54 protein-coding genes and 1 riboswitch (2 of these 55 running past the window's edge) are annotated in these 57,671 nt (G+C 37.0%); of the genes, 48 read left to right on the forward strand and 6 right to left on the reverse strand.

Annotated features, from left to right (window positions below; all coding sequences use genetic code 11):
• Positions 1-447 carry the 3' portion of a TIGR00266 family protein gene (locus J0J35_RS03170; RefSeq protein ID WP_206917689.1) on the forward strand. Its footprint begins 192 nt before the window's first position, so 447 of the gene's 639 nt are visible here — the last part of the coding sequence; the start codon falls outside the window, past its left edge; the stop codon is at positions 445-447.
• Positions 448-542: 95 nt separating this feature from the next.
• Here J0J35_RS03170 and J0J35_RS03175 read toward each other — a convergent pair whose 3' ends face one another.
• The 3 genes from J0J35_RS03175 to J0J35_RS03185 form a co-directional block, all read right to left on the reverse strand.
• Positions 543-2,099: an Nramp family divalent metal transporter gene (locus J0J35_RS03175; RefSeq protein WP_165719609.1), complete on the reverse strand. Its 1,557-nt coding sequence runs from the start codon at positions 2,097-2,099 to the stop codon at positions 543-545.
• A gap of 71 nt (positions 2,100-2,170) precedes the next feature.
• Positions 2,171-2,866 (reverse strand): metal-dependent transcriptional regulator, encoded by a 696-nt coding sequence (locus tag J0J35_RS03180; RefSeq protein ID WP_019292310.1) that lies wholly within the window; start codon positions 2,864-2,866, stop codon positions 2,171-2,173.
• 148 nt (positions 2,867-3,014) lie between these two features.
• Positions 3,015-3,728, reverse strand: a complete 714-nt coding sequence (locus J0J35_RS03185) for a GntR family transcriptional regulator (protein ID WP_019292309.1) — start codon at positions 3,726-3,728, stop codon at positions 3,015-3,017.
• A gap of 177 nt (positions 3,729-3,905) precedes the next feature.
• Here J0J35_RS03185 and J0J35_RS03190 point away from each other — a divergent pair, with 177 nt between their 5' ends.
• The 9 genes from J0J35_RS03190 to J0J35_RS03230 all read left to right on the forward strand — a co-directional run bounded on the left by J0J35_RS03190 (position 3,906) and on the right by J0J35_RS03230 (position 14,252).
• Positions 3,906-5,246 (forward strand): PTS sugar transporter subunit IIC, encoded by a 1,341-nt coding sequence (locus tag J0J35_RS03190; RefSeq protein WP_206917702.1) that lies wholly within the window; start codon positions 3,906-3,908, stop codon positions 5,244-5,246.
• A gap of 30 nt (positions 5,247-5,276) precedes the next feature.
• On the forward strand, positions 5,277-7,901 hold the full coding sequence (locus J0J35_RS03195; protein WP_206917704.1) for a glycoside hydrolase family 38 C-terminal domain-containing protein: 2,625 nt from the start codon (positions 5,277-5,279) through the stop codon (positions 7,899-7,901).
• A complete protein-coding gene (locus J0J35_RS03200) occupies positions 7,879-9,198 on the forward strand; it encodes a glycoside hydrolase family 125 protein (protein WP_206918149.1) in 1,320 nt (439 codons plus the stop codon). Before J0J35_RS03195 ends, J0J35_RS03200 begins: the two co-directional genes overlap by 23 nt.
• Positions 9,199-9,233: 35 nt before the next feature.
• Positions 9,234-10,406, forward strand: a complete 1,173-nt coding sequence (locus J0J35_RS03205; protein ID WP_206917706.1) for an endoglycosidase — start codon at positions 9,234-9,236, stop codon at positions 10,404-10,406.
• Positions 10,407-10,526: 120 nt separating this feature from the next.
• Positions 10,527-11,960, forward strand: coding sequence for a glycoside hydrolase family 1 protein (locus J0J35_RS03210; protein WP_206917708.1), 1,434 nt, complete (start codon positions 10,527-10,529; stop codon positions 11,958-11,960).
• Positions 11,960-12,832 carry an ROK family protein gene (locus J0J35_RS03215; RefSeq protein ID WP_206917712.1) on the forward strand — a complete coding sequence of 291 codons (873 nt, stop codon included), beginning with the start codon at positions 11,960-11,962 and terminating at the stop codon, positions 12,830-12,832. The genes J0J35_RS03210 and J0J35_RS03215 overlap by 1 nt, the downstream gene beginning before the upstream one ends.
• Before the next feature lie 107 nt (positions 12,833-12,939).
• Complete coding sequence (locus tag J0J35_RS03220; RefSeq protein WP_206917714.1) at positions 12,940-13,236, forward strand: rhodanese-like domain-containing protein; 297 nt, start codon at positions 12,940-12,942, stop codon at positions 13,234-13,236.
• Positions 13,236-13,559, forward strand: a complete 324-nt coding sequence (locus J0J35_RS03225) for a rhodanese-like domain-containing protein (protein ID WP_206917719.1) — start codon at positions 13,236-13,238, stop codon at positions 13,557-13,559. Before J0J35_RS03220 ends, J0J35_RS03225 begins: the two co-directional genes overlap by 1 nt.
• A gap of 66 nt (positions 13,560-13,625) precedes the next feature.
• Positions 13,626-14,252, forward strand: a complete 627-nt coding sequence (locus tag J0J35_RS03230; RefSeq protein ID WP_019292300.1) for a hypothetical protein — start codon at positions 13,626-13,628, stop codon at positions 14,250-14,252.
• Positions 14,253-14,383: 131 nt separating this feature from the next.
• On the opposite strand, the gene J0J35_RS03235 is transcribed toward J0J35_RS03230, so the two are convergent.
• Positions 14,384-15,742: an MFS transporter gene (locus tag J0J35_RS03235; RefSeq protein ID WP_206917721.1), complete on the reverse strand. Its 1,359-nt coding sequence runs from the start codon at positions 15,740-15,742 to the stop codon at positions 14,384-14,386.
• 352 nt (positions 15,743-16,094) lie between these two features.
• Between J0J35_RS03235 and spx the strand changes: the two genes are divergently transcribed.
• The 37 genes from spx to J0J35_RS03405 all read left to right on the forward strand — a co-directional run bounded on the left by spx (position 16,095) and on the right by J0J35_RS03405 (position 54,052).
• Complete coding sequence (gene spx / locus J0J35_RS03240) at positions 16,095-16,490, forward strand: transcriptional regulator Spx (protein WP_086582569.1); 396 nt, start codon at positions 16,095-16,097, stop codon at positions 16,488-16,490.
• 44 nt (positions 16,491-16,534) lie between these two features.
• Positions 16,535-17,632 carry a lactate oxidase gene (locus J0J35_RS03245; RefSeq protein WP_206917734.1) on the forward strand — a complete coding sequence of 366 codons (1,098 nt, stop codon included), beginning with the start codon at positions 16,535-16,537 and terminating at the stop codon, positions 17,630-17,632.
• Positions 17,633-17,832: 200 nt separating this feature from the next.
• The gene (gene spxB / locus J0J35_RS03250) at positions 17,833-19,626 is read left to right on the forward strand and encodes a pyruvate oxidase (protein ID WP_206917738.1); all 1,794 of its coding nucleotides are present in this window, start codon (positions 17,833-17,835) and stop codon (positions 19,624-19,626) included.
• Positions 19,627-19,644: 18 nt separating this feature from the next.
• On the forward strand, positions 19,645-19,905 hold the full coding sequence (locus J0J35_RS03255; protein WP_019292296.1) for a (4Fe-4S)-binding protein: 261 nt from the start codon (positions 19,645-19,647) through the stop codon (positions 19,903-19,905).
• A gap of 18 nt (positions 19,906-19,923) precedes the next feature.
• On the forward strand, positions 19,924-20,196 hold the full coding sequence (locus J0J35_RS03260; RefSeq protein WP_206917740.1) for a GNAT family N-acetyltransferase: 273 nt from the start codon (positions 19,924-19,926) through the stop codon (positions 20,194-20,196).
• A gap of 77 nt (positions 20,197-20,273) precedes the next feature.
• A complete protein-coding gene (locus tag J0J35_RS03265) occupies positions 20,274-21,596 on the forward strand; it encodes an NAD(P)/FAD-dependent oxidoreductase (RefSeq protein ID WP_206917742.1) in 1,323 nt (440 codons plus the stop codon).
• Between the two features lie 151 nt (positions 21,597-21,747).
• Entirely contained in the window at positions 21,748-22,737 is a 990-nt protein-coding gene (locus J0J35_RS03270; protein WP_206917744.1) for a LacI family DNA-binding transcriptional regulator, read from the forward strand.
• Position 22,738: 1 nt separating this feature from the next.
• Positions 22,739-23,647, forward strand: coding sequence for a ribokinase (rbsK, locus tag J0J35_RS03275; protein WP_206917752.1), 909 nt, complete (start codon positions 22,739-22,741; stop codon positions 23,645-23,647).
• An 11-nt stretch (positions 23,648-23,658) separates the two neighbouring features.
• Positions 23,659-24,054, forward strand: coding sequence for a D-ribose pyranase (gene rbsD / locus J0J35_RS03280; protein ID WP_019292291.1), 396 nt, complete (start codon positions 23,659-23,661; stop codon positions 24,052-24,054).
• A gap of 25 nt (positions 24,055-24,079) precedes the next feature.
• Positions 24,080-24,967 (forward strand): ribose/proton symporter RbsU, encoded by an 888-nt coding sequence (gene rbsU, locus J0J35_RS03285; RefSeq protein ID WP_019292290.1) that lies wholly within the window; start codon positions 24,080-24,082, stop codon positions 24,965-24,967.
• 179 nt (positions 24,968-25,146) lie between these two features.
• On the forward strand, positions 25,147-26,232 hold the full coding sequence (gene rsgA, locus J0J35_RS03290; protein WP_117517588.1) for a ribosome small subunit-dependent GTPase A: 1,086 nt from the start codon (positions 25,147-25,149) through the stop codon (positions 26,230-26,232).
• 144 nt (positions 26,233-26,376) lie between these two features.
• Positions 26,377-26,480: riboswitch (TPP riboswitch) on the forward strand.
• A gap of 68 nt (positions 26,481-26,548) precedes the next feature.
• Positions 26,549-27,310 (forward strand): hydroxyethylthiazole kinase, encoded by a 762-nt coding sequence (gene thiM / locus J0J35_RS03295; RefSeq protein ID WP_117517586.1) that lies wholly within the window; start codon positions 26,549-26,551, stop codon positions 27,308-27,310.
• On the forward strand, positions 27,307-28,107 hold the full coding sequence (gene thiD, locus J0J35_RS03300; RefSeq protein WP_117517584.1) for a bifunctional hydroxymethylpyrimidine kinase/phosphomethylpyrimidine kinase: 801 nt from the start codon (positions 27,307-27,309) through the stop codon (positions 28,105-28,107). The genes thiM and thiD overlap by 4 nt, the downstream gene beginning before the upstream one ends.
• Positions 28,100-28,738, forward strand: coding sequence for a thiamine phosphate synthase (gene thiE / locus J0J35_RS03305; RefSeq protein ID WP_019293918.1), 639 nt, complete (start codon positions 28,100-28,102; stop codon positions 28,736-28,738). Before thiD ends, thiE begins: the two co-directional genes overlap by 8 nt.
• Before the next feature lie 137 nt (positions 28,739-28,875).
• The gene (locus J0J35_RS03310) at positions 28,876-29,217 is read left to right on the forward strand and encodes a YxeA family protein (protein ID WP_019292288.1); all 342 of its coding nucleotides are present in this window, start codon (positions 28,876-28,878) and stop codon (positions 29,215-29,217) included.
• Between the two features lie 128 nt (positions 29,218-29,345).
• Positions 29,346-30,146 (forward strand): hypothetical protein, encoded by an 801-nt coding sequence (locus tag J0J35_RS11565; protein ID WP_242534063.1) that lies wholly within the window; start codon positions 29,346-29,348, stop codon positions 30,144-30,146.
• Entirely contained in the window at positions 30,115-31,080 is a 966-nt protein-coding gene (locus tag J0J35_RS11570) for a SpaH/EbpB family LPXTG-anchored major pilin (protein ID WP_242534065.1), read from the forward strand. The genes J0J35_RS11565 and J0J35_RS11570 overlap by 32 nt, the downstream gene beginning before the upstream one ends.
• A gap of 30 nt (positions 31,081-31,110) precedes the next feature.
• On the forward strand, positions 31,111-32,355 hold the full coding sequence (locus tag J0J35_RS03320; RefSeq protein ID WP_206917753.1) for a class C sortase: 1,245 nt from the start codon (positions 31,111-31,113) through the stop codon (positions 32,353-32,355).
• Between the two features lie 18 nt (positions 32,356-32,373).
• The gene (locus tag J0J35_RS03325; RefSeq protein WP_206917755.1) at positions 32,374-33,051 is read left to right on the forward strand and encodes an LPXTG cell wall anchor domain-containing protein; all 678 of its coding nucleotides are present in this window, start codon (positions 32,374-32,376) and stop codon (positions 33,049-33,051) included.
• A 25-nt stretch (positions 33,052-33,076) separates the two neighbouring features.
• Entirely contained in the window at positions 33,077-33,805 is a 729-nt protein-coding gene (locus J0J35_RS11575; RefSeq protein WP_242534066.1) for a hypothetical protein, read from the forward strand.
• A gap of 6 nt (positions 33,806-33,811) precedes the next feature.
• Complete coding sequence (locus J0J35_RS03330; protein ID WP_242534068.1) at positions 33,812-36,016, forward strand: LPXTG cell wall anchor domain-containing protein; 2,205 nt, start codon at positions 33,812-33,814, stop codon at positions 36,014-36,016.
• A gap of 109 nt (positions 36,017-36,125) precedes the next feature.
• Positions 36,126-36,950, forward strand: coding sequence for a glutamate 5-kinase (gene proB / locus J0J35_RS03335; protein WP_206917757.1), 825 nt, complete (start codon positions 36,126-36,128; stop codon positions 36,948-36,950).
• Positions 36,947-38,203 carry a glutamate-5-semialdehyde dehydrogenase gene (locus J0J35_RS03340; RefSeq protein WP_206917759.1) on the forward strand — a complete coding sequence of 419 codons (1,257 nt, stop codon included), beginning with the start codon at positions 36,947-36,949 and terminating at the stop codon, positions 38,201-38,203. Before proB ends, J0J35_RS03340 begins: the two co-directional genes overlap by 4 nt.
• Before the next feature lie 161 nt (positions 38,204-38,364).
• Positions 38,365-39,306 carry an alpha/beta hydrolase gene (locus J0J35_RS03345; protein WP_206917761.1) on the forward strand — a complete coding sequence of 314 codons (942 nt, stop codon included), beginning with the start codon at positions 38,365-38,367 and terminating at the stop codon, positions 39,304-39,306.
• A gap of 52 nt (positions 39,307-39,358) precedes the next feature.
• The gene (locus J0J35_RS03350) at positions 39,359-39,493 is read left to right on the forward strand and encodes a teichoic acid D-Ala incorporation-associated protein DltX (RefSeq protein WP_080567254.1); all 135 of its coding nucleotides are present in this window, start codon (positions 39,359-39,361) and stop codon (positions 39,491-39,493) included.
• A 12-nt stretch (positions 39,494-39,505) separates the two neighbouring features.
• Positions 39,506-41,008: a D-alanine--poly(phosphoribitol) ligase subunit DltA gene (gene dltA / locus J0J35_RS03355; RefSeq protein ID WP_206917764.1), complete on the forward strand. Its 1,503-nt coding sequence runs from the start codon at positions 39,506-39,508 to the stop codon at positions 41,006-41,008.
• The gene (gene dltB / locus J0J35_RS03360; protein ID WP_206917766.1) at positions 41,008-42,222 is read left to right on the forward strand and encodes a D-alanyl-lipoteichoic acid biosynthesis protein DltB; all 1,215 of its coding nucleotides are present in this window, start codon (positions 41,008-41,010) and stop codon (positions 42,220-42,222) included. Before dltA ends, dltB begins: the two co-directional genes overlap by 1 nt.
• Positions 42,223-42,249: 27 nt before the next feature.
• Positions 42,250-42,492: a D-alanine--poly(phosphoribitol) ligase subunit DltC gene (gene dltC / locus J0J35_RS03365; RefSeq protein WP_004257293.1), complete on the forward strand. Its 243-nt coding sequence runs from the start codon at positions 42,250-42,252 to the stop codon at positions 42,490-42,492.
• Positions 42,479-43,768, forward strand: a complete 1,290-nt coding sequence (gene dltD / locus J0J35_RS03370) for a D-alanyl-lipoteichoic acid biosynthesis protein DltD (protein ID WP_206917767.1) — start codon at positions 42,479-42,481, stop codon at positions 43,766-43,768. The genes dltC and dltD overlap by 14 nt, the downstream gene beginning before the upstream one ends.
• Before the next feature lie 353 nt (positions 43,769-44,121).
• Positions 44,122-45,711: a hypothetical protein gene (locus tag J0J35_RS11580; RefSeq protein WP_242534070.1), complete on the forward strand. Its 1,590-nt coding sequence runs from the start codon at positions 44,122-44,124 to the stop codon at positions 45,709-45,711.
• 147 nt (positions 45,712-45,858) lie between these two features.
• A complete protein-coding gene (locus tag J0J35_RS11585; protein WP_242534072.1) occupies positions 45,859-46,845 on the forward strand; it encodes a Spy0128 family protein in 987 nt (328 codons plus the stop codon).
• Between the two features lie 220 nt (positions 46,846-47,065).
• Positions 47,066-47,761, forward strand: a complete 696-nt coding sequence (locus tag J0J35_RS03380) for a hypothetical protein (RefSeq protein WP_206917768.1) — start codon at positions 47,066-47,068, stop codon at positions 47,759-47,761.
• 111 nt (positions 47,762-47,872) lie between these two features.
• A complete protein-coding gene (locus J0J35_RS03385; protein WP_206917769.1) occupies positions 47,873-48,493 on the forward strand; it encodes an Rgg/GadR/MutR family transcriptional regulator in 621 nt (206 codons plus the stop codon).
• 234 nt (positions 48,494-48,727) lie between these two features.
• Positions 48,728-49,822, forward strand: coding sequence for a DUF916 and DUF3324 domain-containing protein (locus J0J35_RS03390; protein ID WP_046401195.1), 1,095 nt, complete (start codon positions 48,728-48,730; stop codon positions 49,820-49,822).
• 14 nt (positions 49,823-49,836) lie between these two features.
• Complete coding sequence (locus J0J35_RS03395; protein ID WP_019293933.1) at positions 49,837-50,151, forward strand: hypothetical protein; 315 nt, start codon at positions 49,837-49,839, stop codon at positions 50,149-50,151.
• Complete coding sequence (locus tag J0J35_RS03400; protein WP_019293934.1) at positions 50,148-50,837, forward strand: WxL domain-containing protein; 690 nt, start codon at positions 50,148-50,150, stop codon at positions 50,835-50,837. Before J0J35_RS03395 ends, J0J35_RS03400 begins: the two co-directional genes overlap by 4 nt.
• Before the next feature lie 26 nt (positions 50,838-50,863).
• Positions 50,864-54,052, forward strand: a complete 3,189-nt coding sequence (locus J0J35_RS03405; RefSeq protein WP_242534073.1) for a hypothetical protein — start codon at positions 50,864-50,866, stop codon at positions 54,050-54,052.
• Between the two features lie 174 nt (positions 54,053-54,226).
• Here the strand turns inward: J0J35_RS03405 and J0J35_RS03410 are convergent, their stop codons facing one another.
• Positions 54,227-54,892, reverse strand: a complete 666-nt coding sequence (locus J0J35_RS03410) for an NAD(P)H-dependent oxidoreductase (protein ID WP_019293936.1) — start codon at positions 54,890-54,892, stop codon at positions 54,227-54,229.
• An 81-nt stretch (positions 54,893-54,973) separates the two neighbouring features.
• Positions 54,974-55,546, reverse strand: coding sequence for a TetR/AcrR family transcriptional regulator (locus J0J35_RS03415; RefSeq protein ID WP_206917770.1), 573 nt, complete (start codon positions 55,544-55,546; stop codon positions 54,974-54,976).
• A gap of 265 nt (positions 55,547-55,811) precedes the next feature.
• Here J0J35_RS03415 and J0J35_RS03420 point away from each other — a divergent pair, with 265 nt between their 5' ends.
• Positions 55,812-57,671, forward strand: partial view of an HAD-IC family P-type ATPase gene (locus J0J35_RS03420; protein ID WP_206917771.1) — the 5' portion only. Its footprint extends 783 nt past the window's final position; 1,860 of the gene's 2,643 nt are visible here — the first part of the coding sequence; its start codon is at positions 55,812-55,814; the stop codon falls past the right edge of the window.

Consider the following 57,671-nt stretch of genomic DNA (forward strand, 5'->3'; position numbering starts at 1 on the left):
AGTGGTGAAAGTTTCTTTATCACTAAGGTCAAATCAAGCAGTGCTAATGGTCAAATCACTTTGGCGCCAGCTACTCCGGGTGCTGTGAAAGAACTTAATATTGGTCAAGAACAATGGCGTTTGAATACAGGGGCCTTCCTTGCAAGTGATGGCGATGTTCACTATACGATGGAACGACAAAAACTAAGTGGAGCTCTTCTTGGGGGAACTGGTGGTCTCTATGTTATGGAAACACAAGGAAGTGGCCGTATGTTAGTTAATGGCTATGGTGATATTGTCGAAATTGAATTAGATGGTACAGAAGAATATATCGTGGACAATCATCACGTCCTTGCATGGAGCAAAACGCTCGATTATTCAATCGAAGTCGCTTCTGGAACTTTTGGTTTTAAAACTGGTGAAGGGCTTGTCAACAAATTTAAAGGTCGTGGTAAAATCATGATTTAAAGCCGTAATATGGAGGCTTTTGCTGAGTCAATCATCCCTTTCTTACCAAGTAATGGTTAAATAAAAAAAGCTATCGGTGATAGCTTTTTTTATGTTTATGAATCTGATAGTTTTTGATTAAGCAGTGAGAGTTTTCTATTGCCTCGGTAGAGTTCAAATATAGTCCAAATGAGTAAAGCAATTACTAAAACAATAAGTAGAATTGCGGTTCCATCTGCAAGATAGGCAAGATTCTTAGGAAATAGACTTTCAATTTGATCTGGTAGACCAATAAGATTAAGGTAAGTCAACGCAATGACAGAGAACCAACCAAAGAGTTGAACAATCCAATTGTTTTTAAATTTACCCATTTCATTTTTACTATTTGTAAGCATTAGAAGAGGAATAATGGAGAAGGGCAGTGCAAATGCAAGAAAGACTTGAGAATTATTCATGAGATTGTTAATAGCTTCATGCTGTGCTTTTAGACTGTAGCCGCGTGTCATCGTAACACAAATCAAGACAGGAACGACAGATAGTAAGCGCGTGATTAGACGACGCGCCCACATTGGCATCCGCATATGGATAAATCCTTCCATTATGATTTGTCCTGTTAAAGTCCCCGTAATTGTCGAATTTTGGCCAGAAGCCAGTAAAGCTACGGCAAATAAGGTAGATAAAGCACCTGTCTTAGCAACATCCGCAAGTACACCATTGCTTAATAAATCTGGTGTCGAAAGGGCATCGTAAAGGCCAAAAAATGAAGGGTCGTCAATGACACCTGTTTTAAATACAGCAACACCCATAATGAGCAATAGCGAATTAACAACAAAAGCTAAACTCAATTGGATATTAGAATCCCAAGTTGAAAAACGAACAGCTCGAGCGATGTCTTTATCGTCATTATGGTCAATTTTACGACTTTGTGAAATTGAAGAATGGAGATAGAGATTATGTGGCATTACAGTTGCCCCAATGATACCAAGAGCTCCTGTTAAAGGTGTCATTCCTGCAATAGAAGGGGAAGTAGCAAAGGTCCGTGTATTTGGAATAAAACCTTCCACAATTCCTTTCCAATCGGGATTAGACAAAGCAACTTGATAGGTGAAAATAAATAAAATCACTAATATTAGACACACAACAAGAGCTTCAATCTTTCTAAAACCTACTTTTGTGAGGAGCAAGAGTAAAAAGACATCAAAAACCGTAATGAAGACCGCTAGAATAAGCGGAATATCGAAAAGTAAATACAGTGCGATTGCTGCACCAATAACTTCTGCAATGTCTGTTGCCATAATCGCAAGCTCTGTAAGTATCCATAGGATGATTCCTAAAGTTTTGCTGGTACGTGCACGGATAGCTTGGGCGAGGTCCATCTGGCTAACAATCCCAAGTTTTGCTGACATGTACTGAAGGAGCATAGCAATTAGGCTTGACATCAAAATGACAGAAATCAGTAAATATTGAAAATTTTGTCCACCTGTGATTGAGGTTGACCAGTTTCCCGGATCCATGTAACCCACAGCCACTAAAGCTCCAGGTCCTGAATATGCAAGAAGTGTCCTAAAAAACTTACCATCTTTTGGAACTTTTACTGTGCCGTTAATCTCTTGAAGAGACTTTCCGTTTGTATGATAAATCAACTTATGTGGTTGATTTTTAAAATCATTCATTTTTACCTTCTCTAAGTTGAACTATATTCAACATTGTTTTTTAATATTACTGTTAATATAAGAGAAAATGACTAGGTGTTTTCGTTTTCTAAAGCAGAAGCAACGGTTCCAGTTCTTTGCATTAGTAAGATTTTTTCTTGTAAAAATTGAGGAATAACCGAAACTTGGCCATTGTCCTCTTTCAGAATAATTGATCCATCCTGAAGCCGCTCAATAATCTGAATAAAGTGCGGGATGTTAATGTTTAACTTTTCAAAGAAGGCTTGTGCTTCCTCGTTTAAAGTCGTGATATAGTAACTTTTGTTTTCCTCAGCTTGCTTGAGCGGAATTTCTACTTTATTTTTTTTCCAAAACACTTCTGAAGGAATGGTTGAACCATGTGGATCAACAGCAGGATAATCTAATAAAGCGTAGAGATATTCCACAAGCTTTGGCGAAGAGGCGTGTTCTAAATTTTCAGCTTCATCATGAACTTCCTCTGTAGAATAGCCAAGTTTGTCCACTAAGAAACTTTCCCAAACACGATGACTTTTAATAATAAAGCGAGCCTGAACATTGCCTTGCTCTGATAAATTTACACCACGATATGGTGCATAGTCTACAAGTTGTTTTTTTGCTAATCTTTTAATCATTTCAGTTGCACTAGGCGCAGCAACAGATAATTTTTTTGCAATAAGTTGTATACTGACAGCTGAATCATCTCCCGCACGTTCCAAGGTATAAATAGCCTTAAGATAATCCTGCTCATTTTTTGTTAGTTTTAACACCTGAGTTTCTCCTTATATTATAACAAGAACATTATAGCACGTGCTTATTTATTTTTCAATAATATAAGGGTAGCCTAATGAGGAGGATATTTGCAAATGCAAATTAAAAAGCCACAAACATTTTTAAATTTGTGGCTTTTTAATCGCTTTAGTTCTTTTTGAGATGAATATCAAGTGCAAATTTGGTTTGGTTACTGATAAAGTAGGATTTAGAAAATTCAAAAGCATGTCCTTTTTGGTCGTAAGCAGTTTGCTCAATAACGAGGACGGGCGAATGACGTTCAATCTCCAAATTTTTGCTCACTTCCTCATCGGCTTGATCGGCGTAAATGACACGTTTAGCATCTACTAACTGTAGTTTTGCTTCCTGTCCCAGATAGTCATAGACAGAGCCTTCTAAGATTTCTTCGGTGATGGGAGCGATATAACTTGGCATGACAACATGTTCAAAACTATAAGCTTTGCCATTCAGAATACGAAGACGTTTAAATTCGTAAACCGGATCTGTTTTATTCAATAGAAGATGCTTTTGCTCTTCTATTGAAGGTAAACGCGCATCAAAAAAGAGTATTTTACTTTTAATCTCTTGATCACGATGCGAATAAGTTACACCAATCGGTAAATCTAAAGGTAGAAGCTCTGTGGTTTCTTCCACTCTCGGACGAATATAAGTTCCGGAGCCTTGTTTACTAAAGATTAAGCCTTCGTTTTCTAATAAAGTGAGAGATTTTTTTAAAGTAATACGTGACACATTATACTTTTCAGCAAAGAATTCTTGTGTAGGGAGAAGCGTTCCCGCTCGATAATGGTTGGTCAGGATGTCTCGTTTGATGTCAGCGTAAATTTCACGGTATTTGTACAATTTGTATACCTCGCTTTTTATGATTTGTATATATATTATATAACATTTTATACAATTTGTCTACATTAATTTCATATTCATCTTTACAAATTTTAAAAAATTGTATATAATAAAAAACGGAAGCGGTTTCTTTTTGGTGGAAGTGGCTTCTAAAAAAAGAAAAAGGAAGTGCGTATTATGAAAATTGATGTGCAGAAGTTTCAAGAACCATTACTAAAAGTATCTGCTTGGGTGGAGCGGAATACGATTTTACAGGCCATTAAAAATGCCTTTGTAAGGACAATACCGTTCACGGTTGTAGGTTCCTTCTCTAATCTGATCAAAATGCAGCTTGATGCCCTTATTAAAAACCAAGATATTCATAATGCTTTATTGACGAATATCAGTAATCTGTTTGGTTATATCGGAAATGCGACCTTAGGTATTGTTGCACTTATTGTGGTCTTTTCTTCAGCATATTCTTATGCTTTCGAGCTAAAAAGAAATGAAAAAAACAGCCAACTTAATCCAATCATTTCAACTTTGCTAGCCTTTGCAGCCTATTTCGTAATGGTACCCAATAACGTTAATTATTTGGATCCGAAAGCGGATATTGTTGAAGGTTTTTCAACCTCATTTTTCAGCTATGAAGGGATGTTTACTGCCCTCATCGTTGGTTTAATTGCCGTGGCTTTATTTGCACGATTTACACGAAGTAAATTTACAATCAAAATGCCCGGCAATGTGCCACAAAATGTATTTGATTCTTTCTTCTCATTAATTCCGATTAGTGGTGTACTGTTAATCTTTGGCGCAATTCGGATTGCCCTACAATCATTGGGCTATGTGTCATTACTGCAAATGATTTCTGAAGTACTTATTAAGCCTTTGCTAACAGTAGGTACAGGATTACCTGCCATTCTCATCGTTATTCTACTCCAACAAATCTTATGGTTCCTCGGCCTTCATGGTTTCAATATCGTTTGGGGTGTCGTATCAGCTTTCTGGCTCCCTATTTTCTTAGAAAATGTAGCAAAATTTGCTGAAACACAAAGTTTTGCTGGCATTTCTATTGCGCCAAATACAATGACCAACGTATATGCCATGATTGGTGGTTCAGGTGCGACCTTTGGTTTAATTATCGCGATGCTTATCTTTACGAAGAAAGGCGAAAAAGAACGTGAAGTGGCAAAACTTGCTTTAATACCTGGATGTTTTGGGATAAATGAACCGGTTATCTTCGGCCTTCCTATCGTTCTTAATCCGTTAATGTTTATCCCCTGGGTGCTTGTCCCAATGATTAACGCTGTGATCGCTTATATTGTAACATCTATTGGCTGGGTTGTTCCTCTGGTCGTCCTGAATTCAGGAAATGAACCTATCTTTATCAGTACCTGGGTTTTAGGAGCCTTCCATATTAGTCCGGTTATATTGACCCTTGTTTTGGTTGTCTTAGACATTGTTTTATATGCACCGTTTGTAATTCTTAACCAAAAACAAGAACGTGCTGAACAAGCAGCAATGCTCAGTGCAGAATAGAATTTAAATAAGAAATAGAGGAAAGTACCCATGAAAAAAGTATATACTGTTGCACATACTCACTGGGATTTTGAATGGTATTTTACAAGACAAGAAGCACGTGTGCAATTTATTTTTCACATGGATGAAGTTTTAGAAGCTTTGGAAAGTAATCAGTTGGATTTTTATACTTTAGATGGTCAAATGTCAATTGTCGAAGATTATCTCAGTCTCTTTCCTGAAAGAGAAAAACAGCTGAAAAAATTTGTCCAGGCGGGCAGACTCTTCGTCGGACCTTGGTTCACACAAATTGATGAAATGACAACTTCTGGGGAATCAATAGTGAGAAATCTACGTATTGGTATTCGTGAAGCAGAAGAACTAGGCAGTGCTATGAGAATTGGCTACTTGCCAGATTCTTTTGGTCAAAGTCAAGACATGCCGAAAATCTATCATGGCTTTGATATCCAACATGCCCTTTTTTGGCGCGGGATGCCGAATGAAGCGAACACGCGCTACTTTTATTGGTCAAGTAATGATGGTTCAAAAGTACTGACAGCCAATATTAAAAATGGTTACTATGCGGGAGTTGATTTAGTAGAAAAGAATGATTTTTCAGACCTGGTTGAAAGAATATCAACACATACAAATAGCAACGCGCATCTTTTACCGGTGGGAGGGGATCAGCGTGCAGTTGATTTTAATTTAAAAACAAGGATCGATAAGGCAAATCAAGAAATTGAAGAATCAACAGTGTTTATTGAAAGTAACTATCCGCAATTTTTCAAGGCACTCGAAAAAGATGCCCAAGAATTTCTAGATATCAAGGGCGAGTTTATTGAGCCAATAGATTCCAAAATTCACCGTGGTATTTATTCATCACGTTATGACTTAAAACAAGTCTATGATCAACTTGAGCGTCTTTTAACTTATCAGTTAGAACCAATGTCTGTTTTAGCTGCACGTTATGGCATTCCTGTTAAACAAGGTCTAATAGATAGCTTGTGGAAGATAGTAAGCCGCGGTCAAGCACACGACAGTGCTGGTGGTTGTAATAGTGATAAAACTAACCGCGATATCTATATGCGTGGGATAAATGGCCTACAGGAAGCTCAGTCTTGTATGGACTACTTGCTCAGAAAATTAAGTATTTCACTAAATAGGAATCAAGAAGACAGTCTTTTCATGTGGAATCCTCTTCCTTTTGAGCTTAAAGTGATAAAGAAAGTCAAACTTTCTACACAAAATAAACATTTTTCACTCACTGACGACAGGGGAGAGAAGGTAGCTTTTGAGATTATTGAGCAAGTAACAGAAAATGCAGCATTACTTCGCAGAAATCCTGAGGAAATGCTTGATGAATCTTACTATGTTAGTACAATAGCAGTAGAATGCACTTTACCAGCCATGGGCTATGTACATTATCATATTAGTGCCGAGGAAGAAAAGCCTCAAACACTGCTAAAGGCAACAAGGATTGAAAATGATTTTTATCAGATTGAGTTTACTGAGGGAAAGTTCAATCTTTGCCTTAAGAAGAATGGTAAAAAATATTTAGATTTTCTATCTTTTGAAGATGGAGGAGATGAAGGAGATACCTACGATTATTCACCAGCCTTTGCGGATTGGATCTTAAATCTGAACTTTAATAACAGTCAAACTTTTCATGTGGAACAAGGAAAATTACTAAGCCGAATAATTGTAGAAGGCGAATGGAAACTTCCTTATAACCTGGCATCACGGAAAGAACGACAACTTGATGGACAGGTCACATATACATTAACTTTAGAGCTTAATAAGCAGGATAATCGGATTCAGCTTAGACTAAATGTGAATAATCAAGTGCTTGATCATCGTTTACGCCTAGTACTTAAAACAGATGTTCAGTCTGAGTTTTCGACCAGTGATACACCTTTTGGTATTATCAATCGACCGATTGAAGAAAAGCACTTGCAAGATTGGCGAGCAAGAGGATATAAAGAAGAACCCACAAGCATGCGTCCGATGATTCACTTCACCAATCTTCATGATACGAAGACAAGTTGGAGTTTCTTAAGTAAAGGAACAAAAGATTTCCAAGTTCTTGATAAGGAGCAGCAAGAGCTTGCCATTACCATATTTAGAGGCGTGGGTTACCTAGGAAGACCAGATACACAAAGACGACCAGGAGATGCTTCTGGTTTGCAAACCAGAGAGGTTGAAACACCTGATAGCCAACTTTTAGGGGAAGTTTTCTTTGAAGGAAATATCGTGATAGACACTGATTTTAATGCTGCAGCTCTCCAAAATCAATACCTACTCACTACACAGGAAAATATATATTACCAAACACAGACAATCAATCGCTTTAGCACACCAATAGAATATTTCCCTATAAACAAGAAGAAGCTAGAATTAAAAGAGCAACAGGTAATAGCTTTAGCAAACAGTGAAGTAGCCTTCAGCAGTATGGAAACTAGTATCGATCAAAGAGGTATACAATTACGGCTCTATAATCCCTGTGATACTGCCCAAGATATGCCGGGAATCATCAAACTTCGAAAGCCAGCAACAATTAAGCTGTTAAACTTGGAAGGTAAAATTATTGGCAATCTTGAAGATTCTGCCGAAGAGCTCATAATGGAAGAATTTAGACCAGGTGAAATTAGAACTTATGGTATCTTTTTCAAAAAATAGTAGGAGGACAAAGGAGTTGATAAAACAAGAAGAGTTAATCTCCAAGATTAAAAAACATGCAGAGACAATTCGTCTATGGGATGACCGAGCTACATCACTTTTTCAAGATGCCATAGTGGATACTATTTCAAACACCGTTTCAGTACGTGAAAATGGGGAAATATTTGTGGCCACAGGTGATATTCCGGCAATGTGGTTAAGAGATTCTACCTTTCAAATACTCCCATATTTGGAAATGGCGGATTCTATTCCGGAGATAACATCTTTGGTTCACGGTGTGTTGAAGCAACAATTACGTTATATTAATCATGATCCTTATGCCAATGCTTTTAATAAAGAACCAACAAACAATCACTATAGTCAAGATGTCTCTAATGTTCAAATATCGCCTTTAGTTTGGGAAAGAAAATTTGAGATTGACTCCTTGTGTGCACCCTTATTCCTGGCTTATCAACTCTACAAGCATACAGGCTATAGCGAACACCTTAAGGAAGATTATTGGGCAACAGTTGAACTTGTTCTCGACACTTTTATTACGGAGCAACATCATGAAAGCTCAGACTATATTTTTAAAAGAACAAATTGCCCGCCATCCGATACACTATCTCATGAGGGACGTGGAGAACCAATTGGTTATACAGGTATGGTTTGGAGCGCCTTTAGACCGAGTGATGATGCGTGTAAGTACGGTTATTTTATTCCAGGGAATTGCTTTATCTTAGTGGTTTTGGGTCAACTTCTAGAGCTGCTTCCGGAGCATCACTCTCCAAGATTAAAAAGAAAAATAAAGAAACTTCAAGAAGAAATAACAGAAGGAATTCAAACTTATGGTCTAGTTACGTCTGAAAAAAATCCTTATTATGCCTATGAGGTTGATGGTTTAGGTAAACAACTCTTTATGGATGATGCAAATGTACCAAGTCTACTTTCCCTGCCTTTCCTCGGCTATTGTGAAGCAGAAGATCCACTTTATACAAAAACGAGAGAAAAATGCTTAAGTGAAGAAAATCCTTATTATTATGTGGGACAATATTTGCATGGCATCGGTAGCCCACATACGCCGCCACGGTATGTATGGCCAATAGCTTTAGCTATGGAAGGATTGACAACAAACGATATAGACAAAATGAAAAAACAGATAGAGACAATCGTTGCCGCAGATGGAGAAACTGGCCAGTGCCATGAGGGAATTGATGTGGACAATCCGAATAATTACACTCGCGAATGGTTCTCTTGGTCAAACATGACCTATTGTCAATTGGTTTTTCGGTACTTAAAGTTTAGTCAAAACAAATAAAATTTTTAAAAATGTTTTCTTAAGGAGGAGGCAAGATGAAAAAAATGAAACGCTATATTTTGGGTTTGCTTACAGTTGGACTTGGTATGCTTATTTTTGGTCCAATCTCTGCGCAGGCACAAGAAGACAGCCAGCAAGCGAAAACTATGGTCTACTACCGTGCATGGCGTGATAAGGAAATGAAAGGTGTCAATACCAGCCTTACAGACGAAAATTGGTTAAGCATGGATGATATTCCTTATGGAATTGATATTGTCAATGTTTTTAGCTATGTCCCTCAAGGTCAAGAAGATGCCGCTGCCCCCTTTTTTGAAAAGCTTAAAAAATCTTATGTCCCTAACTTACATGCTCGAGGTGTAAAGTTGACTAAGGCAATAGATTATTCAGAGCTTTTAAAAATTCCATATGCAGGCAACTTTCCAACCCCAGAAGAATTTGATGCTTATGCGAATCAATTGTTAGACGAGCATGTACGCCAATACGGACTTGATGGCTTAGATATTGACATGGAAACGTATCCAAGTACTACAGATATTGCTCTGTCAAATGGTGTTATTCGAGCATTATCAAAATATATTGGGCCTCTCGCAAAGAACGGAACTGTATTTGTTTATGATACCAATGGTTCCAATCTCAATCCTTTGAAAGACGTTGCTGACAGCTTTACATATCTTGGTTACCAACAATATGGGTCAGATGACACACGCACAGCCAGAGCAATAAAAGATTATACCGGGGTAATTCCACAAGAACAATTTATGCCTGGTTTAGCCTTTCCGGAAGAGCAAGACCGTAATAGATGGTACGATGCTAAAGAACCTTACGAAGAAAGTAATATTTACAAAGTAGCAAAATATACAGCAGAAAATAAACTGTATGGCATGTTTCTTTATGCCTTAGACCGTGATGGAAGAACATATAACAATTTTGATCTAAATCATATTGTGCCTTCTAACTTCCTTTGGACGAAAACAGCCATTTTACAGGCCAAAGGCTTTACTCTCCAAGAGACAAAAAATTTAGCACTACATCATTGGAAGCGTGTTGGACAAGGAACAGAAAATTATCAAACCGTTTTAAATAGAATTAATCAAGCTCGGTCAATTTATGAAGTTAATAAAGTCTTGCTTGGATCAAGCGATAACTTTGCCAATGACGGTGTAAGTCCTCAATATGACCCAATGTATGAATTACAACTCATGAAGTAGACTTTCGTTATTGAATAAAAATAGATGAGATTCTAGGAAATTTTACTTTTTCTAGGGTCTATTTTTGAAAAAGTATAAATCCTTCTATTTGAGAAGAAGGAAAGTAGAAGGAGCAGAACAATGAAAATAGAATTTCCAAAAGATTTTTGGTGGGGGGCAGCGACAAGTGGTCCACAAACTGAAGGGCGTTTCAAGAAAAAACACGACAATGTTTTTGATTATGACTTTGATCATTTTAGTGAACAATTTTGGGGCTCAATTGGACCCGATACTGCCAGTAATTTTTACAATGATTTCGAAGAAGATATCCGTTTAATGCAGAAAGCTGGACTCAACAGTATTAGAACAAGTATTCAGTGGTCCAGACTTATTGAGGATTTTGAGACTGGAAAGACTAATCCTCAAGCAGTGGCGTTTTATAACCGCGTAATCGATACTTTCTTAGCTGCCGGAATTCGGCCCATGATGAACTTACATCACTTTGATCTGCCTGTAGAGCTTCTCCATAAATATGGCGGATGGGAAAATAAAAAAGTGGCGCTACTCTTTGCTCAGTTTGCGGAGCAATGTTTCCGCTTATTTGGCGACCGAGTAATGGAGTGGTTTACACATAATGAGCCAATAGTAGTTGTTGAATGTGGCTATCTTTTAGGTTTCCATTATCCCGACCTTAAAGATGGTAAAAAAGCAGTTCAAGTTGCCTATAATCTGCAGTTAGCTTCCAGTTTAGCGATTGAAAGATTTAGAAAAATTAATAAGAATGCCCAAGCTCAGATTGGGATCATTCTCAACTTAACGCCTAATTATGCTAAGGACGAGGAAATACAGAATCTCAGAGCGGCTCACTTTGCTGATTTATGGCAAAACCAACTGTTTTTAGATGCTTCAGTAAAAGGACATTTCCCACAAGAACTCGTCAACATTTTAGAGCGTGATGCTGTATTGTGGGAAAGCACTACTGAAGAGCTTGAGGTGATAAAGCACAATACGGTGGATTTTTTAGGCGTCAATTATTACCACCCAAGTCGTGTCCAAGAGCCAGAGTTTTCAAGTGACAGTTTGGCTCAGGATTGGTTACCTGAAAAATATTATGCATCCTTTAACAAAAGAGGCGTGCGTATGAATGCAGACAGAGGCTGGGAGATTCACCCGCAGACGATTTATAAAATAGCAAAAACGATACAAAATGACTATAATAACATTCCTTGGTTCATCTCCGAAAATGGAATGGGTGTTGAAAATGAAGCACGTTTTGAGGATACAAGTGGTGTTATCCAAGATGATTATCGTATTCAATTTATGACGGAACATCTTTACTATTTACACCAAGCAATGGTCGAAGGTTCAGCTTGTTTAGGTTATCATACATGGACACCAATAGATTGCTGGAGTTGGCGTAATTCCTATAAAAACCGCTATGGATTAATTTCTCTAGATATTCACAGACAGATTAAGAAACTAAAAAAATCAGCACATTGGTATCGTAAAGTTTCAGAAAGCTCAAGCGTTGACATTGAAGAAGCACTGTTACAAAAACTGAAAGAGGATAAATAATGGCACTGATAACAATTGATGTTGGTGGAAGCAGCATTAAATATAGTCTTTTCTCTGAAGGGAAATTAGGAGAAGTCAAGTCGAAGCAAACCCCCGATAATCTCGAAGATTATTACAGCAGTCTGAAGGATATTGTGAGTGAAATGAGACAAGAGAGGACAAATATTACTGGTGTTGCGATGAGCTCTCCTGGAGCGGTGAATCAATCAACAGGCTATATTGAAGGATTCAGCGCATTGCCTTATATTCACGGCTTTAATATCCAACACGCATTAGAAGAAAAGTTAGGCTTAACTTTGACTATTGAAAATGATGCCAATTGTGCTGCTCTTGCCGAAGTTGCTTTTGGAGCAGCAAGGCATCTAAAAAATGTACTTTTTCTAGTACTTGGCACAGGAGTAGGTGGAGCTGTTGTTCTCAATGGGAAAATTCATCACGGGAAACATCTTTTTGGTGGTGAATTTGGTTTTATGTTGATGGATGAAAAACATACTTTTTCAGAACTGGGAACAGCAGTAAACATGGCAAAGCGTTACAATCAACGGTGTAGTACAAATGTGACAGGACAAGAAGTTTTTAGACGAGCAATACAGGAAAAGGATATTCTTGCACAAGAGGAGATGGAACGCTTTACATTTAATGTTGCTAAAGGTATTTATAATCTCCAGTATGCTTTTGATCCTGAACTCATTGTCATTGGTGGGGCAGTTTCACAAGCGGAGTGGCTGGTTCCAGAACTTAACAAACAGCTGAACAAAATAATTAAGTCTTTAGAAATACCGCCTTTTTTGCCTGAGATTAAGGTTTGCCACTATCGTAACTCAGCCAATCTCATAGGTGCAGCCGTAAATTTTCAACAAAATAAGAGATAAAATAAAAGACGTAGAAAACTATGTCTTTTTTAATAGAAGCATTAAATTTGATTATATACCCTATAGGGTATATAATGGTGTTATAAACAAAATAAAGGAAATAGTAAATGCGAACAATTACAATGCAAGAATTAATAGAAGTAATGAAGGACAAAGCTGATATTATTGATGTGCGAGAAGCTTATGAATATGAAGCTAGACATGTACCAACAGCACGTAATCTCCCCATGAGTGAAATCGAAAACCGTATTGCCGAAGTTAATGTTGGAAGCTATATTATCTGTCAATCGGGTGCTCGCTCAGCACAGGTGACACAATGGCTCGCTGCAAATAATATCGACGCTATTAATGTCTTGGGCGGTACAAATGCTTGGGACGGTTGTTTGGCCAGTAAGGAGAACTGATGTTTGAATTATTTACTAAAATTAAAAGTATAACAACAACAGAGCTTGCTACACATCTGAGAAATAATCAGACAAAAGAAGAAGTTATTGATGTGCGAGAACCGTATGAATATAAAAAAGGGCATATTAGAGGAGCTATAAACATCCCTTTAGGGCAAGTTTCTGGTGCATCACTAGTACCCGGCAAAAAGTATTTTGTGATTTGTCAATCAGGGATGAGATCGAAAAAAGCCTCTAAAATACTTTCAAAAATGAACTACAACGTAACAAACATGACCGGGGGAATGCTGTCATGGCATGGTAAAGTGACACGAAAAGATTAAAAAGCTAAAAGCAGAAAAGTTCAGAGGGATTAACAAGTCTCTCTCTTTTTTTGATATAATACATTTATGACTTATCAAGTAAAAATAATATACCCTAAAGAAGAAGCTCTTGAGAGCAATAAATTAACAGAACGTACATTTAATGAATACATGGATGACTTGGAAGCAGAAGAAGTCATTAAACAGTATGAGCAACTTCTAACTGAAGGTTATTCTATTTCAGTTAACTTTTTCCCGCCACAAGTAGACAAAGAAGGTAGTGAACAAGATCCATTTAAAATTGCGGAGAGTTTTGAACTTGCTGGTATAACTTACAAAGCAACGTTGAAACTCAAAGCTTCAGGAACTTATGAAGATATGGTAAAAATTGCTAAAATGATTGAGCAACAAGGCTATGATTACAGCATCACTGTCAAACTTCAGATTAATGAAAATTCGCCCGTCGATTTTGAGAAAGAAAGTTCATGGTTTGATTCCGAATATGCAAAATATACGGTATTGCCTAAGGCAAGTAGCCAAGACATTTCAGATCTCCGCTCACTTTATGATATCTTATCCGAAGAACACTATAAGGTAAGCATCAATCTTAAAGCTAAAGTCAAAAAAGATGATGACGATAGCTTCGCCAGTCAGTTGGCAGCCTATCCTGCAGAAACTTTAGTGACCTTTAAATTGTCGGATGCTACAGTATAATAATTATTTTACATAAATAAAAATATGTAAAATAAAATTAAAAAGTATCTGGGCTTAAGTCTTAATAATTAGTTAGATGGTCTCTAGATTGTTTTACATAAATAAAAAAAGAGCACAGGAATGCTCTTTTTTTAATTTTTCTTATTTTTCAATGCAGAATAACTTGCAAAGAGTCCCAGAATTACTAATACGAAGAACATAAGTAGAATGACTGATGTCCCAAATTGAGTGCCTTCTTTAAACCCTTGAGCGTGTTGAAAGACAGAGAGAATGTTGGCTACCAAAGCAGTTGCAATGGCTCCGATAAATTGTTGTGATGTATTAACCAATGCATTTCCGTCTGAGAGCTCTTCCGATGAAAGTGTGCTTAAACTGCTGGTCATTAAGTTGCTGTAGGAAACACCCAGTCCAAGCATCATAACGATGTGCGCAATCAATAATAAAATAAGTGATTGCGTTGGTAGGAAAACAAAAAGTAAAATGATACCAAAGCTTGCAGTTAATAAACCAAAGGTGATTGGCTTCTTCGCACCAACCTGATCCAAGATTTTCCCAGAAATTGGAGCGAGGATTGCTCCGACAAGAGCTCCTGGAAACATAAAGAGTCCAGCCACAGCAGAGCTATATCCCGCAGAAACTTGGATAAAGTTAGGTAAAATAAAGGATAGACCTAAAAGAAGACCTTGATAAACCAGAAGCGTAAAGAGAAGTGCAACAAATTTATGATGACGTAATATAGCTAATTCGATCAGTGTTTCTTTACGATTATAATAAACAAAGAGTAGGGCACTTAAAATACCAACAATAAAGAGAATTACAAAGGTCAGAATTTGCTCGGCGCTCAAGGCAGAAATGAAGACGAAAAACATGACAGAAAGTGCCAAAACTGGTCGAAGTGCCAGTTTTTTTGTCGTTTGTTTTTTCTCTTCTGGAAGTGAAGAAAGACCAATAATTAGGGATACAACGATTAATGGAAGTAAAAAGATGTAAATATAGCGCCAATCCAATGCGTTTGAGATGATACCACCATAAGTTGGCCCAATGGCCGGTGCAATTGATGTTGTCACTGTTCCTAATCCCATCATCATACCACGTTTTTCAAGCGGCGCCTTGGTTAAGATAAGGTGGAACATTAAAGGCAAAGCAATACCGGTTCCGACACCTTGTAAAAGGCGTCCGGCCAGCAAGAGGGTAAAGTTAGGTGAAAAGCAATTAATCAGGACACCAAGGAAGAAAAGAAGATTCCCAGATATAAAGAGCTTACGAGACGAGAAGCGGTGATTAAAGTACGAAGACAAAGGAATAATAATCGCAATTGCTAATAGGTAAATAGTAGTCACCCACTGTATCTTGGAAGTACTTAGCCCAAACTCAGTAATTAATTGAGGGAAGGTCACGTTCATCGCTGTTTCGATTAATACACCTGAAAAAGACAAGAGCCCGGTAGCAATGACAGCACCTAAGAGATGAAATTGTTTGTTTTTATTCATGCAGTTAAATGTCCTCCTAATTTAAACAAAAAGAGGCGAAATTATTATCCTAAAATAATAATTTCGCCTCTGTATAATATCAACATAAATCTATGTTATCTGTACGAAAGTTATAACTTTTCTATTATAACTTCTATGATAAAAAAATGCAACTGTAAATATGAAAGACAAGTCCAAGAAATTTAATTGAAATATTTTTGTTATTTAACTATCAAAATTTTAACCTGTATTTATTACTTAATTATTGATATTTTGAGGAAAAGGAGTTATTATATAGTTGTGTTTACAAACGTAAACAATTCGAGCAAGTGAGTTTCACTTCCTACAATAGAAATAAAATGGAGAAGACAAGATGATTAAATTTTACTACACTCCCTCATGTACCAGCTGTCGGAAAGCAAAAGTTTGGTTAGAAAACCACAATCTGGAATACACAGAGCATAACTTATTTGCTGATCCTTTGACAGAAGAGGAGATTGGTGAATTGTTAGCTAAAACAGAAAACGGCACTGAAGATCTCATTTCAACACGTTCACAAGCATTTAAAAATTTAAACGTCAATGTAGAAGATATGACTGTTAAAGAGTGGACAAAATTCATCTCACAACATCCGGAGCTTCTTCGCCGACCACTTTTAGTGAAAGGTCCACAGCTCCAAGCTGGATTTAATGAAGATCAATTGCGCAGTTTCTTTTCGAGAGAATATCGTCAAATTGAATTACAAGAAACAAAGAACGCAGTAGCTTAAAGTACAAACTTGAAAAAATAATAGAAAAGAAAGAGGAAATTACCATGGCATATGTTACTAGTAATGATGAACAAAAAGTAGAAATCGTAAATATTGCTTCGCTTGAGAGACGTGTAAAAGATCGTATGGAAGCTCAAGGGAATAAAGGTGCCTTTGGTTATATTCGTGGTGGCGCAGAGGATGAGTGGACAATGCGAGAAAACACGGCTTCCTTTAATACTAAAACAATCTCTCCTCGTGTGTTACGGGGAATTGATTCTGCAGACTTGAGAACCAGCATTTTTGGAATTGATCTTAAAACACCGATTATACAAGCTCCGGTTGCTGCACAAGGTTTAGCTCATATGGAAGGAGAGGTTGATACAGCTAAAGCCATGGAAGAAGTGGGAACACTTTTCTCTATTTCAACTTATGGTTCAACATCTGTGGAAGATGCAGCAGCAGCTGTTAATGGAGCACCGCAATTTTTTCAACTTTATATGAGTAAAGATGACCAATTTAATCAGTTCTTGCTTGAAAAAGCGGTGAAATCTGGAGTTAAAGCCATTATCTTAACTGCTGACTCTACACTAGGTGGATATCGCGAAGAAGATGTGATTAATCATTTCCAATTTCCACTTCCAATGCCAAATTTGGCAGCATTTTCTGAGTCGGATGGCGTAGGAAAAGGTATTTTTGAAATTTATGCGGAAGCAAAACAAGGTCTCGTTCTCTCTGACATTCAAAAAATTAAAAACTGGACAAATCTTCCTGTTATCGTGAAAGGTATTCAAGATCCAGTTGATGCGATGGAAGCTATTGCAGCTGGTGCTGATGGTATTTGGGTATCTAATCACGGAGGTCGCCAACTTGATGGAGGACCAGCTTCCTTTACCGTCCTTCCAAGAATTGCACAAGTGGTCAATAAACGTGTCCCAATTATTTTTGATAGTGGTGTACGTCGTGGGGAGCATGTCTTCAAAGCTTTAGCTAGTGGTGCAGACCTTGTTGCTATTGGTCGTCCCGTACTTTACGGCTTAAACTTAGGCGGGAAAGAAGGTGTTAAATCAGTGTTTGAACATCTTAATAAAGAATTATCGATTACCATGCAGTTAGCTGGTGCTAAAGATATTGAAGCTATCAAAAATACTGACTTACTTTAAATTTGAGTAAGTTAAATCAAAAAGTGTATCGAAAATCCTCTCTTAAAAAGTTATTTTTCGGGTATCTTTACCTTTTCAGACTATTTCGTAGTATAATTAAGATATATTGAAATGAAAAGGCTTTCGCTAGAGAGCAGCAATTCGTCATCTAATTTTCGGTCACTCATATTTTAAGTTTTTAGAAATGAGAGGAAATAGTAATGGTAGAAACAATAAAAGCTGGTGTTGCAGCAGTTAAAGTTCTTGAAAATTGGGGAGTAAAAGATATTTATGGTCTGCCAGGTGGCTCCATTAATTCTTTGATGGATGCCCTCTTAGAAGAAAAAGAGCGTATTCATTTTGTTCAGGTCCGTCATGAAGAAGTGGGTGCGATGGCTGCAAGTATGCACGCTAAATTTACCGGACATATCGGTGTAGCCTTCGGTTCTGCAGGACCTGGTGGAACGCACTTAATGAACGGTTTATATGATGCAAAAGAAGATCATGTTCCTCTGTTGGCAATTATTGGTCAATTTGGCACTACTGGAATGAATATGGATACTTTCCAAGAAATGAATGAAGATCCTATTTATGCTGATGTTTCAGTCTACCATCGTGTGGTCATGACCGCACAATCGCTTCCTCATATTATTGACGAAGCGATTCGTCAAGCCTACAGCAAAAAAGGTGTGGCTGTAGTTCAACTTCCTGTTGATTTAGGTTGGCAAGAAATTGAAAAAGATTCATGGTTTGATGCAAGTCAAGCTTATATCCAACCGGAACTTGCTGAACCCAAGCAAGAGGCTATTGAGCAAGCGATGCAAATTTTACAAAATGCTGAACGTCCTGTCATTTTCTCTGGTATCGGGATGCGTGGCGCAGGGACTGAACTTATGGAGCTTTCAAGAAAAATTAAAGCCCCAGCAATGGTTTCCGCACTGGCTATTGATATTGTGGATGATGACTTTGAGGCTTTTCTTGGATCGCCTACTCGAGTTTCAAGAAAACCAGCTAATGATGCTATTGCAAACGCAGATACGGTTTTAATGCTGGGAACGAATCAACCTTTTATCGATGTTACGAATATGTTTGAACATGTGAAACACGTGATTCAAGTAGATATCGATCCTGCAAAACTAGGCAAACGACAACGGACAGAACTCAGCATTTTAGCAGATGCTAAAAAAGTTGTGAAAGCCCTCTCTCAGCAAATGAAGGAAAAAGAAGAGACACCTTGGTGGCGTGCTAATGTAAAAAATATCGCTAACTGGAAAAATTATACGCAGACCCTTGAAGAAGATAAAGAAAATCCGTTGAATCTTTATCAAGTCTATCATGCTATTAATAAAGTCGCGAAAAAGGATGCACTTTTTTCAACTGATGTTGGAGATGTTACGATGACGTCTGTTCGTCATTTGCATATGGGTAAAGGTCAACTTTGGCGCACTTCTGGTTTGTTTGCGACAATGGGTGTTGGGCTTCCCGGTGCGATTGCGGCCAAGTTAGATTTCCCTAATCGTCAAGTGTGGTCACTTTCAGGTGATGGTGCTTTTTCAATGGTTATGCAAGATTTAGCAACTCAAGCTCAAGAAAAGTTACCAATTATTAATGTCGTTTTCTCTAATCAACAGTTTGGTTTTATCAAAGATGAGCAAGAAACGACTAATAGAGGTTATCTTGGGGTGGAATTTACTGGGATTGATTTTGCAAAAGTTGCTGAGGCAATGGGCGTTCATGGCTTTACAGTTAACAAAGTCGAAGAGTTGGACAATATTTTTGCCCAAGCAATGAAGTTGGTTGAATCAGGCTTACCTGTACTTATTGATGCTAAAATTACGGGTGAAAGTCCTATTCCAGTGGAACGTCTGCAGCTTGACCCTAAACAATATCCACAAGAAACTATTGATGCTTTCAAAGAACGTTTCCATGCTGAAGAATTACAACCTTTTGCTGTTTATATGGAGGAAGAAGGTTTAGTTGAGGCAGGAAAGGCGACAGACTTGGGAGGCTTCTAATCACATTAAGGGGGGAAAATGGACAATTCAAAAATTAATAATCAAGCAACAACTGATGAAAACTTGGAGCAAGCAGGTTACCGACGTTATCGTGGTAAGGAAATGGATATCTATTATAATGCTCAAATTTGCGAGCATGCAGGAGAATGCGTACGTGGTAATGCAGCTGTCTGGGAAGTGGGGCGCAGACCATGGATTATCCCAGACAATGGAGAAAAATTTGATAATCAAGAGATTATCAATCGTTGTCCATCTGGTGCACTAAAATTTATCAAGTAAAAAGAAAAGAGGAAGACTATGAAAACTGTTGAAGAAGACAACAACATTATCTTGTACAATGACAATAATGAACGCATCGGCGAGATGACATTTATGAGAATGGGCAATAATATTGTTATCACTCATACAGGTGTTGTTATTGAATATCGAGGCCAGGGTCTTGCTCAACTACTTTTAAAAGCAGGGATCGAGAAAGCACGTAAAGAAAATCTCAAACTTCAAGCGACTTGCCCGTATGCGGCAAAGTATTTTAGAACCCACAAAGAAGAATTACAAGACGTTTTAAAATAGGAAAAACAAGTCAAAACATTCGCGTTTTGGCTTTTTTCCTATTATGATAGATTTAAGAGAAAGTTGGAGGAGCAGATATGGAAAAATATGACTATATTATTATCGGTGCAGGACCTGGAGGGAATGCACTAGCTTATGCACTCAAAGAGCAGGGAGCATCTGTCCTAATTGCGGAAAAGGATAAATGGGGCGGAACGTGCCCGAACTATGGTTGTGATCCCACAAAGATTATGATGGCACTTGTTGAAGCAAAGTACAGAGCAGAAAATCTCGTATCCGCTGGTTTACACGGTAACCTTAGAATTGATTGGCAAGAGATGCTAGCTCGAAAAAGAGCATACAGTGATGGCATTCCTTCAAGCACTGAACAAGGATTGAAAAGCGCAGGCATTAAGACTGTTTATGGCTCGGCAAGTTTTCAGACCGATGGACATCTAGATGTCGGGGATAAGGCATACTTTGCGGATAACTATATCCTAGCAACTGGTGCACGACCAAGGGTTTTGGATATTCCGGGTAATGAGTATTTACTGACTTCTAATGACTTCTTAGAGCTAGATGAACTTCCCAAACGTCTTGTTTTCTTAGGTTCGGGTTATGTCTCACTTGAATTAGCGCAAATCGCTAATGCAGCGGGAGCTGAGGTTTCTGTTCTCACACACGGAGCACTAAAAATTCGAGGTTTCGCGAATGAATTTGCAGCCTCGTATATTAAGCAATTACAAAAGGAAGGCATTTCCTTTATTGATAATTTTTCGCCTGAAAGGCTTGAACAAACTGACTCAGGAATCAAAATCACTAGTGAAGACAATCGCAAAGTCACTGCTGACGGTTTTATCTCAGCAGTCGGGCGTATTCCAAATATTGAAGACCTAAATCTGGACGCTGTCGGTGTAAAAACAACGGCTAAAGGTATTGAAGTCAATGAATTTTTACAAACTAATAATCCAAGTATATATGCTATCGGAGATGTTTTAGATAAAAAGCAGCCCAAGCTAACCCCTGTTTCAGGTTTTGAAGCCAGATACCTTGCACGTTATTTTGCACAGGACGGTCAAAATGAAGGTATCAAATATCCGGCCATTCCTACTGTTATTTTTGGATCTAGCAAACTCGCCCAAATTGGTCAAACCAAAATTCTTGATAAAGAAAATGAGCGAAACATAGATATGACGGATTGGTATACCTATAAACGCATAGCTGATCCTCTTTCAAAAATTAATGTTATTGTAAATGATAAAAATGAAATTCTTGGAGCGACACTTCTCTCGACAGTGGCAGAAGAACTTGTAAATATCTTGAATTTCTGCATTAATCAAGCTATTAATTTGGACAAATTTCAAAATATGATCATGGCCTATCCCACAATTGCTAGTGATTTATTCTATCTTTATGACTAAAAAGCAGAAAGAGCCAAGGTTGAAGCTCTTTTTTTGCGTTTTTTAATTAATCTAATAATTTTTAGTTTATGCTTGACATATTTACAGCAAGCGATTACAATAGTTAAGTAATATGTGAGAACGTTTCCACATTATGTCACAAGGAGGTCTATTGGCTACAATCAAACAGGTTGCCTCGAAAGCTGGCGTTTCCGTGTCTACAGTTTCAAGATATATCACACATAACGGATATGTTAGCGCAGAAGCAGAGGTAAAGATTAAAAATGCGATTCAGGACTTGAATTACTCACCAAATATCTCGGCTCAGTCTCTAAAAAGTAAAAAAAGTAACTTGGTCGGTCTTTTATTGCCTGATATCTCTAATCCCTTCTTTCCAATGTTGGCGAAAGGAGTGGAAGAATTTCTTAGAGAAAAAGGCTACCAATTAATTTTAGGGAATGTTAGTGAAGATCGTGAAATAATCAAGTCCTATCTTCAGTTTTTAGTTCAAAGCAATGCTGCTGGTGTCATCACAACGGTTGACTTTAAGGAAGAATTTCCTGAGTTTGATTTACCTGCAGTAACTGTGGATCGTGTAGGTAAGAAAAGTGAATTTGGTGTCTTCTCTGACAACAGCCACGGCGGATTTCTGGCTGCCAAGGCTGTAGTAGAAGCAGGAGCACAGCAGATTGCAGTTGTTCGAGGACCATTGACAACGGATAATACGAATGAACGCTTTAGTTCTAGTATTACCTACTTAAATCAAGTAGCGGTGGACTATCAAGTTTTTCAAAGTATGAGCTATGATTTTTTGGAAATCCAAGCGGAAGCAGAAAAACTTCTCAAAGAACAAAACACTCTTGATACGATTATTCTGCCTTCTGATGTTCATGCGGTTGCATATATGCAGGAGATTCATCGCATAAATAAACGTATTCCTGAAGATATCCAACTGATTGGTTATGATGATATTTTGATGAGCAAATACGTTTATCCCGCTCTTTCAACAATTCATCAACCCGCTTATGAAATGGGGCATGAAGCGGCCCAATTAATTTATAAAATGGCAAACCATCAGCCAATTGACCAAAAACAGATTAAACTTAAAGTTTCTTATGTTGAACGTGACAGTACAAGAAAAATAAAAATAAAGGAGAACTAAAATGAATAAGATCACAATTATTGGCAGTATCAACCTAGATACAACTTTGAGAGTAAGCAATATGCCGAAACCAGGTGAGACTTTACATGCTAAAGAACATTTTACTGCCGGTGGCGGTAAAGGTGCCAACCAAGCGGTAGCAGCAAAGCGTTCTGGCGCTGATACTTTCTTTATCGGTGCCATTGGTAAAGACGGTGCTGGACAAATGATGCGTGAGCTTTTAGAGTATGAAGATATAGATACTTCAGCTGTCCAACTCTTAGAAAGCCAATCTACAGGTCAAGCCTTTATTACCGTGGATGATTCTGGTGAAAACAGCATTATGATTTTCTCAGGGGCGAATAATGCATTTACACCGGATCACGTTGAAAACTCAAAGCATATTATTGCCAACAGCGATTTTTTGATTGCCCAATTTGAAAGTGCCCTTGACAGTACAGTTACTGCCTTTAAGCTTGCTAAAGAAAATGATGTTAGAACTATTCTTAATCCAGCACCTGCGAGAACGGATATTCCACAAGAGCTCTTAGCTACAACCGATATCATTATTCCCAATGAAACTGAAGCTGAACTCATAACTGGAATAAAAGTAGAAGATGAGCATAGTCTAAAAGCTGCTGCTGATTACTTCCACAATCTTGGTATTGAAGCAGTGATTATCACCTTAGGAAGTAAAGGAGCTTATTATGATATCAAAGATGGCAAGTCTGGTATTATTCCTGCTTTCAAGGTAGCGGCTGTCGATACAACAGCTGCTGGTGATACTTTCATCGGTGCTTTAAGCACTGTTTTAAAAGCTGATTTCAGTAATATTGAGGATGCTATTCTTTATGGCAGTAAAGCTTCATCACTGACTGTACAAAGATATGGCGCACAACCCTCTATCCCTTACAAAAATGAACTGGATTAGGAGTATTTCAAATGAAAAAAACAAAAGTTATAAATTCTGATATTTCACGTGTCATTGCTCAAATGGGTCACTTTGACAAGCTTAGCATTGGTGATGCTGGGATGCCAGTTCCAAGAGGAACAGAAAAAATTGACTTGGCTGTAGATAATGGTATTCCAAGCTTCATGGACGTCTTAAATAACGTTTTAGAAGAACTTGAAGTTCAAAAAATCTATCTTGCTGAAGAGATAAAAGAAAATAACCCAAAAATTTTAACTCAAATTACTGATCGCTTACCTAATACACCTGTCGAATTTATTCCACATAGCGATATGAAGGCAGAGTTAAATAACTGTCATGCCTTTATCCGTACAGGAGAAATGACACCTTACGCAAACATCTTACTAGAAAGCAATGTCGTATTTTAAAGACAAATAGGAGAAAAACAAAAACATGAATACAACAGCACTATTAATTGGCCTTGGCCCGCTTCTTGGTTGGGGGCTTTACCCAACAATCGTTTCAAAAATTGGTGGGAAACCCGTCAACCAAATCCTTGGTTCAACTTTAGGTACTCTAATTTTTGCCCTAGTTTTTTCCATGTCACAAGGCATTCATTTAGCTTCAGGGATGGATTTATTTCTCGGTATTTTATCTGGAATCGGTTGGGCTGCAGGGCAAATCGTAACTTTTTACTGTTTTAGTTTGATTGGTTCTTCTAAAGTAATGCCAATTACGACAGCTTTCCAACTCTTAGCTGCATCACTTTGGGGTGTTGTTGCTTTGGGAAACTGGCCTGGTGTTAGTGCTAAAATTTTGGGAGCTTTCTCTCTTATACTTATTATTTTTGGTGCGAGCTTGACTGTTTGGTCTGAAGAAAAAACGCCTGCAAGTACGGGGCTTTTGAGAAAAGTAGTTATTTTCTTAGCGCTTGGTGCGATTGGGTATTGGGCCTACTCTGCTGCACCTCAAGCTAGTAACTTGTCAGGTCAAGAAGCCTTTCTCCCACAAGCCATTGGTATGCTCTTGACTGCTCTTATTTACAGTATTGTCATCTCTTTCAAAGAAAAGTCAAAAATGGCAATCTTTGAAAGTGTATCATACAAACATATCATCTCCGGTTTCTTCTTTGCATTTGCGGCCTTAACTTATCTCATCTCTGCTCAACCTGATATGAATGGTTTGGCGACTGGATTTATTCTTTCTCAAACATCTGTTGTTTTAGCAACTTTGACAGGAATCTGGTTCTTAAATCAAAGAAAAACAAAAAAAGAAATGCTCCTAACAATTATTGGTCTGGTCTTAATCATTATTGCAGCCTCAATAACTGTTACTATCTAAAGAGAAATACAGCTTTAAAGGCTGTATTTTTTTATATTAAGATATGCTATACTTGAAGTAAAAGAAAGGAGCAATTATGCACGTAAATAAGGAAATTGTAAGACATGGGGAGGCACTTGCTCACGTCTGAACCATGTTGTCTCCCAATAAGTTACTAAAACTTTTTGGAGGAACAAAACTTGAACACAAACTATAGATTAAATACATTAGGCTTCACAGAAAAATTTAAAAAAGAAGCTATGAATTATCCAGATTTTTATCCCGGACGAGTGATTGAGCAGAATCGCAATCAATACATCGTCGCAACTCAATCAGTTGAAGTCAAAGCAGAAGTATCGGGGAAATATCGTTTTGAAGCATTAGAATCACTTGACTTTCCAGTAGTCGGCGATTTCGTTCTCTTAGATCGAGAAACAGATTCTACTGGACGGGCACAAATTCAGCGCTGTTTGCCACGCCACTCAGCTCTTATTCGTAAAGCAGCTGGAGAGACGCATGAACGCCAACTTATGGCGACTAATATAGATAAAGTCTTGATTTGTATGTCGCTTAATGAAGACTTTAATCTACGACGAGCAGAGCGTTATCTTACCCTAGTATGGGAATCAGGTGCTCTTCCTGTATTTGTATTAACTAAAACAGATGTAGCACAGAATATGGAACAAAAACAAGCAGCTCTCCAAGTGATTAGTTTAGGTGTTGATATTATTCTGACATCCTCACAAACTGAAAATGGATATTTTCCTTTACAATCCTACATCACGGCCGGAGAAACCTATGTTTTGATTGGTTCATCTGGTGTGGGTAAATCAACATTGGTTAACGCATTATTGGGACAAAAAGCGTTAAAAACAAATAATCTACGCAGTGATGGAAAAGGAAAGCACACCACAACACAACGTAGGCTATTTAAATTACCTTCAGGAGCTATGATTATTGATACGCCGGGGATACGTGAAGTTGGCTTAGATCGGGCAAATTTTAGTGAAAGCTTCTCAGATATTGAAGCTTTAGAATCGCAATGCAAGTTTTCTGATTGTAAGCATGGCAATGAACCCGCATGTGCTATTCAAGGCGCTCTTGCACAAGGTGAACTTTCATTTGAACGTTTTTCAAACTACCAAAAGCTACTAAAAGAAACAGCTTATGCAGGTCTAAATAACAGAGAAATTGAAAGAAAAAAACTCGACACAATGTTTAAAGAAGTTGGCGGCATGAAAAATGTTCGTAAAGCACTAAAACAAAAAAATAAACGTTACTACTAGAAGACAAAGCACTGATCTTTACTCATCAGTGCTTTTTATGATAGAACCAATAAAAATTTGAGCGCTTGCTTTATCTTTATGACACAGTATGTTATACTAAAATTAATTTCTATATGAAATATAATCCTATAGAAAAAATAAATATCATAACACAATGGGTACCGATAAAATGATCATTTTATCAGTTGAGAAAAACCATCAAACCTGCTCGGGTTAAGACCTGCGAAGGGATGTGTCATTACTACTTTTAGTTTATCTAACTTGATGTGGTATGTTTTTTGCTTTCCCCTCCTTGTGTTTACAAAGGAGTTTTTTTATGTCAACTTTAACAGAAATTCGTCATCAAAAGCCTTTAATCTTAAGTCTTACGAATAGTGTTACCATCCAAAGAGTTGCTGATCTTGTAAGTTTTCTAGGTGCTTCACCTTTAATGTCGTCCGAAAAGGATGAAATTAAAGATCTCCTTACACTTGCAAGTGTACTTGTTTTAAATACAGGTACTTTGAGCCAAGAATATGTACCACTTTTCATTGTAGCGGGACGTTTAGCAAACGAAAAAGGAATCCCGGTTGTTTTAGATCCAGTAGCCGTACACGTTCCTTATAGGGCCAAAATCATGAAACAACTCTTATCTGAAATTCACTTCGATATTATCCGAGGGAATGCTTCGGAAATTGCTTGGTTTGCTGAAGAGGAAGAAAAGAGTAAAGGTATCGACTCACTTGCTACGACTATCAGCAGTAATAATGCAAAAAGTGCAGCAAAAAAAACAAATGCTGTTATTGTTCAGACGGGACAAACAGATGTCATCACAGATGGAAATCATCTGCATTATGTGAAGACAAGCAGCAAACTTTTTGAAATAAATGTTGGATGTGGTGATATGTTAACTGCGGCGATCGCTACTTTTTCAGCCACAAATTCTCACCTACTTGAAGCTTCATATGAAGCTACTAAATTTTTTAGTGAATCTGGAATCCAGGCAGAACGACAAGTCAAAGGGCTTCCTGGAGATTTCATCACTGCCTTATTAAATAATATCTATTGCAGTTCAAAGAAAGCGGGGCTAAGAAAATGATTGAGGTACCACAAGTTGTCACAATTGCAGGTATTGATTCAAGTGGAGGAGCAGGAATTAATGCGGATCTTAAAACTTTTCACAGTCAAAAAGTTTATTCGGCTACGATTGTTGTAGGTCTGACTGCTCAAAATACACTTGGGGTGCAAGAGATTTCAAGTGTAGCGCCTCATTTTATATTATCGCAATTTGACTCAGTGTTTTCTGACTTAGATATTTCTGCTGCAAAAACAGGGGCACTTTTCGATGTAGCTCAAGTTAAAGCTGTTATCACAGGAATTAAACGCTATCAACCCCAACATTTGGTAGTTGATCCGGTGATGGTTGCAAAAGGAGGTACCGTTCTTCTTTCAGATGAAGCTATCAGGTGCATAAAAAAAGACCTTTTTCCCTTAGCAGAACTCATTACGCCGAATCTGCAAGAAGCAGAAGTACTTCTGGATTACCCGATTTCTAATGAGGAAGAGATACGACAAGCGCTTTATGATCTGCAAAGTTTGGGGGCGAAAAATGTTCTGATTAAAGGAGGGCATTCAGCGCGAGAAACTGTGACAGATTTATTATTGACAGAATCTGGTGAAATTATGTGTTATTCTACTTCAAGAATTCATACAAATCGAACACATGGTACAGGGGATACACTTTCCTCATATATTACAGCTCATCTTGCACGGGGAGAAGAACTGCTTGATATTTTACCTCATGCAAAATCCTTTATCACAAACGCAATAAAAGAAAGTATTAATGTTGGTCACGGACACGGTCCTCTTAATCATTGGGTAAGATGTGATGAATAAAGAATATTTAAAGTGTTATTTTATTGCAGGTCCACAAAATTTTGCTGAATTATCCATAGAAAAAGCAGTCGAAAAAATTATTGTGATTCTACAGTCAGGAGTATCTTCCTATCAATTTCGCGATAAAGGAACAATTTATAGGAATCAAAATCAAAGAATGACCACTGTATTGAAGCTCCAAGAAGCAGCAAAGGACTTACATATCCCTTTTATTGTCAATGATGATTTAGAACTGGCTTGCATGATCCAAGCAGATGGGGTTCATCTTGGACAACAAGATAGAGCAATTGCAGAAGCCAGAGAAAAGCTAGGCCCGAAAAAATATATTGGGCTATCGGTTAGAAATAAACAAGAACTCTTAGCAGCACAAAAAAGTGACGCAGATTATCTTGGCATTGGCCCCATTTATCCTACAAGCAGTAAATCAGATGCTGCCGAGCCATTTGGAGAAAAACAACTGAGAGAGTTGCTTCTTGTAAATCAAAAATCAATCGTTGGAATTGGTGGCATTACTCTTGATTCGCTAAATAAACTGAGCCAAATGCCTTTGGATGGAGTGGCAGTTATTTCACTTTTAACAAGAGCAACAAATCCACAAAATATCGTAAGAAAAATACACGCACTATTTTAGACAAAAAATAGTATTTATCATTAAAAAGTCTCCTTTTATTACTTATAATAAACACAAAAACATGAATGTTCAAATTGCTCTTAAAAATGTATTTATGTTTTAGTATACTATAAATAAATAAGACTATTGGAGAAAATATGAAAAGATTTATTGGGTTAACTGTTGTATCAATTATTTTTTGTGGAGGATATTTTGCTTTAAAACATATTTTAAACACGACTGACTATTACGCGAAAGTTACTTTGGAAAACAAGACGAGTTCTGTGACCAGAAGCACTTCTGATTCAGAAAGTGAATACGTCTATTTCTTCAAATCCTCTAATAGTAAAGGGGAAATCAAAGATCTACGTTTACGTGCAGATTCATTACGTGAAGGTGTATACATCATGGCTCACGTAAATTACGATAAGATTGTACGTTGGAATATTGTAGAAGAAAGAAGTGTTCCGCCAAAAGCGCTAGAGAAGATAAAGTTATAAAACAAAAATAATGCCTACTGCATTATTTTTTTATTTTGTTTAATATTAATAAATGTTTAAGCAATTAATTCGCTTTTGTTCTGACAATTCTGTACAATTAAAATATAAAGCGCTATCACACCAAAAGATTGGAGAAGGATAAGAAAATTAATACAAGGAAAAGAAAGTTCACCTTAGCTTCTGTGGTGTTACTTGCTGCAGTTTCAAACATGATTGTTTCTCAATCAGCTGTGGAGGCCGTAACGACCACCATTAAAAATCAGGTCTCTAATGGTGAGGTTGTTATTTATGCACAACAGGCTGGACCTTCAAGTGCTGCCGCTACGGGAAATGCTATCGGGAATAATGACGGTACACAACAAGCTGCAGGTGAATCTTCAACATCTACGGCGACAAATAACTTAACAATGTCGAACGTTCAGTTTTCTGCAACTAAAATTACACCGACTGGTGCTGCTTCTGCAATGGTTAACAGTACAGGTGATGTTGTATCTTCAGCCTTTACAGCCGATGCTTCAACAAGAAAAATTCAGAAAACCGATACAAATGGTATGACGGACTTTACGGGACTTACTGATGGTTATTGGCTTTTTCATCAAATGACTTTAGTTGGTGGTGTCCAGACCGTTAAGGATTTTATTGTGACGGTTAATACTTCCGATACAACCAATAAAGGTCCACTGAATGTCTATCCGAAGCAGGATATGACGAAATATAAAAACTTATTTGATATTGCTGCTACAAACGCTGATGATAACTACAACGGAAAAACGCCTAATGAACTTGTATCACCCAATGCAGATACGACAACTTTAATTGATACAAATGAGAGTGACGCTGCGAATACAACGACAGCAGCAGCCGGAAACAAGGTCGGTTGGAACGTCAATACAAGCTTTGATAAATCAACAATGGGTCAATACTTCTGATACAGTGACTTCGCCTGATATCGCAGATAATGTTAAAGCAAAATTTACGATTGAAGATACGATTCCAGCAGGATTCACAATCGGTATTCCAACGCTTAAGGCGGGTACAACAGCTTTAACACCTGAAGTAGATTATACAATGAACATTACGAATCAAGTGGTTTCAGTTTCTTTAACAAATGATGGCATGAAAAAAGTAGCTGGTCTACTAGATGCAGCAACAGGTAGAATAAATATGAACCTCTACATTCCTACGACAGTATCAGGTAGTGTTACAGCGGGGTCATATAAAGATAATGCCAAAACAACAATCATCAATGCTTACGGTGTCGATCTCAGTTCAACACCTAAAAATTCTACTGTAAATATTGGTGGTGTCCAACTGACGAAAACGGATGGGACTTCAGCAATTACTTCATCTCCAGCTACATTTGTGCTGGTAAGAGCAAAAGATGCAGCCGCGGCTGAGGCCTTGGTTAAAAAACATGCCTCAAGCTTTAATGGCTCTTCTTCAGATCTTTCCAGTTTACCGACAGCCTACTCATCAACAGACAAAGCATCTTTCGTGACACAAGCTGACGGAACAATTGCTGTCAAAACAACAGGAGCTTCAGGAGTCGCTACTTTTTCTGGTCTTAACCTTGTTGACACCAACACAGACACAGAAAACACAAGCAACTATTTTGCGGTCGAAGTGATTGCTCCTGATGGTTTCCAATTACCAACAGCAACGACAGCTGCCAATGTAACAAAGGTCAATGCTTCAACAACACCTACTGCGCATAATAATGATATTGTGAATAATAAACCATTCCCACTTCCATTTACAGGTGGAGCAGGAATTGTCGCCGTGGTATTAGTAGCAGGAGCAGCGGGTTTTGCAGCAATGGTTATTCGTAAAAAGAAACAAGAAGTAGAGGTAGATTCAAAATAGTAAAATATGGCTACCATGCAGGAGGAGCACATGCGTGATAAAAGTCCAGATAGAAAAAGCGAACGCCGATTTTCACTGCGCAATATTATTTCCACTGTTCTGTTGATTCTTGCTTTGGGTCTTTTATTTTATCCTATCTTTGTGAACTATATGGTCGCGCAACAAAATAAAACGACAATCCAAAAATATACCAATAGCGTTGAAACAATAGATCCAGCCCAAGCAAAACATCTCAAAGATGAAGCAACTATTTATAATCAGTATATTTACGCCAAAAGTCAATACCAAAGCTGGAATAAAGCAGTACCAGATTATAAGCAGCAGTTGGTGACTAACAATGATAAAGTTATTGCTTATCTCTCCATTCCACAAATTAAGGTTACGAACATCCCTGTTTATAGTGGCGATAGTGAAGAAACATTAGCAGCAGGTGTAGGTCATATCCCACAGACAAGTTTACCCATTGGTGGGGAAAATACACATGCTGTATTATCAGCACATTCTGGGCATATTAATAATACCTTATTTTCTGATTTGGAAGACTTGAAAATGAAGGATGTTTTCTACATTCATGTCTTAGATCAAACATTAAAATACGAGATTTTTGAGCGAAAAATTGTAAATCCCGAAGATACGGATGCTATTAATGTCATTCCGGGAAAGGATTTGGTCACACTGGTTACATGCTGGCCAACAGGTATTAACAATAAACGCCTACTTGTTACAGGAAGAAGAGTTGCTACAAATACATTGAATCCACAAGAGCACATTCAACGTAATAAATATGGCTACAATTTCTGGGTGATGCTTCTTGCAAGTCTGTTAGCGCTGTGTGCATTGGGGCTTGTTTTACGCAATGTCTTGGGTGCTAAAAACTATAATATGCGAATCGATAGAGCACAGTTCGATGCGATTCAAAAAGGCAAACAAGAAATTATTATTGCGCCACTTCCTCCGGGAAGTAGAAAGTACCGCTTAAAAGATAAAATTACACTCATTGCGGCAGAGGCTCTTGAGTCTGATAAACGTCAATATTTTGCAAAAGTAGATGACCAACAGTGGGAGAGTGTTAATAAGAGTAAGAAAGCTGAAAAACAAAAGATAAAAATTACTCAAATCATAGATGCAGATGAATTTAATAAAACAGATGAACACTTAGAAAACACAACATATCTTGAGTTTAAAAAGACAGCGGAGCACCTGTTACAAGAGCGGTTAAATACAAAACAGCTTCCTGAAAACTGTATTTTAATTAAGGTGATGGTAAAAGAATAAATTCTAGAGAGGATCCACATGAAAAAAAGACGACTATTGGCTCTTATATTCTTTTTTTCAATTATTTTATTGAGATGGAATAATGCGCCAATTCAAGCAGCGGAAAGACATTCTCAAAATATAATCATTGTAAAATATGGACTCACATCGGCGTCTCATGGATTTTCTACTGATCAAAGCTTTAATACCGGCTTAAAAATTAACAATATCATTATTGATAATGAAGGTAAGGAACTTCAACCCATAGCTGATATAAGCTATACAGTACAGCAAATTACGGAGAAGGATGATTTAGCAGTAATGGACCCCTCAAGCTACACAAAAGTGGGCAATCCGATAAAACTCGTGACAAATAAAGAAGGTATCGCAAATACACGTTTAGGTGACGGCAAATACATCCTAACTGAGCAAGCCAATAGTGCTGCAGGGCTTATTAATCCGCAAGCGCCTGTTTTGCTTGATTTCCCAACAGCAGATAGCCTAGAAGAGATTTATATATATCCCAAATCTAGTCTTATTAAGACTGAAAAGCAACCTACACAAAATTTTCCCAAGCCAAAACAAATTCAGTACAGACATGATTTACCACATACGGGTGAAAAAATCTCATGGTTTATCGCACTTGGTGGGGCATTTCTTTTGATTATTGTTGCTTTTGTTCTTAATCGTAAAGAAAAAAGTACACAAACGAAGTGAATTTAGGGGAAGGAGGTGAATTTATTTGAAGAAAATGAGCAAAAGTGATTGTGGTGACTTAAGTTTGGGCTACAAATATTATAAGGAAATAAGAAGAAAGGATAATAGAAGGAAAAGCAAAGCATTACACAAATATTTTAAACTGGTTTTATATGCTCTCACCTTCTTTATACTTAGTCCATTGTCACCTGTTGTGAATTGGATGCCTTCTTTGGGGACTCTTTCTGCTGAGGCTTCCATTTCTCAACAAACGGATGGTACTGGTATAACTTGGAATCTTATCACAGCAGGTAATGATATCAATACGTTAGCTACCACAGCACTTCCCGGTTCTACACTTTATATAAAAGCAGCAAACGATTTGACCTTAGGCGTTACTGCAGTATTGCCTTTAAACTTAACTTTAGTTTTTGATATGGGCGGCCATGCTCTATACAATACAGGAGCTGCCGTTATTACACCTTCTGTAGGGAACACCATAACTTTTCAAAATGAACGTATCGTATCAACAGGGACGACTAATAGCACTACTGTACCAAGTCCCTTAGGAGTAGGTACGGTAACAGGAGTATACAACTACTATTATGGTCTCTTTAGTGCAACAAATATCTCGGGAGTAAGTATAACTTACAAAAATGTTGTCCAAGATTTAGGGACTATAACAACTTGGGGAGCTGGTGGACAACCTTTTTATAATATTGGAAGTTCTGTTAATTTCTCTGGAACCAATTACTTTAACTATAATTCGGGGTAGGAATTCATGGAAGGTACAGGGATTAATGTCCTTGATGGAACTACAACAATTAAACACAGCTCCGGTGGAAATGCCCCATTGTGGGCTCAATCCGCGGCTTCAATAAATGTTGCGGCAGGAGCGACTTTAGATTTTACGGGAAGTTCAACTGGACGTGGTTTTATTTATCTTGATAATACACCCACTTTTACGATAAATAATAATGGCACTCTAAAGCTCAACATGGCTGGCCCAAGTAGTAATAATTTTTATAGCAATACCGGCATGTCATCGATTACAATGAATTATGGTGTTAATTCTAGTACAACGATAACTGCACCCGGATTCTTTGATTATAATGCTACTGGTGGCGCTTTTAAAACAACGATTGGGCAGGGGGCGAGTTTTGACTATAGTACAGGGAATACTTCAAATGCTTTCTTAGGAACATTGGCTGCTACTGACAGTTTTACGCTAAATTCTGCGAAACATGTTCGGCTTAATACAAGTAAAACATCTGGAAGTAGCATCCTAGGAACGGACGCAAGTGCAATGACATTTGTGCTAAATGCAAGTTCACCTTCAGCTTACGCCATTAACGGTTACAATAGTACCGGAGCTGCTAGTCTGCTGGCAAGTCCTACAAGTGGTGCATTTGGAGTAACTGGAACTTTTCATAGTAATTTAGCAGACTTAAACAAGCTTACTGGTCAAAAAATTCCTACAGCAGCAGAAATTACCAGCTATCAAAATTCCGCCCAGCTTGAATTTAACCTTGTATCTCCTGCACAAGCCAATTTTAGTTATGCATGGGCGGCGAATGTTCCTGGACAAAACGGGATAGCTGGTACTTTACTTGGGCAACTTCCGGCACGTGTATCAGAGCAAGGAACCGTTGGAGGAGCTCTAACAGCGCCAACATTATCTGCAGCACCCAAAGGCTATTATATCTCGGGTTATAAGGCACCCAACGGCACAATCTACAGCACACTGGCTGCAGCTTTAGCAGCGGTTAATAATGTATTTGGTACGACTTCGAACACAACGACACCTGATGTTTACATGCCTTCCACAAATGATTTTCAAGTCATTTTGAGTGCAGAGGAGCAAACATTTTATATTAATTATGGCTATGCGTTTACAAATTTTGGAAATGTACCACCTTTCCCACCCAATGCTTATAGCCAAAAAGGCTTGACTGGCGCACCACTCGCAATAAGTGGATTAGGAGCTGCCCCGACAGGATATCATTATTCTGCTGTGATGAATAACAAGGGGGCATCTTGGATTGATCAGACAAATCCGGAAACGGGAGCAGCTAATACACCTACACCTTATTATGTATCGATTAGTTTGGCGCTCACAGCAGCGATAACTCAGCAAAATGGGGGAATGTATTTTGGAACCTCATCTTTAAGTGCAGCTCCCATAATTAATAATCAAGGGGCATTTGATAATAACGTAATGGCTATGCTTACAGCAAATGCGGAAATTGCAAACTATACTTATGGTTGGGCCAATATTACACCAGGTTATAATGGAAATGCCGGACAGATTTATGGGAATCTTCCAAGTCAAGCAACTTCTAATGGTGGCTTCGGTGACACCATTGCGCGAGACACATCGGGCATAAATTCTCCGGGAAACAATTACCAGACCTTTGTAGCTCCTCCAAATGATAAGGCTCTTAGTGGCTATTCTGTGGCTGTGCGTGCACCAAATGGAATAACATACACATCGGATTCCAATGCTGTTGCGAGCTCTACAGTAATTAAAACAACTACGCCATTAACAACTGCGACTCAAGCCAATACTTTTAAAGAAGGAGCAGCAGCAAATAATTTCGTGATTACTTATACACCTATTGCAAATAAGATAAGTTGGCACTACACATACGATCCAAGTATATCTAATCCACCGGCTGCCCCTGCTGACATTGTCCAAACAGGTGTGTTAACAGGCGCGCCACTTACAGATCCAAAAGCGACAGCGCCAAATGGATACTTTATTGAAGGGTATCAGTATCCTGGAGATACCAAGATTTATTCCACAATTGCGGAGCTACAGACTGCGCATTTCTCTGGCACTAGTGACATAACGATTAATGTCCTTTTAGCTAAAAATTTTGTCTTACCTTATACAGGAGGCTCAGGACAGTTTGGGATAATCTTAGCATCAGCTACACTTGCCTTTCTTGCTTTAGCTTTTTACATCTTTAAAAGGAAAGATTAAAGTATTTCTTTTAACCACAGGGTCTCGATCGTGTGGTTTTTTCTAATTTTTTGCAATAATTGAGGTATATAAGTGTATTTGTGCTCAGATATTGGTATAATTAAGCATTATGACAAGAAAAAATATACTAAAAGCACAACGAATCGTAGTAAAAATTGGTACAAGCTCGTTGATTTTACCGAATGGGAAGATAAATTTATCAAATATAGATGAACTGGCTTTTGTGTTATCCGATATAAATAATAAGGGGTATGAAGTTATCTTAGTAACTTCAGGAGCTATCGGAGCAGGGTTAAACGTTCTTGGGATGAATGAACGTCCAAAAGATATTGCACAGCAACAAGCCTTAGCAAGTATTGGTCAAGTAGAGTTGATGAGTCTTTACACGCAAATGTTTCGTCGTTATTCTCAAAAAGTGTCACAGCTTTTATTAACACGGGATGTTACCGATTTTCCACTGAGCTCAAATAATGCTGAAAATGCCTTGAATGCGCTGCTCTCTCTGGGAATCATCCCTATTATCAATGAAAATGATGCTATAGCTGTCGATGAAATGGATCACCAAACAAAATTTGGCGACAATGACAAGCTGGGAGCGATTGTTTCAAAGCTTGTGGATGCTGATTTACTCATTATGCTTTCTGATATCGATGGACTTTATAATAAAAACCCCAATATTTATGATGATGCTAAAATATTTAAAGAAATCCATGACATTACAGATGAATTACGACAAATGGCGGGAGGAGCAGGGAGTCGTTTTGGTACAGGCGGAATGACCTCTAAGCTTGCCGCTGCAGAAATTTTATTTGAGAACAAGCAGGAGATGGTTCTGACCAATGGTGAACGCATCCGTGAAATAAAGGATATTATTGCTGGACAGGAAATCGGGACTTATTTTCACCCAAAAATTGAGAAAGAAGAAGCAAAATGATTGAAGATTTAGGAGTAAAAGTCAAAGCAGCAAGCAAAGAAGCAGCAAAACTATCTGCTGCAGCAAAAAACAACTTTCTGCTTTTCCTAGCAGATACTCTCATTCAAAACACAAGCCGGATTATTTTTGAAAATGAGAGGGACTTACTTAAAGCAAAAGAACATGGCATTTCGGATATTATGGTAGATCGTTTACGATTGACGCCAGAAAGAATTTCGGATATGGCACTTGGGTTACGTCAAGTGGCGGACTTACCTGATCCTATCGGCCAAGTTTTACAAGGATTCACAAATCTTGATGGGCTAAAAATTGTCCAAAAACGTGTGCCACTCGGTACGGTTGGGATGATTTTTGAGAGCCGCCCAAATGTGACAATTGACGCCTTTTCACTTTGTTTTAAAACAGGGAATAGTGTTCTCTTACGCGGTGGTTCAGACGCCATACATTCTAATACAGTCTTAGTTGAAATTATTAAAGAAAGCTTACATAAGCAAGGAATTAGCTCCAGTACCGTAGAGCTTCTCACGGATACCAGTCATGCAGAAGCAGAAAAGATGATGCAGGCTGATCAATTTTTAGACGTACTTATTCCTCGAGGTTCTGCTCGATTGATTAACCGTGTAAAAGAAAAAGCAACAGTTCCTGTTATTGAAACGGGAGTTGGAAACTGTACCATTTATGTTGATGAAACTGCTGATTTAGACATGGCTACAAAAATAGTCGTCAATGCTAAAACACAGCGCCCAAGTGTTTGTAATGCTGCTGAAAGTCTCGTGGTACATGCACAAATCGCTGCTGAATTTTTACCTAAATTGCAGGAAGCTTTGAAAAAAGCACATGAGGTTGAGTTTAGAGCGGATGAACGTGCCTTGAAAATTCTCCAAGCTTGTGCTGGAAGCTTAGCAATTACCGTTCAAGAAGAAGATTTTGGTGCAGAGTACTTAGACTATATTATGTCAGTTAAAACGGTTGACAATTTAGATGAAGCAATTGAACATATTAATCAATATTCGAGTCGCCATTCAGAAAGTATCGTAACTAAAGATTACTTTAATGCTCAAAAATTTCAAGAGGAGATTGATGCAGCAGCAGTCTATGTAAATGCATCGACACGATTTACAGATGGCTTTGTCTTCGGACTTGGTGCTGAAATTGGGATATCCACTCAAAAACTCCATGCACGCGGGCCAATGGGACTAGAAGCTTTGACTTCAAGTAAATATCTAATTGACGGAAATGGTCAAATCCGCTAATATTTTTAACTAAAGAACGGTCTTCTAGGACCGTTCTTTTATTACAAAAAAGTAAGGAATCAGTTAAGCAAAAAAAGATAAAATAGAAAGAAAAATGAGTATAAGAGTTTGATATTTCTTAGCTCGAGAGATTGAAGCTTGCTTAAATATAAGGAGTACATATGAAAAAAAGAGCGCAGAAGAGAAAGAAAAGAATCGATATGTTAGGTGTGACATTTTTTGTTTTTATTGCTGCGGTAATCGGAGTTTTATGTGTTGCTTTATATTATCAACAGACCAAGGCAAGCCCTGGCGAGCCAAGTACGCGCGTGATTAAAAAAACGGAAGAGCAACTAAAGTCAGAGCTTACCATTTACCCAACATTGTATGTTACTGGCTCAAGTGGCAGTCCTAAAAACAACATCAGTCATTTAGTTCAAGCAGTAACCAATAAAAATAATGCCGCAAAACCAGGCCTCACTGTAATTGCAGAAACAGGAAACAAATATAAATTAAGAATTACTGGAAAAATTGATGCTAGTAATAAATATCCAGCTATTGCTGTTGGGACAGATCATGGAACAAATAATCACGAAATCTATCAGTATGCGATAAAAGCTACAATAGAATATCTAGCGGCACACTATAATGTCCCTTGGTATAATATTTTAGGCTATTCTTCGGGAGCAGGTGGAGCTATGCGGTTTTTGATCAATTACTCGCAAGATAAAAATTTACCTCCCGCTAAAAAGTTTGTTGCCTTAGATGGTGAATTTAATCGCAAAGAAAAATTAAGAACCAACGAGACCATGGAAAGCCTGTATCAAAATGGTCCCGAAAACAAAAGCGCTGATTATAACTATTTTGAGAAAAATTATTCAAAAATGGATAAGGGCATCCATGTCTATCTCATGGCTTTAGATACGCCTGTCGGATCTGACTTTGATGGCGTTCTCCCGTGGTCGGATCTCTTTTCTGTTTATAACCTCTTTGAAAAAAATGGCAATATAACGGAAAAATTCACCTATACAAATAGCCCAGGAGAACGCTATTCTCATGGTTCGATTTGTAAAATGCCTGCAGCACAAGACTATATCGAGAAGGTTTTCTACCATTCAACTTAACTTACCAAAATGTAAGTTTACAGACAATTTAATTATAGTACAATCATATATTATGAATAGAAAATATAAAAAATTATTCATCTTTTTGGGAAAGACACTGTTTTACTTCGTAGTTATTTTAATTCTACTTTATCTTTATTCTTATAGTAAAACAGGAGGCGCACACTTTATCTACAACGAATTTTAGAAAGGAGATGTCATGAACATTTTTCACGAAATTTTATCCGGAGCAACAAAATATCCGGAGCGTTTAGCGATAGTCGAACACGACCAAGATTATACTTATCGTCAATTGCTTGATGCAGCATCACAGGTAGCTCAAAAAATATCTGCAATGCCCATCTCCCAACGTCCAATTATTGTATTTGGTAAAAACGGATTTTTATCATTAGCTACACTACTCGGTGTTTCGCTTACAGGGAGGGCCTATATTCCTGTAGATTCCCATACACCTTTTGAGAGAACGCAGCTGATTAAACAAGCCGCAAACCCCTCTTTAGTCATACATACAGTGGAACTTGAAGAGAAGTTTTCCCAACTTTTTACATCAAGAATATCTTATACTGAATACCAAGAAAATATCGATTTCGATTTTTCACAGATTGACAGTCGTCAAGCTGTGAACGGAGAGGATATTAACTACATTATCTATACTTCGGGCACAACGGGACTTCCAAAAGGTGTCGCAGTAACACATAATAACTTACTTAGCTTCACTAAATGGATGAATAAGGATTTTTCTATAATCGAAAATAATCACTTTCTGTCTCAAGCACTATATAGCTTTGATCTATCAATTTTCAGTTTATATCCTAGCTTGACAACAGGTGGGACCTTGATTTCACTTAGTCAAGAGGATACAACGAATTTCAAAAAACTTTTTGAACGACTTAATTCAAGTACAATCAATACCTGGGTTTCTACTCCATCCTTTATCGAAATATGCCTGCTTGATCCATCATTTGTTGAAGAAAATCATCCAGATTTACAGCAATTTATTTTTTGTGGCGAGGAATTAACGCACAAAACAGCATCAAAGTTGCTCGAAAAGTTCCCACATGCAAAAGTTTGGAACACTTATGGACCAACCGAAGCTACAGGTGCTATTACAAGTATTCAAGTTGATAAAACAATCCTTCATGACTATAAGCGCTTGCCTATTGGCACTGCAAAGCCAGGAGTTGAAATTCAAATCATTGATGATGAAATTATTATTATTGGGGATTCTGTAGCACAGGGATATTTTGAAAATTCGGAGAAGACAGCAGAAGTCTTCTTTGAGTATGAAGGCAAGAAGGCGTATCATACAGGAGATTCAGGCTATTTTGATGAAAATTCGGTCCTTAACTATAATGGTCGTATCGACTTTCAAATAAAATTCAATGGTTTTAGGATTGAGTTGCAGGATATCGAAGCTCATTTATATGAAATTGCTGAGATTGAAAAAGCATTAGTGGTGCCTCAAGAAAATGCCGCACATAAAGTAACAGGATTAATAGCAGTCATCCATTCTTCTCTAAGTTTTGAAACTAAGGCTGAAGAACGCGCATTTAATAAAAAAATAAAGGCACAACTTTCAAATACGATTATGGATTATATGATGCCGACTAAATTCATTTATCTTGATGATTTCCCACTTACTCCCAATGGAAAAATTGACCGAAAGGCCTTAACCAAACAAGTCCTTGGAGGTAAGAACTAGTGGAACCATATGCAACACCTTTTTATTTTGTGATTTTAGGGTTAGCACTGCTTCCACTTGTCATGGCACACGCCTACGGAAAAAAATGGATGGGCTATCAAGTCATCTTGACCATTGCCTTTCTCTGGATCAGTTTCGGCGGTAAAGTCAGTCTTTGGTCCCTTCTGGGTTTTGGGATTTTTGAAACAACTTTAATCAAGCTTTACGAGCACTATCGAAAACTCCAAAACAAAACCTGGGTGTTCGTTTTAGCAGTGATTGCATCGTTACTACCTTTAATAATCGTTAAGGTGACACCCTTATTGGACCCGATGCACCCACAATCTATCCTTGGTTTTTTAGGAATATCTTATGTGACCTTTAAAACTGTAAGTGTAATTCTTGAGTTACGCGATGGCCTGATTAAAGAAGTTCCCTTAAAGGAATATCTCTATTTTCTTTATTTCTTTCCCACCATTTCGTCAGGGCCAATTGATCGTTTCCGACGTTTCCAAAAAGAGCTAGAAGCGCCACTGACAGATAAGTATTCAGAGTATTTAGGAAAAGGAATTTTCTATATTTTCCAAGGATTCCTATATAATTTCATCATTTCTTATCTGATCTCACATTATTTTCTGCATGATTTAGCGATAAAAGCAACATTGCATCCCAATTTGTGGAATATGATGGGGAGCATGTACGCTTACGGTTTTTATCTCTTTTTCAACTTTGCAGGTTATTCTCTTTTTGCGATGGGCGTTTCTTTGATTATGGGATATAAAATTCCTATTAACTTCAATAAACCCTTTCTCGCCAAAAATATTAACGACTTTTGGCAACGCTGGCATATCTCTTTATCATTCTGGTTCAGAGACTTTGTTTTTATGCGTTTAGTAAAGTGGATTATGGTTAAAAAGTGGTCCAAAAATATGGTGACCATCTCAAACGTGGGTTACTTAGTAAACATGTTTATTATGGGATGCTGGCATGGTTTAACGTGGTACTATATCTTATATGGTGTTTATCATGCCTGCCTGATGATCATTTATGATGCCTGGAAGCGAATGAAGAAGAAGCACAAATGGAATATTCCTGATAATATGTGGACACGTGGAGCTGCAATATTTATCACTTTTAATGCCGTTATGATCAGTTTCCTTATCTTTTCAGGAATCCCTAATTATGCTATAATGCATGCAATCAATGGACTTGGTAGTCCTTTACCTAATTTTTAGACAACAATAGAAGAAAGAAGAATAAATATGAAAAATGAAGTATTAAATATCATTGAAGAAGTTGCTGGCACAGATGAGTTTCGTGAAGATTTAGATATGGATCTTTTTGAAGAAGGCATTCTTGACTCTATGAGAGCCATTATGCTTATTGTTGAGCTTGAAAATGCCTTTAGTTTAAGTTTACCACCTTCTGAAATGGATCGTGACGACTGGAATACAGCAAATAAAATTGCCGATCGTATCAAGGAAAAGATGGATGAAGAAAGATAAGGTACTTCAAGAACTCGCACCTTTAGTTGTGGCCCTTACTTTGCTAGCGATACTCATCTTTTCTCCTCTCACGGTTTTCCCTAAGTTTAATAAGCATGAACTTGATGAGTTTGCGACTGATCCTAAGAATCGGACAGGCTTTGTAAGCTATGCGATTAAATCACAAGCATTCTCTAATCCGCATTATCTGCCAATTTTAGGCTCTTCTGAGCTGGAACATATTGATCCTTTTCATCCAAGTAGTTTCTTTATGAAAAATAATAAAGGTTTTACGCCTTTTCTAGCAGGTCAACCCGGAACCCAATCCTTAACACACTTTTTCTATCTGAATTCTGTTGAAAAGCAATTGCATAACCGTAAGATTGTTTTTATCATCAGTCCACAATGGTTTACACGTAAAGGTATTGGTACACCTGAGTTAAGTCAATTTGTTTCTAAAGGTGAAATATATGCGTGGTTACAATCTGCCTCACCAAAAGATGTCGCGATACAAAAACTCGCTCAACGCCTCTTGAATTTTAAAGATTTTCCTGAGGATATTGTTGTTACTCATGCACTAAAAGCTCTAGCAAATGGTAAAAAAATCGACAGTATAAACCAGATTTCAATTAAACTTGCAAATCAGTTCTTGACGAAACAAGATTCTCTTTTTACGGGCTTATCAAAGCTCAGCGGTAGGCAAGAAAATTCATACGAAAAGATAGAGCGAATCAGTAAACAATTACCAAACACAAAAGATTTCGAAAAACTGGATCAAGCAGCATACGAACGAGGAGCTGCAAATTCAGCAAATAATGAATTTCAAATTGTTGACCATGTGTGGTCAAGAAATCTTCAAAAGGTCTTTAAAGAACGTAAAGGTGTGATGAAGGAAGTGAGTTACCTGAGAAGTCCGGAATATCTTGATTTTCAACAGCTTTTAAATCAATTTGCAAAAAATAATAATGATGTGCAGTTCGTTATTCCACCTGTAAATGGAGCATGGTACCAGTATACAGGGCTCTCTTATGACATGTTACAGGAGTTTAGCGCAAAAATTAAATATCAACTTAACAGCCAAGGTTTCCATCACATTTATGACATGACAAATAAATTCAACGAAAAGTACTATATTGGGGACACTATCCACTTGAATAATCGTGGTTGGGTGGCTTTAGATAAAAAAATCGAAGAATTTATGAAACATCCGACTAAAACAGAATATAAGATCGACAATGCTCAATTTCTTAGCACAGAATGGGCCAATGGAGATAAGGAAGTTTCTCTTAATAGATAAAAAATAAATTAAAAAACGACAATATTCAATTGTCGTTTTTTGTTTGTCCGATTTCTTGGACATGTTCTCATTATTTATGACAGAAAATGCTTAATTTACTCTATTTTATTCTATGGAGTTAAAAATCGTCTACTCAATCTAATATTAAAAACATTTGGACTTATCCCTCTATCTTTGTATTATTAAATTAGGAGAAAGAGAAAAAATTTAAAGTAATTATCATTTTACTTTAATGTTTAATCTTTTTTAAACTAAAGAAAAAGGAGGGAAACGAAATGTTGCAAACAAAGTGACATCTATTTTTGATTTTTTCTAAAAAAGTTCATTAATTCAAAATAAAAAGGAGTAGAAATATGAAAACTTTAAGACAAGTATTGAAAGGGCTTGTGTTGGCGATAGTACTTTCGGTATTAATTATCTCCGGGATGCGATTAAAAAATACCTTGAGTCGAGTAAGTGCGGATAGAGTTGATAAGAAAACAGATCAAAAAGTGGCATGGTGGACAGATCAAGAAGCTTATGAAGCTAACTTACTTTTAAAAGTGAACGGTTCAAGTCTCTCTGGGCCGATGGATGTCGTTTTTGTTTTAGACCGCTCAGGTAGCATGGACATGACTTATACCGATAATGCTAATGCGACAGGTTATGAAGGATATCCTTTATTCTCCAGCTCTTGCTTAAACCAGGAACATTTCTACCTTGAACCACTTCATGAAGGACAGGAACCCGAAGCAAGTGCAGATAAATCAAAAGTTTATGAGAATAGTGATAACACCCTCACAGTTTATAACGCGGATGTTGATAAATGGGAAGTGATTGGGACTACACCGGTTCATCTTTTTGAGCAATTTACTCAAAGTACAGCCAAGTATATTCCTTACCATTTCAAGAAGGAAGGTGAAAAATTTGTACGTATCAGTCATTGGGATGCTGCAGCTAAAGTAGCTGGAAAAACACAACCTGGTGTTTGGGTACATGGCGATGAAGATGAAGGTTGCTATGACCGATGGATGCTATCAAAAGAAGCTATTTCGGAAGTGACCGATAAGTTACTCCAAGAACATCCTGAAAACAGAGTGGCTCTGGCACCATTTTCAATTCGAGGTTCATCGATGGTTACCCATTTAAATTATAATTCACAACGAATGAAAAATTTTAGAGATAATCTTGTTTTAAAAAATAATGAACATGGCTACTTTGGCCCAAGTACGGGAACCACCATTGAAGCAGACGGCTCAATCGGTGGCAACTATAATTCTACTGTAGGTTGGAAGGATAATATTGCTGAAAATAGAGCAGCTATTGATGATATGCTTCCTCGTCTGTTTACAACGCCACAAACAGACTATCAATACGGATTGAGTATGGCATATAACCTCCTTCAATCACGCAGTGATGAAGCTAAGGCAACAAAAGGTGCGATGGTTGTTTTCTTATCAGATGGTGTTCCACAAAGTACTGCAACAATGCGAGCTGGCTGGTCAGGTGGCGGTCCCATTGTATCTTTTGGGCAAACAGATGGTAGAATTCTAGCAATGTCCGCAGCTATTACAAGTGATGAACCTGTAGAAGTAGAAGGTGCACCAACAGGGACATATCAACGTCACGATATCGACCAAAATTATCTAAAACTCATTGAGGGAACAACCTATGAAGTTGCTGGAATGGGCGCAGAAATGCTGACAGTAGATTATATGGCTAACAGTGCTATCTTAAAAACAATGGCAAACGACCCACAAAATTATTTTGAGGTTCCAGCTGATAATGTTGGTGCAGGAAAAACGTACTTGACTGATTTGCTGCTTAATTCTACGCTCTTCCCAGGTGGGCGTGATTCTGTTCTTAGAGATAAAGTGAGTCAATATTATTATGTCCCAGAAAATGCCACTCTGCCTCAAGGTGTCACGATTGAAGGAAACTATGAGGACAAAGGTGAAGAATAGACGATTGTCTGGGAATTAGGCGATCTTTATGATTATAGTCCAGATGGCTATCCATCTGTAAATATTCCGCTGGTATTAAAAGAAGAATATCGTCAGGTTTCACAGGATACTTACTACCCAACAAATGCAGATACAAGCGATAAAGCCATGGATATTTTGGATCCTGAACGAGGAATTGACGATGAAGATACAGGCGCAAAGCTCTATTATACAGACCCTCATAATCAAAAACGTTACGATACTATTGGCACACCAAAGCTTGCTGTTAAGCCGGATACAGTAAAAAGTACTCGTTACCAAATCCAAGCTGAAAAACTATTGAGCGGACGTTCTCTTTTAGCGGGTGAGTTTACTTTCGAGTTGCTAGACAGTGCAGGAAAAGTTATTCAAACCGTACACAATGATGCTTCAGGCAAAATAGTATTTTCACCAATCACTTACACAAGTACGGGAGATTATGATTATACAGTGAGAGAGAAGGGTAGTTTGGATAAGACCATTGACTATGATGCTGCCAATTATAAAGTTACTGTTAGCATCAAGGAAGAAGCAGGGATCCTTGTTGCTACAGCTACAGGAGATGCAGCGATACAGTTTAAAAACAGTTATCAACCACTTGGTACAGAAATTCATTTGCAAGCAACCAAAGAACTTGTCGGAAAGAAACTGACAGATCAGGAATTCACGTTTGAATTAGTCAATGCTTCAAATCAAGTTATTCAAACGGCCAAAAATGATGCTTTAGGACAAATTCGATTTGATAAGCTAGCTTATACAAAAACAGGAAGCTACGATTACACGATTCGTGAAAAGGCTGGAGTAGATCCTCAAATTACCTACGATACTAAATCCTATAAGATTCATGTTGAAGTAGTAGACCAAAAAGGAAAACTTGTTGCATCTATAAGTTACAAACAAAAACCACAGTTTAAAAATATCTATCTTGAAGAAAAAAAATCATCTTCTAAAGATGATGGAAACAAGAACTTGATTGAAAAGGTGGAACCACAGAAAAAAGTCTTACCAAAAGCAGGAGAGTTTAACAAGACAGCTGCTATTGTCACTGGGCTTGGTTTAATTTTAATGGTATTGGCAATCTTCTGGGCAAGAAAATTTAGAAAGAATAGAAAATAGAAATCTGTAAAAAGACTAGTATTAACTAGTCTTTTTAATATGTTACAATTAGAAAAACAATGATAAAGAGTGGTGAAATATTATATGAATCGTAAAATAAACAATAGATACGGAAAAATTTTTAAAGAACTGAGAGAAAAAAAGATCATTACCTCTTTCTCATTTTGAAAAAATTGGTATTTCTAAATCTTCTTTAGCTAAATTTGAACGTGGAGAAACTATGATGAAATTTGATAGAGTAGTAAATGCCTTACAAGAAATGGATTTCACTTTAACAGAGTTTGAGCATTTTATTAATGATTTTTCACTTAGTTATATTGAAGAAAAATTAAAAGAAATAGAAGTGGCTGATTTTACACAAGATAGTACAAAATTGGAGGAAATCTATCAAGATACTAAGATAAGAGGTTACACTTTGACCTCTTTATCAGCCAAAGCATTATTTATGGGACTGACGGAAGAAGAAGAAGAACTTATTATCAATCACTTATTTGAAACAGAATCGTGGGGTTATTTTGAATTATCTATTTTTTATTTTACAATGGATTGTTTGAAAACGCGGGAAATATTGAAATTACTTCATCCCTTTCTTCTACACGGGCATACCTTTCTTGATATACAAGGTTATCGTGAAAGGTTTCTACAAGTTTCTTATAGAGCTGTAGCCCGCATGTGTTATACCAAAAATCAAGAATTAGCACATATAATTTTAGGAAATACAAGACTAGAAAAATATGAACATAGCTTGCTTTTGACAAATATTAGAAATATTATTGAAGGCTATTATATTTATACTTTTGAAAATCAATCAAAAGGAGAAGAACTTATGAATGAAGCAATCTGGATTTTTAACAAGCTTAATAGTCATAAGATAGCAGAATATTATCAGCACAGATATGATAAATATATTAAATAGAAAGATAGTGTTTAAGTCACTATCTTTTTCGTTTGTGCTCTTCGTGTCATAAAAGACACAAAAAAAATTCCTTTATATATTTCTGTTATCATGAAATAAAGGGGATGGGAAATGATTTACAAAAAATATGGGAGAATATTTAAAAAAATAAGAAATCAAAGAAGATATCCTCTCTCTTATTTTGAGAATGTGGGTATCTCTAAATCAGCGCTTGCCAAGTTTGAAAGAGGAGAAACGATGATTGGGCTTGACAGAGCTACTCGAGCGCTTCAAGAAATGGGTATTACACTTGAAGAGTTTGAGCAACTTATAAACGATTTCACAATGGATTATTATGATGAGTTTTTATTTGAAATTGAAAAAGCAGACATTGCTCAAAAGACTGATGTTCTAGAACGCCTCTATATTCAAGCAAAAACGCATGGTGATTATTTACTCTCATTAGCAGTTAAAGGCCGGTTGGGTGTCTTAGAAACAGAAGATATAAATGAAATTGTGGATACATTAACTGAAATTGAGTATTGGGGATATTTTGAACTTTCATTTTTTTACTTTACAATGGATGATTTATCTGTAAAAGATATAAAAAAATTAATGCTAGATTTATTTTCTGTCAATACACCTGGATATAGGAGCTTTAAATACCGTCATCGTCTCTCGCAAATTGGATATAGAGCAATATTTATTTTTACAAAAAGGGGTTATCAAGAATATGCGAGACTTTTTTTTTGATACCTGTGAACCTTATCATTTAGAGTATGATGTCTCTCTCACACATCATAGAGAACTCGTTATAGGTTTTTATATATATAAATTCATAGATAGAGAAAAAGGCTTGAAGAGGATTAATACAATTTTAAAAATATTTGAAAAAACAGGTGAGCAAGAACTGGCAGATTATACAAAGCTCAGGTTGGGTTTATAAGAAGACGTTAGAAAATTAAAAGAAGGAGGATTGAACTACAAATGAAAAAAATAAAATTTTTGGTTGCCTGTCTAGTTAGCATGTTTAGTCTCTATGTGATTATACAAAATAATAAAGTTTATGCTGATAAGGCCAATTTTTCAGTCAATCCAATCATAACAAAGAGTGATACGAGTAAAAACACTGGTTATTTTGACTTGTTAATGCAACCAGGAGAAGTCAGAGATGTATCTTTTGAAATCTACAATAGCTCTAATAGAGAAATCAAAATAAAGACATCTTTGGGTACAGCATTTACTGGAAGTACAGGTACTGTTGGTTATAAACCAGATGTTGTAAAACCCGATAATTCTCTTAAATATAATCTAAAAGACTATGTAACTACACCCAATGTTGTCAGAATTTCTCCAAAGTCGAAAAAAATTATATCAGCTATAGTGAAAATGCCAAATGCAATCTTTGATGGTGTAATGGCTGGAGGATTTAATTTTACTGAAGCAAATTCAGCTCCAACAAGGCAATCTGAGAAAAAAGGCATTACTATTGAGAATGAATATCGATACGTCATTGGACTCATAATCCAGCAGTCAAGTAATTATGTAGCTCCTTGCTTAAATTTAGAAGGCGTATATGCGTCACAAAAGAATAGACGAAATTCAATTAATATTAATTTAACAAATACAGCTATGACCTATCTAATGGATATGAGTACTCAAATAAAAATATCTAAAAAAGATGATCCCTCAATTTCTTATTCTTATAATAATAGTCAGATGAAAATGGCTCCAAATTCAAATTTTGAGCTTGCTGTTCCTGCATATTTAAAAAAATCTGGAGGAGAACTGAGCACCTTATTAAAACCAGGGAAATATAAATTAATAATGACAGTCTATGGAGAAAAAGATGAAAAAGGAAAATTTAAGGAAATTGTCAACCAGCAACCCATACTATACAATCACAAATGGTCTTTCGAAAAAGAATTTGAAATCAGTGAATATACAGCTCAAAAATTAAACGAAAGTGATATAAGCATGGAGAAAAATAATTTAGGATGGCTTCTAGTTCCAGCGGCTTTAGTCATAGTAATGTTAACACTCGTCATTATTATACTCCTTACAAAACAAAAAACAGGATAAGAAAGGAAAATAAAGTGAAAAAATATTTATTATTGCTGTTGGTTTTATTTACAATGGCGCAACCTATTAGAGCAGATACTTATTCAATAGATTCTTCTGTAGTGACAGCAACTATAGGATTTACCAACAATCCAGACTTATCAGCAAATAAAAAACCAGAAGCTGAATCTTTCGCAGAAAGTGTAGTAATAGATAAAAAAATAGCTACCTTACCAGCTACGGGAGAAAGAACACAAGTGAAAATTTTTGGCGTTATCTTTGTTCTATTATCATTATATTTACTTATTTTAAAATATTTAACGATTTTTCGAGAAAGGAAAATTTTATGAAAAAAACAACCTTATTTTGCGCAACAGCAATTACAACTCTTACAGCATTAAGTTTAGCGACTAGTGCTTCCGCTCTATCAGTTGATGACACTCACTACACTACAGATGCATCCGTTTCATTTACTCCAAATACTACAGCGCCAGAAATTACAAATCCTGACGTTCCTAATCCAGGTACTGGTATTGACTCTGCTTTTGCTATAGATTATGCTTCAAATCTTGATTTTGGTAGTCATATGGTTGAATCAGGTGAAAGAACATATTATGCAACATTAGACAAAACAACAAATAATGCGCTAAGTGTTGTCACGCATGATCAGCGAGGAGAAACTACTGGCTGGACACTATCAGTTCAACAAAAAGGACAATTCAAAAATACATCCAATACATCACTTGAAGGAGCATCCTTAAAATTTAGTAGTGGAGTAGCTATGAATACGTCGAGCACGGGAATATATGTACCAACATTCAATTCCTCTTTAGGAATTCTTGATCCTGATGCAACTTCAGCAACCCCGATTATGAGTGGAGATGGTACTGTCGGAGGATATGCCGTTGTATTTGGTACACAAGCAGATTATGGTACAAATGATAATACCAGTGGGCCAATTTCTTTAACTATTCCTTCAGCTAAAGTTGGGAGCTTTTCAACAACTTTAGAATATACTCTTGAAGCAGCTAGATAATTTCATCCAATTCATAGGAGGCAATAATGGGAAAGATAGCAAAAAAACTATTAAAGCACTTAATATTAAGGGCATTATTTCCACTTTTATTATTGTTCCCTTTAACTCTTGTAAAAGCTGAGACCAACAATATAATCGTTAATCCTGGAGATAAAATTGATACAGGGAATCATGATTTCTCTCCTACAGAATTAAAAGAAACAACAAATTGGGGTATTTTAGGTACAAGCAGTCCTTGGTGGGATGCAAATGGTTATACCTTAATGCTAAATAACCAAGGAAAAGATAAAGTTGGTTATGGTGTTTTTAAATATGCTCTGGACTTTAGTAAACCTGTTAAATTAACTGCATCATTTGGTGTGAATATTAATAATGCTTATACATATGCAGCTGGTGATAGCTTGGGTTTTATCTTGACAGATGTCAATGCTAATGAAATAACGAAAGGACAGTCAGGAGGAGGATTGGGAATTTTAGGTATTCCTAATGCCATCTTTGCAGGAAGGGACTTTTATTATAATTTTGGCATTCCGGCCTACGATAGCTCTGTGGGACAAGTCACTGAGGGACCATTACTTGGTCGAGTTAATGGCTCAAGTCAGATTACAATAAGGCAAACGAGTGCCGATGGCTTATCACTTTTAAAACCCGATACTCTATCAGCAGTTTCAGCTCAATATGGTATTTTTAATAAAGGAAGTGGCTCAACTAAAAGTACAGGAATTGACTATGTACAACTTGAGTGGATTCCTACAGATGGAGGGATGGTGACTTCATCAGGCAAGGTTTCTGGTTATTTAAAACTAACTTACGGAAGTGGAGTGGATGCAAATGGTGATGTGAATGGCTCAACTACATCTGTCCTCTATGGAAATCCAACTGATTCTTCGCTTCAACTTTCTCAAATGTTGAGTATAGGAGTGGCTGGTGCAACTGGGGGGAATTATTCTGACCTTAGCTTTAATGCACAAAGTTCATACTTAACTGGTAGTAAAGCAACTCAAGATGTTAAAGTTAACTATATTAATGCTGTTACAGGCAAAAAAATCTTGACAAAAGAACAAGCGGTCATTCACGCAAATGTTGGTGATACTGTTTCACTTCATTCTCCATCAGCTAGTCCGGATAGCAATCGAGACTTTTATGAGTACCTCGCACCAGATTTAACGAGCGAAGGATTCACATTTAAAGGAATATCAACGGGAAATAGCATCGATACAAGCAACAATAACTCTACTTCGGATCTGACAGTACTTAATAATGATGAAATCATTACAACGCCTGAAGGATTAGAGACGCCAACAAATAATACATTTAATATTTATTATACTCCAACCTTACAATCAGCAAAGTTTATTTCGTGGTATAGTCAAGGAACACCGGGAACTAGTGAGGCTTTGACAGATATTTCAGGAACGGTATTCGCACAACCTTCAAATACTCCTACAACACCTGGAAAAGCTGCTGCTCTCCCAAAAGCTTTGTCAATTGAAGGCTATCTGGAAGATGCAGTGCCAGAACCTGCCTTAGAAATACCTAAGGGTTACAAAATTGCAAAAGTTATTGGACCTGACAAAAAAGTATACTCTTCAATCGAATTAGCCCGTTTAGCCAATCTTTTATTGTACATGAATGATAATGAATTCAATGTTGTTTTAGAAGCTAACACGCATCGAGCAAGTTTTAGTTATCAATATGGGAAAGGTACACCTGGTGTAGATGATAATACGGGGTTACCTAGTACTACACCTACAACTCCTGGACCCATGGCACCAGAGCTCCCTCAGATTTCTGCAGCAGAAGATCAACAAGGAACAACCGGAAGTCCAATAGCTTCTCCGATTATAAATCCTATAGATATACCTGGTTACAGCGTCACTTCAATTTTGAAACCAGGAAATACATTAGTGCCAGTTGCAACAGGAATCCATCCTGAATCAGATTGGATGTCTTGGGACTATAGTCAAGAAACTATTACCGGTGAGGACAGTCAGTTTGTGTATATTATTACACCAGACGTTCAAACAAGTATAGTTGGATTTGTGTATTCACCTGGAACACCGGGTGTAGACGAAGGAGGTATTCCAAGTGACAATCCAGTTATACCTGGAAAAGCAGCTCCGTTACCAGCGGCTCAAAAGATATCTGGAGTTACAAATGGTTTATTGACTATCGAAAAACCTAATATTCCAGCAGGCTATACCATTGATTATGTAATAGGTCCAGATGGAACAAGTTATTCAGTTGAAGGTACATTACTTACAATGATAAATATGAAAGGGCAAGTAACGACGGAAACTGTGGTAGCTGGAACAACAGCTTTAGAAGCTGCAAATAATCATCACCCGTACTTTATTATTGCCCCAAATATAATTGCAAATAATTTTGCGGTTTATTTAAAAGCGTTACCTCGAACATCTATGATTTATTTTGATGTGAGCAAGGTGGATGCACCTGATGAAGTTCCGCAACCTAAAAATATTACTCTCTCGCAAGGAGTAACGGGAAGTATTATCAGCAAAAATGATATTGATACAGCAGTATCTGCCCTTCAGGCCATGATTACAGATGAAAATGGATATGAAAAATGGGAAATTTCTCAAGTACTGGGACCAAACAAAGATGAGTTAGATTTGAATGTGATTGAAGGAAATAATAATGCTATTATTGGTCAATTACCAACTCTCATTAACAAGACGCCCTATTTACTAGGAGAATCTAGCGATTATAAAAATGATGATGGTGATAAAGTGGTCAATAATTATATTTTTAAGTTATCTTATTCAGGTAAATTACTACTAACAGTACCAGATACTCTTTCATTTGGTGATCATTTTGTGAATGGAGGTAATCCTGTTTATACTGGTCAGCTTAGTGATGATGTAATCGTTACTGATGAGAGAGCTATTTTAACGCCTTGGACCTTAACAGTAGAAGAATTGAGCCCAATTCAAGAGATAAACCCCATAACCCTTTTACCTCTTGTAAAAGGAGTCGGAGTTACTTTTACGGATTGCTTAAGCTTTGGAGAAAATGAAGAAACAGCAAAAACTTTGACCTCGAGCAACAGTATTGAAATCTTTAAGCAAGATTTTGGTACGAGCAATCCAATTACTGTTTTACCTCGATCTCATCCCTCAATACAATTTTATCTTAAAGTTCCCGACGAAAAGCAGAAAGTGGGGAAAAACTATTCTGGACAATTGAACTTGTAAAATGAGGGTTAAGATATAATCAAATCGTAAAGGAGGGAAGCTATAAGAAAAAGAAATATTAATGAAAGTGTTTTAAGTAAGATGTTAGAAGAAATTCTAACATCTTACTTTTATATAATGGATAAAATAAAAAAGAAGGCTCCCTTCTTTTTTATCGTATGTAATATATAAAGATTATTCTACAGTTTCTACAATCTCACTCAAACTTTGACGCTTTTTATTAGGAATTTCCGTTGCTCGATAACCAAAACCTGCCATATATGCGACACCAAATTCTTCTAAATCAATTAGTCCTTTTTCAGATAAATAATTTTCAACAGCATCGATATTAAAACCTTCGATAGGACAACTATCAATGCCTAGAAAAGAAGCAGTAGTCATCATATTTGCTAATGGGATATATGTTTGTTTTACCGCCCAATCATATTTTGCCTTGTCATCAGATAGTTTAAAATCTTCTGCCTGAAATTTTTTGAAAAATTGGCTTTGGGGTGAGTTTTCAGAATAAGGGAGCTCTAAAACATCTTCAACAATATGTTTGACATGGCTACTGTCATAAGAAACCCCTTTTTTAGCTAGAGCGATAATAAATTTATCTGCTCCATCTAGGCTATTTACTGCTCCCCAAGCCCGGCTTTTCAGGTCTTCCCGTATTTCTTTGTTCTCGATGACGAGAAATTTCCAAGGTTCATAGCCAAATGAACTTGGAGATAGACGCGCAGCCTCAAGGATTGTTGCCCAATCTTGCACAGCAATTTTTTTACTTCTATCGAATTTTTTTGTTGCAAAACGATTAGTGTGTGCCTTTAATATCATATTTCTTAATTGTTCTTGATTCATTTTTGTCTCCTTTTTTAGAACGCTTGTTCTCATAAAACTAAAAATATTAATACTCCGAATCACTCAGAATATTTTTATATTTTATAGAATTGATAGTGTTGTTTTAATAATATTTTCAAGCTCTGTCCGGCTCGTCGCTGAGCGTACAAGTACCCGAATGCCAATTAAAGCATTGTTTAAATAGCTTGCTAAAATACGTGTATCAGTATCAGCAGCTAATTCACCTTTTTCCTTCGCTTGATTTAGCAAAAGCACAAAAAAACTTTTTGTCTTTTCGAAAAAATGTTGAACTTGATCAGCAATATCACCATCACGTAAGGCGAGCTCAATTGCCGAATTTACAAAAAGACAACCTTTACGACATTCTTCTTTTGGAAATGCTGAGTCCTTAAAAATTGCTTCAAACTTTTCTCGAATACTAATACTTTTAGCAGTAATCAAAACATAATTTTGACTCATATCTTGATCATACTTATTTAAGATTTTGAGATAAAGTTGGCGTTTATCACCGTAAGTATCATAAATACTTCTTCGATGGATACCTAGATGATCAACTAAATCTTGAACAGAAGTATGTTCATAACCTTTTTCCAAGAAAATATCTGTTGCTCTATCTAAAATCACATCGTAGTCAAACTCTTTGGCTCTAGGCAAAATATTCTCCTTTCTATAAATAGTAGAACGTTCATTCTAATAATAACAGAAAGATATATCTGATGCAAGTTTGTTGAATTTTTGCATAAAAGATAAAAATTTTAAGACTAAAAATAAAAGTCAAAATGGTATATTTTTCAATAAAATAATACAGAGAATATTATTTTATTATGTTTTAAATAGTTTGCATGATAAACTAGTAATAAGTACTCTTAAAAAAGATAAGTATTTTAATAAAAACTAAAAGAATTATGGGGGAATTATAATGAACTGGTTTCAATTATCAAAAGTAGATATATTAAAGAAGCTCCAAGTAGAAGAGGATGTTGGATTAGCAGAAGAGGAGCGCAAAAAAAGATTATCAGAAAATGGTTTTAACTTATTATCTGGAGAAAAAACTGAGGGAAAATTAAAAAAGTTTTTCAAACACTTCAATGATTTATTGATTTATGTATTGCTCGTAGCTGCACTACTTAAAGGAGTTAGTCAAGACTATATCGATATGTTTATCATTTTAATCGTTGTGGTTATAAATGCATTGATTGGTTATATCCAAGAGTCAAAAGCAAGCAACTCCTTAGACGGCCTGACGAGTTTAATGGGAACAGAGGCGACAATCGTCATTAGCGGTGAGAAAAAAGTTGTTTCGACCGATTCTTTAGTAAAAGGTGACATTGTTTTACTGAACTCAGGAGATATTATTCCTGCTGACGTAAGAATTTTAGAAGCGTATAATTTAGTTGTAGATGAAGCGATGCTAACAGGGGAATCAACCCCTGTACAGAAAAATGCTGATTCCATGTCAACGGAAGTAGACTTAGCAGACCGTGTCAATATGGGCTATTCAGGTTCTTTAGTGAACAGCGGAAGTGGTAAAGCGGTTGTTGTTGAAACAGGTGACAACACAGAGATAGGGAAAATTAGTGTCCACCTGAAAGAGGTTGGTGTGACAGAAACGCCTTTGATTAAAAAGATGAAATATTTGAATAAACAAATATTTTTTATTCTTTTAATACTCATCGTTTCATTAGTTGCTTTCAGTTTCTTTCACCGGGATTTCACGTTTGAAGAAGCAACTTCCTGGATTATTTCACTGGCAGTGTCCTCAGTTCCTGAAGGATTGCCAGCAGTCCTTTCAATTATTTTATCTCTGGGTGTCACGCGCATGTCTGCAAAGAAAGCCATCATTAAAAAAATGCCAGCAGTTGAGACATTGGGAAGTATGGAAATTATCTGTTCCGATAAAACTGGTACCCTGACTAAAAATGAAATGTCAGTTTTGACAGTCTTGACTAAGAAAAAGATATTTGAAAAAAATCAAACGGAACAATGGAAAGATGACCTTAATATCTTTAATGAAGATTACCAACTCAAGAAGTTGGTTGAAACTGCTATTTATTGTAATGATACAAAAATCGATTACCATAATGGGCAAAGGACTGTGATTGGTAATCCGACTGAAGCAGCCTTACTAGAGTGGGCTTCTCATATGGAAACTACCCAAGATGAAAAGGTGCTGTATAAAATTCCGTTTGATTCCTCATACAAATATATGGCGACTCTAGTTGATGTAGATAATCAACGCTTTATTTACTTAAAAGGAGCACCAGATGTTTTACTTGGAATGGTAGATTATCAATTTGGCGATAACACAACAGAAAAAATTGACCCCGAACTATGGGATAAAATGATATCGAATCAAGCCAAAAAAGGCCAACGTATACTCGCTACGGCTATGAAAGAAGTTTCTTCGAATCAAAAAACAATTACACATGAAGATTTGAAAGAGAATATGGTTCTTGTTGGAATGTATGGTATCATTGACCCACCAAAACCATCTGCAATAGAAGCAATTAAAAAGAGCCACCGTGCTGGTATTTCCGTTAAGATGATTACCGGAGACCATAAAGATACAGCTGTCGCAATAGCGAAAGAAATTGGTCTGAAAAATACGGACAGAGCCATTACTGGTAAAGACATCGAAACGATGACAGACCAAGAGCTATCCGAAGTTGTACTTAAAAATGATGTTTTTGCGAGAACTACGCCAGAACATAAATTGCGATTAGTAAGTGCTATAAAAGCGCATGGGAAAATTGTTGGTATGACAGGAGATGGTGTGAAT

Source organism: Lactococcus sp. LG606, assembly GCF_017309645.1.
GTDB classification, from domain to species: Bacteria; Bacillota; Bacilli; order Lactobacillales; family Streptococcaceae; genus Lactococcus; species Lactococcus petauri.

Coding starts and splice junctions, on each gene's coding strand:
- J0J35_RS03220 (WP_206917714.1), top strand. CDS start 12,940: ATGCGAACAATTACAATGCAAGAATTAATAGAAGTAATGAAGGACAAA.
- spxB (WP_206917738.1), top strand. CDS start 17,833: ATGGTAGAAACAATAAAAGCTGGTGTTGCAGCAGTTAAAGTTCTTGAA.
- J0J35_RS03340 (WP_206917759.1), top strand. CDS start 36,947: ATGATTGAAGATTTAGGAGTAAAAGTCAAAGCAGCAAGCAAAGAAGCA.
- J0J35_RS03265 (WP_206917742.1), top strand. CDS start 20,274: ATGGAAAAATATGACTATATTATTATCGGTGCAGGACCTGGAGGGAAT.
- J0J35_RS03350 (WP_080567254.1), top strand. CDS start 39,359: ATGAATAGAAAATATAAAAAATTATTCATCTTTTTGGGAAAGACACTG.
- J0J35_RS03205 (WP_206917706.1), top strand. CDS start 9,234: ATGAAAAAAATGAAACGCTATATTTTGGGTTTGCTTACAGTTGGACTT.
- J0J35_RS03405 (WP_242534073.1), top strand. CDS start 50,864: ATGGGAAAGATAGCAAAAAAACTATTAAAGCACTTAATATTAAGGGCA.
- thiM (WP_117517586.1), top strand. CDS start 26,549: ATGTCAACTTTAACAGAAATTCGTCATCAAAAGCCTTTAATCTTAAGT.
- thiE (WP_019293918.1), top strand. CDS start 28,100: ATGAATAAAGAATATTTAAAGTGTTATTTTATTGCAGGTCCACAAAAT.
- rbsK (WP_206917752.1), top strand. CDS start 22,739: ATGAATAAGATCACAATTATTGGCAGTATCAACCTAGATACAACTTTG.
- dltC (WP_004257293.1), top strand. CDS start 42,250: ATGAAAAATGAAGTATTAAATATCATTGAAGAAGTTGCTGGCACAGAT.
- J0J35_RS03230 (WP_019292300.1), top strand. CDS start 13,626: ATGACTTATCAAGTAAAAATAATATACCCTAAAGAAGAAGCTCTTGAG.
- J0J35_RS03345 (WP_206917761.1), top strand. CDS start 38,365: ATGAAAAAAAGAGCGCAGAAGAGAAAGAAAAGAATCGATATGTTAGGT.
- J0J35_RS03320 (WP_206917753.1), top strand. CDS start 31,111: ATGCGTGATAAAAGTCCAGATAGAAAAAGCGAACGCCGATTTTCACTG.
- J0J35_RS03400 (WP_019293934.1), top strand. CDS start 50,148: ATGAAAAAAACAACCTTATTTTGCGCAACAGCAATTACAACTCTTACA.
- J0J35_RS11585 (WP_242534072.1), top strand. CDS start 45,859: ATGGATATTTTGGATCCTGAACGAGGAATTGACGATGAAGATACAGGC.
- J0J35_RS03255 (WP_019292296.1), top strand. CDS start 19,645: ATGGACAATTCAAAAATTAATAATCAAGCAACAACTGATGAAAACTTG.
- J0J35_RS03215 (WP_206917712.1), top strand. CDS start 11,960: ATGGCACTGATAACAATTGATGTTGGTGGAAGCAGCATTAAATATAGT.
- J0J35_RS03260 (WP_206917740.1), top strand. CDS start 19,924: ATGAAAACTGTTGAAGAAGACAACAACATTATCTTGTACAATGACAAT.
- J0J35_RS03330 (WP_242534068.1), top strand. CDS start 33,812: ATGGAAGGTACAGGGATTAATGTCCTTGATGGAACTACAACAATTAAA.
- spx (WP_086582569.1), top strand. CDS start 16,095: ATGATTAAATTTTACTACACTCCCTCATGTACCAGCTGTCGGAAAGCA.
- J0J35_RS03235 (WP_206917721.1), bottom strand. CDS start 15,742: ATGAATAAAAACAAACAATTTCATCTCTTAGGTGCTGTCATTGCTACC.
- J0J35_RS03410 (WP_019293936.1), bottom strand. CDS start 54,892: ATGAATCAAGAACAATTAAGAAATATGATATTAAAGGCACACACTAAT.
- J0J35_RS03390 (WP_046401195.1), top strand. CDS start 48,728: ATGAAAAAAATAAAATTTTTGGTTGCCTGTCTAGTTAGCATGTTTAGT.
- rbsU (WP_019292290.1), top strand. CDS start 24,080: ATGAATACAACAGCACTATTAATTGGCCTTGGCCCGCTTCTTGGTTGG.
- J0J35_RS03325 (WP_206917755.1), top strand. CDS start 32,374: ATGAAAAAAAGACGACTATTGGCTCTTATATTCTTTTTTTCAATTATT.
- dltA (WP_206917764.1), top strand. CDS start 39,506: ATGAACATTTTTCACGAAATTTTATCCGGAGCAACAAAATATCCGGAG.
- J0J35_RS11580 (WP_242534070.1), top strand. CDS start 44,122: ATGAAAACTTTAAGACAAGTATTGAAAGGGCTTGTGTTGGCGATAGTA.
- dltD (WP_206917767.1), top strand. CDS start 42,479: ATGAAGAAAGATAAGGTACTTCAAGAACTCGCACCTTTAGTTGTGGCC.
- J0J35_RS03195 (WP_206917704.1), top strand. CDS start 5,277: ATGAAAAAAGTATATACTGTTGCACATACTCACTGGGATTTTGAATGG.
- rbsD (WP_019292291.1), top strand. CDS start 23,659: ATGAAAAAAACAAAAGTTATAAATTCTGATATTTCACGTGTCATTGCT.
- J0J35_RS03245 (WP_206917734.1), top strand. CDS start 16,535: ATGGCATATGTTACTAGTAATGATGAACAAAAAGTAGAAATCGTAAAT.
- J0J35_RS03310 (WP_019292288.1), top strand. CDS start 28,876: ATGAAAAGATTTATTGGGTTAACTGTTGTATCAATTATTTTTTGTGGA.
- J0J35_RS03385 (WP_206917769.1), top strand. CDS start 47,873: ATGATTTACAAAAAATATGGGAGAATATTTAAAAAAATAAGAAATCAA.
- J0J35_RS03175 (WP_165719609.1), bottom strand. CDS start 2,099: ATGAATGATTTTAAAAATCAACCACATAAGTTGATTTATCATACAAAC.
- J0J35_RS03210 (WP_206917708.1), top strand. CDS start 10,527: ATGAAAATAGAATTTCCAAAAGATTTTTGGTGGGGGGCAGCGACAAGT.
- proB (WP_206917757.1), top strand. CDS start 36,126: ATGACAAGAAAAAATATACTAAAAGCACAACGAATCGTAGTAAAAATT.
- J0J35_RS03380 (WP_206917768.1), top strand. CDS start 47,066: ATGATGAAATTTGATAGAGTAGTAAATGCCTTACAAGAAATGGATTTC.
- J0J35_RS03190 (WP_206917702.1), top strand. CDS start 3,906: ATGAAAATTGATGTGCAGAAGTTTCAAGAACCATTACTAAAAGTATCT.
- thiD (WP_117517584.1), top strand. CDS start 27,307: ATGATTGAGGTACCACAAGTTGTCACAATTGCAGGTATTGATTCAAGT.
- J0J35_RS03200 (WP_206918149.1), top strand. CDS start 7,879: ATGGTATCTTTTTCAAAAAATAGTAGGAGGACAAAGGAGTTGATAAAA.
- J0J35_RS03225 (WP_206917719.1), top strand. CDS start 13,236: ATGTTTGAATTATTTACTAAAATTAAAAGTATAACAACAACAGAGCTT.